Here is a 44169-nt window from a genome sequence, read left to right as displayed (position 1 = left end):
CTTCATAAAATCGGAAAATCTTATGAAGAATTCAAACATGAGAGGAATACCTCTCAACCACTATTATAACCAATTTTCACTTATCTGACCGATTTTTTCAAGACATTATCAATTTCGATTGACAGATGGGCTAAATGGGATGATTGGTGATATTAAAAAAGAAGCGGGACGACAGTCCCTAGCCTCTTCATTTTAGTTATCCTAAGAAGCGTTGTAAAAACTCTTTAGTACGAGTTTCTTTAGGATTTTCGAAGATCTGTTCTGGTGATCCTTGCTCGGCGATAAGGCCTTTATCCATAAAAATAACGCGATCAGAGACGTCTTTGGCAAACTCCATTTCATGAGTAACAATCAGCATGGTTAAACCAGATTTGGCTAAATCTTGCATTGTTTTTAGCACTTCACCAACCATCTCGGGATCCAGTGCAGATGTTGGTTCGTCAAAAAGGATGGCTTCAGGATTGACAGATAATGCTCTGGCGATAGCTACACGCTGTTTTTGACCACCTGATAGCTGAGCTGGCTTGGCTTTCCAGTATTGCTTACCCATTCCAACTTTTTCTAAATTTTCTTTAGCAATCTTGGTTGCTTCAGCCTTATCACGCTTGAGGACTGTGGTCTGGGGGACAATGGCATTATCAAGAACATTGAGGTTTTCAAAAAGGTTGAACGATTGGAAAACCATGCCTAACTTTTCGCGATAGGTCGTGAGGTCGTATCCTTTTTCTAGGACATTTTGTCCATGGTAGAGGATTTCTCCATCTGTTGGAATTTCTAAGAGATTAATGGAGCGAAGGAAGGTGGATTTTCCAGAGCCTGAACTGCCAATGATAGAGATGACTTCACCCTTTTGTACAGATAAGGAAATATCTTTTAGGACCTCGTTTTTACCAAAGGATTTCCTGAGGTGTTTGATTTCTAAAATAGTATCAGTCATTAGTGAATCCCTCCTTGCGTATAGTTATCTTGGTCAAGGCGGCGTTCTACATAACGCAGGATGCGTGTAACAACAAAGGTCAAGATGAAGTAGATAGTGGCAATGACAAAGAAGGTTTGGAAATATTTATAGCTTTGTGTTGCTACGGTATTACCAGTAAAGTAGAGTTCAACAACAGAGATAACATTGAGGACTGAGGTGTCCTTGATATTGATAACGAACTCATTACCAGTTGCTGGTAGGATGTTGCGGATAACTTGTGGAATAACAATCTTGCGCATGGTTTGTCCGTGGGTAAAACCAAGTGCAGTTGCAGCTTCAAATTGTCCCTTGTCTACTGCAAAGATACCACCTCGGACAATCTCACTCATATAAGCCCCTGTGTTGATAGAGACGATAAAAATAGCAGCGGTTGTCCGGTCTAGGTCATAGCCGAAGGCCTGAGCTGTTCCGTAGTAAATAACCATAGCTTGTACGATCATAGGAGTCCCACGAAACACTTCGATATAAATATTGAGGAGCCAGCCAAATAGTTTTTGAAGGCTAGCTAGAGCAGCATTGCTTGCTTTTGGTGCAGTCCGGTAGACCCCGATTAAAAGACCAATGGCTGTCCCTACAACAGTCCCTATGATGGATATCAGAAGGGTCATGGCTGTCCCACGTAAGAACTGTCTCCAGTTTTGGGCTAGAATGGTGGCCATTTGACCAAAGAATCCTGTCTCTTTCTGGCTAGTCTTCTTTTCTAAGGGCTGAGCTTTGATCATATCATCCATGAGCTGCAGTCTCTCTTTTTCAGAGATACCTGCTAGAACTTGGTTGACTTGATTTTTAGTGGCAGTATCATTTTTACGCAATCCAATGGCAAGTGCTGTGTCAGATTTAGAAGTTTTAAAGCCCTTGTTATCTTCAAAGGTAATCATCTTAAAGCGATTATCGGAGCTAACAGCAGATGAGGCTTCTGGGCGTTCAGAGATATAACCATCAATGACATCTGAGGAAAGGGCTTGGCGCATCTGGTTGAAATCTCCCATGGCAGTTTCTTTAGAAGCGCCGGAAATTTGGTCAATCAGATCATAGAGGTAGACCCCTTGCTGACCAGTTAATTTAGCACCTTTAAAATCAGACAAGGATTTTGCCTTTGCATACTGTCCTTCTTTGGAGACCACGATAACAGGCTTGGAGTCGTAGTAGCTGTCAGTAAAAGCAATTTCTTTTTTACGTTCAGCGGTAGGACTCATCCCTGCGACGATCATATCAATTTTGCTGGATGTCAGGGCAGGAATCAAGCCGTCCCACTTGGTTTTGACGACTAAGAGCTTTTTGCCTTGTGCTTTGGCGATTTTTTTAGCGATTTGGACATCATAGCCATTGGCATAGTCGCTAGTACCATCGATAGGGACGGCACCGTTTGCATCATCATTTTGTGTCCAGTTAAAGGGAGCATATGCTGCTTCCATACCGACCCGTAAGTATTCATCTGCATGAACAGATGATAAACTCCCCATCATGACCGCTAGGGCCATAAGGAGAGCGAAAGTCAATTTTTTCATGGTGTTCTCCTGTTGGTTTTGACTCTTTTAAGCGATAAAAGCTCAAAAGGTCATAAATATACATACTATCTTATTTTACAGGAAAAGAACCAGTATTTCAATGGGATAGATGGCTAATTTCGCCTCATACAGGGGAAACAATAGATTGTAGCCTGAATTGTGGTAGAATGAGTCTAAACTATTGCTGTGAGGGTATGTGAATGAAAAAAATCATAGTGATCTTGCTCGGTATTTTTGTGATGTTATTGGGCAGAGCAGTTGAGGCAGATGAGGTTAGTTCGAGGATTTTGTCCTATGATGCTAACTTATTGCTACAGTCAGATAATTCTGGTGTTTTAACGCAGGAAATTACCTTTTTGTATAGCTCTGATTTTAATGGTCAGTACATTACCCTTGGAACCGAGCAGATGCCTAAAGGCTTCGATGTTGATAAAGCTTACCTAAATTATGTTAAACAAAATGGAAAAATGAGATTGGATGCTTATGGGGATTTAGAGAAAATAGATGGTGGCTACCGCATTAAGGTCTATGATGGTGGTCATAGTGGGGATCAAGTAAAGGTTAAAGTAACTTGGCATTTGAAGGCAATGACGACGGCTTATCAAGATGTTGCAGAGTTAAACTGGAAGCCTATCTCAGATCCTGATGAAACGTTGGAAAAAGTAACCTATACGGTGAAGACTGAAAAGCAGACGGCTAATCGGCAACTGTGGGCCCACCGAGGCTACTTTAAAAAAGCTCCTAAAGTTTCTCAATTAACAAATGGTTATAAAGTAGAAGCTGAGGATGTTGATGGGGCTTTGGAGCTACATGGCTATTGGGATAGTGATATTTTTGATAACTCTGTGGCTCGCTTAAAGCGTGATGGTAAGCAGAAAATTTTGCGGACAGAAAAGCTGATTGATCTTAAATCGGCTATACTCGGGACCTTATTTGGCAGGGTTATACCTGTGAGCTTACTTGTCTTGGGTGTCCTAGCTGCCATGTTATCTAGACGGTTTAGCAGAAGGATTGATCCCTTTAATCCAAAGGGGATTAAGGCAAGGCTATATGAAATTCCTGAAGACTTATCTCCTTTTATTTTAGCAATGGAGATCTATCGTACCAATCTTAAGGGGTTGTTACTAGATGGGGATTTTAAATCTGATCACATTCGTTTCAATCATCTTATTCAGGCGGTGCTGGTGGATTTAATTGATCGCAAACACTTAAGTGTAGAGGATGATAAAGGCGTTCCTGTCTTAAGGATCATAAATTTGGGAGGACTAACAAAATATGAGTCAACTTTTCTGAAGATGGCTTTTGGGCGTGATGAACAGCGTCGGTCGGATGAGCTGTTTTCTGATTATCAGTATGATGAGAAAGCTGTGATTCGGCAGTTGAAAAAAAGCTATAAGGGCAATAGTTTGCAATCGGCTGTTCGAAAGAGCGGTGATAAGATGAGACACAATATTAGTCAGATGGTTCAAGCTATTGATAAAAGTGTTAATGGTGAGATTCTTGGATCTAAGCGTCCTAAGATATATCGAAAATTGCGCACAGACGAAGCACAAAAGATTAGTCGTATGAAGTATGGGCTGATGATATTAGTGATTGTTTCAATCCTTACCCTATTTTATATGCTTTTGAGTGGTAGTTCTTTAGTATTGCTTTATGTAGGGCTTACTGTTTTATTGATTGTTTTGAGTTGGGTTAGCTTTTGTCAGTTTAAGCTCCTTGATTTTCCCGGTGTTGTTACGGAAAAAGGAGCCAACCGTCTGCTGCAATGGCAGAGTTTCGAGCGGATGCTGAAGACTCTTGATACTTTTGATGATACTGACTTACAGGGAGTTGTTCTCTGGAATCGGATGTTGGTGTATGCTAATTTACTAGGATATGCAGATAAGGTTGAGGACTACGTCAAGTTACATCAGATCACATTACCACCAAGTTTAGCAGCGGTGAATCTTGGAGCATTTCGAAACAGTACGTATTATTCAGGAAGGCATCTCGCATATGTATCAAGCAGTGCGATATCCGCATCGAATTTCAGTATATCATCAGGCAGTAGCAGTGGTAGTGGCGGCTTTTCTGGCGGTGGCGGCGGCGGTGGTGTTGGGTCATTCTAGTAGAACCCTCATGCCTTCATGCCGGCTTATGTTATAATAATTTAAAAGACTTTAGGAGAACTTATGTTTATCATCGAATTACTTAAGGCCATCTTTCTTGGAATTGTCGAGGGGATTACAGAATGGCTTCCTATTTCTAGTACAGGTCACTTAATTTTAGTTCAGGAATTTGTGAAGTTAAAGCAGGATAGAGACTTCATGGAGCTGTTTAATATTGTGATTCAGCTGGGCGCTATTTTGGCGGTTATGGTTATTTACTTTAGGCGCCTCAACCCTTTTCAGCCTGGTAAAACCAAGCAAGAGGTTCGCTTGACTTGGCAACTCTGGCTTAAGGTCGTTATTGCTTGTATTCCTTCTGCCATTATTGGACTAGCGCTGGATAACTGGATGGATGAACATTTTAGCAATTTTATCAGCGTGGCAGTCATGCTGATTGTTTATGGGATTGCTTTTATCTGGATTGAGAGGCGTAATAAAGCGGTTGAACCTCAAGTGACAGAACTGTCACGCATGCACTATAAAACAGCTCTGTATATTGGTTTGTTCCAAGTTTTAAGTATTATTCCCGGTACTAGCCGTTCGGGAGCGACGATCCTGGGAGCAATTTTGGTAGGAACGAGTCGAAGTGTTGCTGCTGATTTCACATTTTTCCTGGGAATTCCGACCATGTTTGGCTACAGTGGATTGAAGTTTGTCAAGTTTCTTTTAGAGGGCAATAGTCTGACAGCTGAGCAGTGGAGCCTCCTATTGTTGGCTTCTCTGGTTGCTTTTGCTGTTAGTTTGGGTGCCATTAAATTCTTGACAAATTTTGTTAAAAAACATGATTTTACTGTTTTTGGTTGGTATCGTATCGCTTTGGGAGCTATTTTAATTATTTATGCAGCCGGTCGGCATATCCTTGGCTAAAGAAGAGATTCTATTTTTCTGATTTTAAAAATAGAATCTTTTTTTGAAGGAAGGACAGTGAGGGAGGCTCCTTAATCATTGAAAGATTGCCTTCTTTCTAGTATAATGATGACACTACTCGTGCGAGGTAAAGACTATGGAAATGAAACAAATTAATGACTCCACTTTGAAGATTTCAGTGAGTATGGAGGATTTGGATACCTATGGTATGGAGGTTAAGGATTTTCTTATGCCTCAAGAAAAAACGGAGGAATTTTTCTACACTATCTTGGATGAATTGGATATTCCTGATAGTTTTAAGTCTACAGGTATGCTCAGTTTTCGTGTGACACCACGTAAAGATCGTGTAGATGTTTTTGTGACTAAGTCAGACTTGAATGAAGAGCTTGATTTTGAACAAATGTCTGAGGATATGGATTGGTCAGATATTAATCCAGAAGATTTTTTGAAGACATTGGAAAAAAATATGGCTGAGCATGGAGATGCTGACGCTCATAAGCGGATGAAACATCTGGAAGATATGATTGATGAAGCTATCAGTCAGTTGCCAGAAGACGAGCAGGCTAGTGTGGCGAACTCTGAGGAGATGGCCAAAAATTCAGGCTCTTATCTCAGTGCTGACGATTTAATACCAGAGACGCACTATGTTCATTTTACGGCTGATTTTGCGAATTTGCGAGAGGTTATTGTTGCAGCCCATGCTATGGAGTTGCCAATCGAGGCTTCTGAGTTGTTTAAATCCGAGTCTGGCTATCATCTGACAGCTCTCTTCTATATTGGCGATGAAGGTGGTGTACGTGCTCGCCAGCTAAAAGCTTATTTTAATGAGTACGGGAAACCATCTGAATACACTAGGGCTCACTTGTTAGAGCATGCTGTTAAATTGGTCGATGAGGATGCTACTGATCGCTTGAAATGGATTGAGCTGGGATAAGAAACGTGATGGATCATTTTAGTTTTCAGTATCTCTTGGTTTTGATCGGGATCTTTTTGATTTCCTTGGTGGCAACCCCTTTGGTGCGTTTTTTGGCGTTTAGATTGGGGGCTGTTGATCAACCCAATGCCAGGAGGGTCAATCAGGTTCCTATGCCGTCTAGTGGCGGATTAGCGATTTTATTGGCCTTTCTTGTCGGAGCCTTGATTTTATTGCCTATGGTTACTCAAAGGCACCATATGGTTCATTCTTATTTTAACTATATTCTTCCGATTGCAGTCGGTGGCTTACTTGTCGCTCTAACTGGCTTAATTGATGATATTCGTGAGTTAAAGCCTAAGGGGAAATTGTTAGGCATTGTGCTAGCTGCAACCTTGGTCTGGTGGTTTACTGACTACCGGTTTGATAGTTTTAAGATTCCTTTTGGCGGTCCCATGCTATATTTTAATCCTGTTTGGAGCTTTATCTTTACAGTCTTGTGGATCGTAGCGATCACTAATGCTATTAATTTGATTGATGGTTTGGATGGTCTAGTCTGTGGGGTGTCGATCATTAGTCTAACGACTATGGGATTGATTTCCTATTTCTTCCTTTTTGATAGTAATTTCTACACGACGATTACGATCTTTTTGCTGATTGCAGCGATAGCTGGGTTTTTCCCTTATAATTATAATCCTGCTATTATCTACTTAGGTGATACAGGGGCATTATTTATTGGATTTATGATTGGCGTTTTGTCGCTTCAGGGCTTGAAAAATTCAACAGCTGTAGCTGTTATTACTCCGGTTATTATTCTTGGTGTTCCAATTTTAGATACCTTTGTTGCTATTGTGCGTCGTAAGCTATCGGGTCGCCCGGCTATGGAGGCTGACAAGATGCACCTCCACCATCGTCTTTTAGCTATGGGCTTCACTCATCGTGGTGCCGTCTTGGTTGTCTATGGTATTGCTATGGTGTTTTCATTGACCTCTTTGCTCCTCAATGTCTCCAGTCGACTGGGAGGGATTTTATTAGTGATTGGTCTTTTATTCACCGCTGAGATTCTGATTGAAGGTTTGGAAATTTGGGGTGTAGGTCGAACGCCGCTCTTTCAGGTTTTAAAATTCATTGGGAACAGCTCTTATCGTCAGTCGGTTTTAGCAAAGTGGTCTAAAAAATCTAAATAAGACTAGGTTTGATAGGTTCTGTTTCTGGAAAATGACTAGGATTTTACCTATCGAATAACTTAGTAAATAGCAGAGATTGAGACTTTTGTCCCAATCTCTTTTCTGTTATAATAACGGTGTGAATGATTGGGGCTGAAGGTTTGTTTCAGCCCTATCTAGTAGGTGGCTACTGAGACTATTTCACATAAAGAGAAAAGGAGTGACACATGTCTGTACTTGAAATTAAAAATCTTCATGTCTCAATTGAAGATAAAGAAATATTAAAGGGTTTGAACCTGACACTTAAAACTGGAGAAATTGCGGCTATCATGGGTCCAAATGGTACCGGGAAATCAACGCTTTCAGCAGCTATTATGGGGAATCCTAATTATGAAGTGACTGAGGGTGAAATTTTATTTGATGGGGAAAACATCTTGGAACTTGAAGTAGATGAGCGCGCACGTTTGGGGCTTTTCTTGGCGATGCAGTACCCATCAGAGATCCCAGGTATTACGAATGCAGAATTCATTCGTGCGGCTATGAATGCCGGAAAAGAAGATGATGAAAAGATCTCGGTACGTGATTTTATTACTAAGTTAGATGAAAAAATGGATCTGCTTGGAATGAAGGAAGAAATGGCTGAACGCTATTTGAACGAAGGCTTTTCTGGTGGGGAGAAAAAGCGTAATGAAATCCTTCAATTACTGATGATAGAGCCTAAGTTTGCTCTTTTGGACGAGATTGACTCTGGGCTTGACATCGATGCTCTTAAGGTTGTCTCTAAAGGGGTTAATGCTATGCGTGGTGAAGGCTTTGGTGCTATGATTATCACTCACTATCAACGCTTGCTTAACTATATCACTCCAGATGTTGTGCATGTCATGATGGACGGTCGTGTTGTCCTGTCTGGAGGCGCTGAGCTTGCTGCACGTCTTGAGCGTGAAGGGTATGCTAAGGTTGCTGAGGAATTAGGTTTGGAGTACCACGAAGAAGTCTAACATTCCAGATGCTAAGAGGGACTGCAATCTTATAATTGGGATCAGTTCCTATCTCTACTGAGACTTTGATAGAAGAGAAGGAGTATCGATTATCTTATGTCGAAAGAATCTATTATAAATTTTTCGCAGCTCCATGCTGAACCAGTTTGGCTGCAAGAAAGGCGCTCACTAGCCTATGATCAGATCGATCAGTTAGATTTGCCAGAGATTGAGCGTGTTAAGTTTCATCGCTGGAATTTAGGCGATGGTACTATAGCTGAAAGTGAAGGGGCAGCAACTGTTCCAGATTTTACATCTCTTGGGGATAATCCTAAATTGGTTCAGGTTGGAACTCAAACTTTGTTGGTGCAAATGCCTCCAAAATTGCAAGAACAAGGTGTTGTCTTGACAGATTTTATGACAGCCTTAGAGGAAATTCCAGAGCTGATCGAGACTAATTTTGGTAAGGCTCTTGCTTACAATGAGGATAAGTTGGCAGCTTATCATTATGCTTATTTTAATAGTGCAGCAGTCCTCTATGTGCCAGATAATGTAGAGGTTGATCAACCTATTGAGGGTATTTTTTTCCAAGATAGTGATAGTGCTGTGCCGTTTAACAAGCATGTTCTCATCATTGCTGGTAAGAATGCACGTGTCAGTTATTTGGAGCGCTTTGAGTCGATTGGTTCAGGCTCTCAGAAGGCTACAGCTAATATCAGTGTAGAAGTTATTGCAGGTGCTGGGAGTCATGTGAAGTTCTCAGCGATTGACCGTCTGGGAGAAAGTTTGACGACTTACATGAGTCGTCGTGGCTATCTGGAGAGGGATGCTGCTATTGATTGGGCCCTTGGTGTTATGAATGAGGGAAATGTTGTAGCAGACTTTGACAGTGATCTCAAAGGCGATGGTAGCCGTGCTGATCTCAAGGTTGTGGCCGCCTCAAGTGGCCGTCAAGTTCAAGGAATTGATACACGAGTGACCAACTATGGTAAAAATTCGGTGGGTCATATTTTGCAGCATGGTGTGATTCTTGAGCGAGGAACTTTGACCTTCAATGGTGTTGGCCATATCATCAAGGGAGCTAAGGGAGCTGATGCTCAGCAGGAAAGTCGTGTGCTTATGCTTTCGGATAAGGCACGCTCTGATGCGAATCCCATTCTTTTAATTGATGAGAATGATGTGACTGCTGGACACGCTGCTTCAATTGGGCAAATTGACCCGGAAGATATGTATTACTTGATGAGTCGTGGTTTGCGCTTTGAAGAGGCAGAACGTCTTGTTATCCGTGGTTTCTTGGGTGCTGTCATCACAGAAATCCCTATCAAGGAAGTTCGTGATGAAATGATTTCAGTTTTAGACTCAAAACTTGATAAGCGTTAAAGATGATCCTTAGAGGATAGGAAGGGGGCAAGCCTTGCTAGATGTTAACAGTATACAAAAGGATTTTGCTATTTTAGACCAGGTTGTCAATGATGAACCCTTGGTCTATCTGGATAATGCTGCTACGACGCAAAAGCCGCAGGTAGTTATAGATCAACTCGATCGTTATTATAAGCAGGACAATGCTAATGTCCATCGAGGGGTTCATACTTTAGCTGAGCGAGCAACTCGGGCTTACGAAGACAGTCGTGAGACATTACGTGCCTTCCTAAACGCTAAATCAACTAAAGAAATCCTCTTTACAAGAGGGACGACTACTGGGCTCAACTGGGTTGCTCAGTTTGCTAGAGAGGTTCTGCAGCCAGGTGATCGGGTCTTGATTACTATCATGGAGCACCATTCCAATATCATTCCCTGGCAGCAGGCTTGTCAGTTGAGTGGTGCTGAGTTAGTTTACGTCTACCTCAAGGATGGTCAACTGGACATGGATGATTTGAAGGCTAAGCTGACAGATCAAACCAAGTTTGTTAGTGTCGCTCATGTTTCAAATGTCTTAGGAGCAATCAATCCTGTTAAGGAAATTGCTCAGTTGGCCCATCAACATGGTGCTTATATGGTGGTCGATGGGGCGCAATCTGCTCCGCATATGCGAATTGATGTTCAGGAATTGGACTGCGACTTCTTTGCTTTATCTGGTCATAAGATGCTGGGTCCAACTGGTGTTGGGGTCCTTTATGGGAAAGAAGACCTGCTAGATCAAATGTCTCCGGTTGAATTTGGGGGTGAGATGATTGATTTTGTCTATGAGCAAGAAGCGACATGGAAAGAACTGCCTTGGAAATTTGAAGCGGGAACACCTAATATTGCCGGTGCAATTGCTTTGGGGGTTGCTGTTGATTACCTGGCTGCCTTGGGTATGGAGGCTATTTACGATCATGAGCGAGAATTGGTTCGTTATGTCTTGCCTAAACTACAGTCCATTGAGGGGTTGAGTATTTATGGACCAGAGGATCCGGCTCAACATGCCGGCGTCATTGCTTTTAATCTGGCAGGGATTCATCCGCATGATTTGGCGACTGCTTTGGATTATGAAGGTGTAGCTGTGCGTGCTGGTCATCATTGTGCTCAGCCCTTGATTAATCATTTAGGTATTCATTCCGCAGCGCGTGCCAGCTTTTATATCTACAATACTAAAGAGGATTGCGATCGTCTGGTTGAGGCAATTCTCAAAGCAAAGGAGTTTTTCAATGGCACTTTCTAGGTTAGACAGCTTGTATATGGCAGTAGTTGCTGACCATTCTAAAAATCCCCATCATCATGGTTTTATCGAGGGAGTTGAGCAATTACAGCTCAATAATCCAACTTGTGGGGATGTGATTAATCTCTCAGTTCGATTCAATGGGGATTTGATTGAAGATATCGCTTTTGCAGGTGATGGTTGTACCATCTCGACAGCTTCCTCCAGTATGATGACGGATGTTGTGATTGGAAAAACTAAGGAAGAGGCTTTGCGTTTAGCGAGTCTATTTTCTGAGATGGTTCAGGGGAAAGAAGATGACCAGCAAAAAGATTTAGGTGAAGCTGAACTTATGGCTGGTGTGTCAAAATTTCCGCAGCGTATCAAATGTGCCACCCTCTCATGGAATGCTTTAAAAAAAGCTATTGAGCGTGATAACAAGGATTTATCTTAAACGAAGGGTTACTTTTTGTCCGAATTTAGAATGAAAAGAATTAATCTAAAAGAAAGGAAGGGGCGATGAGAGTGATTTCTCAATGCCCAAAAGGAAACATGGCAGAAGAAAAGGTAGAGCCAAAACCGATTGATCTCGGTGAATATAAATATGGTTTCCACGATGATGTGACACCGGTCTTCTCGACTGGGAAAGGGATCAATGAAGATGTTGTTCGCCAAATGTCAGCAGAAAAAGGGGAACCTGAGTGGATGTTGGAATTTCGTCTCAAGTCCTTAGAGACTTTCAATAAGATGCCCATGCAAGATTGGGGGCCAGATCTTTCCGACATCGATTTTGATGATTTGATTTACTATTCAAAGGCGACTGACAAAGCGGCTCGTGACTGGGATGATGTCCCAGAAAAAATCAAGGAGACCTTTGAGCGTATTGGGATCCCTGAGGCAGAGCGTGCTTACTTGGCAGGGGCTTCGGCTCAGTATGAATCCGAAGTGGTTTATCATAATATGAAAGAGGAATACGATAAGCTGGGAATCGTCTTTACGGATACAGACTCAGCCCTCAAGGAATATCCTGAGCTTTTTAAGCAATATTTCTCGAAACTTGTTCCACCGACAGATAATAAGTTAGCTGCGCTTAATTCAGCCTTTTGGTCGGGTGGTACTTTTATCTACGTTCCTAAAGGGGTCAAGGTAGATATTCCACTTCAAACTTACTTCCGTATGAATAATGAAGCGACGGCCCAGTTTGAGCGCACTCTTATTATTGTCGATGAAGGTGCTAGTGTGCACTATGTTGAGGGATGTACGGCTCCGACTTATTCGACGGCTAGTCTGCATGCTGCGATTGTCGAAATCTTTGCCTTGGATGGTGCTTATATGCGTTATTCGACGATTCAAAACTGGTCAGATAATGTTTATAATCTGGTGACTAAGCGGGCTAAGGCTACTAAGAATGCGACAGTCGAGTGGATCGATGGGAATATTGGTGCTAAAACAACCATGAAATATCCTTCTGTTTATCTGGACGGTGAGGGTGCGCGTGGAACCATGCTATCTATTGCCTTTGCCAATAAAGGTCAGCATCAAGACACCGGTGCCAAGATGATTCACAATGCACCTCATACGTCATCATCAATCGTCTCTAAGTCAATTGCACGTAATGGTGGTAAGGTGGATTATCGTGGTCAGGTGACCTTCAGCAAACCATCGACCAAATCTGTTAGTCATATTGAATGTGATACCATTCTTATGGATGATTTATCTAAATCAGATACGATTCCATTTAATGAAATTCATAATTCACAAGTAGCTTTAGAGCACGAGGCCAAGGTTTCAAAAATTTCAGAAGAGCAGCTCTATTACCTTATGAGTCGTGGTTTGTCAGAGCAGGAAGCAACTGAAATGATCGTTATGGGATTTGTAGAGCCTTTTACCAAAGAGCTTCCAATGGAGTATGCTGTTGAACTTAACCGTTTGATCAGCTATGAAATGGAAGGATCTGTGGGTTAGATATTAATGGTCAGAAAGAAGCAACTTAGCTTCTTTTTTTGATGAATGCCAGTCCATCAGCTTCCTAAGCGTAAGAAAAATTCCGATGCTTTTATAAATCCATGCTATAATAGTTGAAAATGTTTGAGATATTTAGAAAAGAGAACACTTATGCCAACTTATTTTGATAATTTTATGAAAGCTAATCAAGCTTATGTTGATCTACATGGAACGGCTCACTTACCGATTAAACCGAAAACGCATGTGGCTATTGTTACTTGTATGGATTCACGGCTTCATGTGGCTCCGGCGTTAGGGTTAGCACTTGGGGATGCCCATATCTTGAGAAATGCTGGTGGTCGTATTACAGATGATATGATTCGTTCCTTGGTGATTTCTCAGCAGCAATTAGGAACAAGAGAGATTGTTGTTCTTCACCATACAGACTGTGGGGCTCAGACCTTTCAAAATGAAGACTTTGTCACTGAATTGGAGGAGCGTTTTCAAACTGATCTGAAAGGAATGGATTTTCTTCCTTTTGAGGATATTGAAGATAGTGTTCGTGAGGATGTGCAAAAACTTAAAGAATCTCCTTTGATTCCCGATGATATTACCATTTCAGGCGGTATTTATGATGTGGATACTGGCCGTATTCACCAAGTAGTATAAATAATAATAGATTGTGCCCTGGCACAATCTGTTATTATTATCTGATTTGTTTCTACCAAGACAGTTTTAGAAGATATGGTACTCTAGTCAATTCTTGATCTTTCCCTTTTTTTCTTATTTAGTGCTATAATGATAAGGATTGAATCTTTTAAAATAGGAGATGGTACAAGACTATGTCTAATGAAATTCGTGTGCGTTATGCACCAAGTCCAACTGGATTGTTGCATATTGGAAATGCTCGGACAGCATTGTTCAATTATCTTTATGCCCGTCATCACGGTGGCACTTTTGTTATTCGTATTGAGGATACTGACCGTAAGCGTCATGTGGAAGATGGGGAACGTTCTCAGTTGGACAACTTGCGCTGGTTGGGGATGGATTGGGATGAGAGCCCAGAGACTCATGACAATTATCGTCAGTCCGAACGCCTGGCGCTCTATCAAAAATATATCGACCAGTTGCTTGCTGAAGGTAAGGCTTATAAGTCCTATGTAACAGAAGAAGAACTAGCAGCTGAGCGGGAACGTCAAGAAGCGGCAGGTGAAACACCACGTTACATCAATGAATACCTTGGTATGAGCGAAGAAGAAAAGGCTGCTTATATTGCTGAACGTCAGGCAGCGGGGGTTGAACCGACGGTTCGTCTTGCTGTTAATGAGTCAGGGATTTATAAGTGGAAGGATATTGTCAAGGGTGATATTGAGTTTGAAGGCAGCAATATCGGTGGTGACTGGGTGATTCAAAAGCGTGATGGGTATCCAACCTATAACTTTGCTGTAGTTATTGATGACCACGATATGCGGATTTCCCATGTTATTCGTGGTGATGACCATATCGCCAACACTCCTAAGCAGCTCATGGTCTATGAAGCGCTTGGTTGGGAAGCACCTGAGTTTGGTCATATGACCCTGATTATCAATTCTGAAACAGGTAAGAAGCTGTCCAAGCGTGATACCAATACTCTCCAATTTATTGAAGACTATCGCAAAAAGGGCTATCTGCCAGAAGCTGTTTTCAACTTTATTGCCCTTTTGGGTTGGAATCCTGGCGGTGAAGATGAAATTTTCTCTCGTGAGGAATTGATTAAGCTATTTGATGAAAGTCGTCTCAGCAAGTCACCAGCAGCTTTTGACCAAAAGAAGCTTGATTGGATGAGCAACGATTACATCAAAAATGCTGACTTTGAAACAGTGTTTAACCTCTGTAAACCATTTCTTGAAGAAGCGGGACGTCTGACTGACAAGGCTGAAAAGTTGGTCGAGCTCTATCAACCACAAATGAAGTCAGCTGATGAAATTATCCCTTTGACTGACCTCTTCTTTGAAGACTTCCCAGAATTGACTCAGGAAGAAAAGGATTTTATGGCAGGCGAAAGTGTTCCAACCGTCCTTGAAGCCTTCAAGTCTAAGCTGGAAGCTATGTCTGATGAGGACTTCCAAGCTGAAAATATCTTCCCGCAAATCAAGGCTGTCCAAAAGGAAACAGGCATCAAGGGTAAAAATCTCTTTATGCCAATTCGGATTGCAGTTTCTGGTGAAATGCATGGTCCGGAACTGCCAGATACTATTTACCTCTTAGGTAAGGAAAAATCAATCCAGCATATCGACCAAATGTTGCAAAACTTGTAATATTTTAATACATTATATTTTGATTTGTGATAAAAATATGATAAAGTGTTTCTAGTTAGTGATAGGTTTGCGACTATTATCATCGACTAGCTAGTTTGCTGCAACAAAGATTGGGAGAGGTCTTTGAGGTGACAGACTTGTTCTTGTAAGGTCGATATTAAACTTGTTACGTTTTAATGGATTCCCAGTCAGTTGGGGATCCATTTTTCATCCTCAAAATCGCATCTAGCTGCTTGAGTGTTTAGAGGTCTTTTTTGATATTTTAATCTTAAAATAATATAATAGCAGGAGACTATTGTAACGATCAAAGGCGAGGTAGTGATTGTATGAATGTATTCATTTTAGAGGATAATTTGATCCAGCAGACTAGGATTAAGGCACTCGTTTCAGATTTACTTAGAGAAGAAGGCATTATGGCACGTCAGTTTGGTGTTTTTTCTAAGTCGCAAAATTTATTAGAAGCTATTTCTGAAAGAGGAAATCATCAGCTTTTTCTCTTGGATATTGATATTAAAGGTGCTACCAGAGAAGGGTTGGAGACAGCCTCTAAGATTCGTGAGATTGATCCTTCTGCTATTATTGTATTTGTCACGACTCATTCAGAGTTTGCGCCTATTAGTTTTCGTTATAAGGTGTCAGCTTTGGACTTTATCGATAAGGGACGATCTGATGATGACTTTAAAAATGATTTGCGGGATGTTTTGTCCTATGCGGCTAGTCATGTTAATCGATCGGAAGATATTGATGAGGTTTTTACTTTTGAGTCAGCTCAGGCTCGTGTTCAGTTGCCCTTTAAGGATATTTATTACTTTGCAACCTCGCCTACCCCTCATAAGCTGATGTTGATGACTAAGTCAGAGCGCTTAGAGTTCTATGGTAATTTGTCAGAGATTGCAGCTGTTGATTCTCGCCTTTTTTCTTGTCATAGATCTTTTCTGATTAATTTGGATAATATTAGTCGAGTCGATAAGTCTGAACTCATGGTTTATTTTGAAAATGGTGATTCCTGTCCGATTTCTCGTCTTAAGTTGAAATCACTTATGAAGGAGTGGGAGAAGCGCAGACGGCAAGCTGAAGAGCTCTAAGTAAGGTCTTAGGGCTTTTTCTATTTTAGGCGTATTGTGAGTATCGAAAGTCATGTTTGGGAATTTTTGACATTTCAAGATGAAAAAATGACAATTCAAGATTTTTCCCTTCAAAAAATTCTGTCTTGAGATATACTAATTGACGTAGGGATGGTGTTATCTATCAAATTCTCTCTCTCCCAATTATTATATTGATAGATAACGGACGCAAACTTATCCCGAACTTCTTATTTATTCGAAACATTTCTTATCTCTCCCAATAATAATATAGAAATGGCAAAAAGATCAGCGACGGCTGGTCTTTTTTGTTTTATGATAGAAGATACCTATAAAATTAATAAAATACAAAAAACATTAAAAAAGGGGTTGACTTATGAATAAAAATACATTAAACTATAGCTATAAGGTTGAAATATTCAAATCCAGCCCTAAAAAATAAGAAAAGAGAAATTGTTATGTCTAAAGAAAAAGTTATTCTTGCCTATTCTGGTGGTCTTGATACGTCAGTAGCTATCACTTGGCTGAAAAAAGATTATGATGTTATTGCTGTCTGTATGGATGTTGGCGAAGGAAAGGATCTTGAGTTTATTCATGATAAGGCTTTGAGCGTCGGTGCTATTGAGTCTTATGTCCTTGATGTTAAAGATGAGTTTGCGCAAGATTATGTGTTGCCAGCTCTTCAAGCCCATGCCTATTATGAACAAAAATACCCATTGGTATCGGCTCTGAGCCGTCCGGTGATTTCTAAGAAATTGGTTGAGATTGCCCACAAGACTGGTGCAAGTACGATCGCTCATGGTTGTACTGGTAAAGGGAATGACCAAGTTCGTTTCGAGGTGGCTATTGCTGCGCTTGACCCGAACTTGAAGGTAATCGCTCCTGTAAGGGAGTGGAAGTGGTCACGTGAGGAAGAAATCGAGTATGCTAAGGCAAATGGTGTGCCTGTTCCTGCTGATCTTGACAACCCTTATTCTGTGGATCAAAATCTTTGGGGACGTGCCAATGAATGTGGTGTTTTAGAGAATCCGTGGAATGAAGCTCCAGAAGATGCTTTTGGTATTACAACTCCAGTAGAAGAAGCTCCTGATACCCCTGAGTTTGTAGAAATTACTTTTAAGGAAGGTAAGCCAGTCGCTCTTGATGGTCAAGAGATGAAGCTGGCTGAGCTTATTCAAAAATTGAACGATATTGCTGGTAAGCATGGTGTTGGACGTGTTGACCATGTAGAGAACCGGTTAGTGGGAATTAAATCTCGTGAAATTTATGAATGTCCAGGCGCTATTACTCTCTTGACAGCGCACAAGGAGATCGAAGATATTACGCTTGTACGTGAAGTGTCACACTTTAAACCTATCCTTGAAAATGAGTTATCAAATTTGATCTACAATGCACTCTGGTTCAGTCCAGCGACTCAAGCTATTATGGCTTATATTAAGGAAACGCAAAAAGTAGTGAACGGTATTGCCAAGGTGAAATTGTATAAGGGTTCTGCCAAGGTTGTGGCACGTCAGTCCCCTAATTCACTCTATGATGAAAACTTGGCAACCTATACTTCAGCAGATAGCTTTGATCAGGATGCTGCGGTTGGCTTTATCAAGCTTTGGGGGCTGCCAACACAGGTCAATGCTCAAGTTAATGATACTGCTAAATGAGATTGGTCTTTCAGATAAAAGTATCCTGTGAGTTACATCTGAATCTCTTTTCTTATTAATTATTTCCAAGTATAGAGTTCTGTGAGACTCACTTGGATCTTGAATAAAGGTGTCCTTGTGAGTCACTTTCAAGTCTAAATGCCCTGAGAGGCCTTAAAAACTAGCTGAGAGGTAGGCTAGTTTTTTATGAAAGCATTCATTTGTCTATTGATAGGTTGTGGTCCTAGTTGAGAGACGCTCAAAAGAATTGGGCAGAGAGGAGAAAGATGGTAGAGAATCATAAATTGTGGGGTGGTCGCTTTGAGGCCAGTCTAGATAAGTGGGTTGAAGAGTTTGGCGCTTCTATTAGCTTTGATCAAAAAATGGCAGAGTTTGATTTGAAAGGGTCAATGGCTCATGTAACGATGTTGGGTGAAACAGGGATTATTACCAAGGATGAGGCTGAGCAAATCCGGGCTGGTCTCAAGGAGCTGCTTGAGGAATTTCATGCAGGTCAGTTAGTGTTTGATGTGACTAACGAAGATATTCACATGAATTTAGAAGCTCTTTTGACGCAAAAAATTGGGCCAGTAGCTGGGAAGCTCCATACAGCACGTTCACGTAATGATCAGGTTGCGACAGATATGCACCTCTATTTGCAAGCTAAATTGCATGAAGTCATTGATAAATTGCACCATTTGCGTGAGGTTTTGGTCGGTTTGGCTGAGAAGCATGTCGATACCATCATGCCTGGCTATACTCACTTGCAGCATGCCCAACCTATCTCTTTTGGCCATCATATGATGGCTTACTATAGTATGTTTACACGTGACAGTGAGCGCTTTATCTTTAATCAAGAGCATACCAATCTCTCGCCTTTAGGAGCTGCTGCCTTGGCTGGAACAACTTTTCCAATCGATCGGGAAATGACAGCTACTCTCATGGGTTTTGCTAAGCCTTATAGTAATTCTTTGGATGCTGTGTCTGATAGGGATTTTATCCTGGAGTTTCTATCTAATGCTAGTATCTTGATGATGCACATGAGTCGTATCTGCGAGGAAATTGTCAGCTGGTGTTCCAATGAATTTCAGTTTGTCACCTTGTCTGATACCTTTTCAACGGGATCATCCATTATGCCGCAAAAGAAGAATCCTGATATGGCAGAGTTAATTCGTGGGAAGTCGGGCCGTGTCTATGGGAACTTGATAGGCCTACTGACGGTTATGAAATCATTGCCCCTGGCTTATAACAAGGATCTTCAAGAAGATAAGGAAGGAATGTTTGATACGGCTGAAACAATCACAGTGGCTATTGATATACTGGCTGGAATGCTAGAGACTATGACCATCAATGAAGAGCAGATGGCTGTATCAACTGAGAAAGATTTCTCTAATGCGACTGAATTGGCTGATTATCTAGCTGTAAAGGGGATGCCATTTAGACAGGCCCACGAAGTGGTTGGTAAGTTAGTCTTGGAGTGCACGAAAAAGGGTTATTATCTTCAGGATGTTCCTCTTGAGCGTTATCAGGAGATATCACCATTGATCGAGGAAGATATTTATGTAGCCTTGCAATCTCGGACAGCGGTTTCACGTCGGAACTCTCTTGGTGGAACTGGATTTGCTCAAGTTGAGCAGCAGATTAAGGAGGCAAAAGCATCGCTTTAGCTGATCAAAGATTCAGTTTATAAATCAAAAGGCCTATAACCTTTGGGGTTATAGGCTTTTTGCGAACTTTGTGGTATAATAGAAAATCATTTAGATTAGTTGGAGACAGTGGTGAAAAAGACCTATCGTGTAAAGCGCCCCCAGGATTTTCAGGCGATTTTTGACCGTGGCAGCAGTGTTGCCAATCGGCGCTTTGTTGTTTATAGTTTAGCAGTCGCAAGACCACACTTTCGAGTGGGGTTATCGGTTAGTAAAAAACTGGGCAATGCTGTGACTCGTAATCGTGTCAAGCGCAAGCTCAGGCATATTCTCATGGAATTGGGTCCAGACCTAGAGTGTCAGGATTTTGTCGTGATTGCTAGAAGAGGTGTTGAAACCATGTCATATCAGGAAATTAAGCGTAATTTAGAACATGTTTTGACTTTGGCAAAACTATATCAGAAAGGACAAGATTGTGAAGAAAAATCTTAAGTTTGGTTCATTAGCTCTTATGGCTTTAGTGTTTTTATCAGCATGTAGCCGTACGAGTAGTGTTTCTAGCTCTTCTACAGGCTGGGATCAGCTTGTTTATGCTTTTGGGCGAGCTATTCAATTCCTCTCATTTGGAGGATCAGTAGGGATTGGGATTGTTCTATTTACCCTTTTAGTGCGCTTAGCCTTAATACCTTTGTATAATAGACAAATTAAGGCTTCTCAGGTCCTTCAGGATCTTCAACCTGAAATCAAGGAGATTCAGCGTCAGTATGCTGATGATCGCAATACGCAAGCGATTAAGATGCAAGAGCTTTACAAGGCCAACAATGTAAAGACTAGTGCAGCTTTTTTACCTCTTCTTTTGCAGCTACCTATCTTGATTGCTCTTTATCAGGCTCTGCTGCGTGTGCCGGAGTTAAGCCGTGGTCAGTTTTTGATTTGGGATCTGGGGCGTAATGACCATACCTTTATCCTTCCGCTGACAGCAGCTATTTTCACTTTCTTATATATGTGGCTGTCTAATAAGGCTGCCAAAGAGAAGAATACGCTAACGACTGTGACTAGTATTATGATGCCACTCTTAATTTTTTGGATGGGAGCACAATTTACCAGTGGTGTTGCTCTTTACTGGGCAGTGGGAAATATTTTCCAAGTAGGCCAGACTTTGATCTTCAATAATCCATTTAAGATTATTGCTGAGCGTCAACGTCAGGAAGAGCTTATGAAAGAAAGGGCTGCTAAAATTAGGCGTGCTAAGAAGAAAATAAGTAAAAAACGAAAATAAGATTGTGACAAGCACCTGCTTTTTGCTAGGGCTTTTGCTTACTAAGGAGAAGTGGATATGGTAAAATTTACCGGAGAGACAGTTGATGAAGCGATTGATAAGGGGTTGGCTACCTTAGAAATTAGTCGTACGAAAGCATCTATTCGTGTACTCTCGCGCGGGAAAAAAGGTTTATTTGGATTGGGACGACGTCCAGCTGAGGTTGATGTTGAAGTTATTAATCATTCGACCGTATCCAAGGCTGATCGTGATATAGTACGCAATCTTCCACGTCAACTGAGAGATCAAGAGACTTCAGAAGAGCTGCTTGAGCAGGAAAAGCTTGAGTCTAGAAAAGTTACTAGTATTATCAACTATTTAGAAAAGCGTGGAAAAATTGTCAATGACAATGTGAAGTCGGAGATGTTGGATGCTAGACGCTCAGTGACGGCGATACTGAGTGATCTTTTACCAGATGAGATTGTTGAGGAATATCGTCGTAAGAAAGAAGAACTGGATCAAAAGGGGTTAGACTGGGAAGACGATATCGCCTTAGACGAAGAGCAAGATGATCTAGTTGATGACCAGGAAAACTTATCTGAGTCAGATGAAGCACAGGATAGTGATTTATCTGAAGCTAGGGATGAGGAATTTGAAAGTTTTATTAACAGTGAATTTGATCAGGTGGAGCAGACTGGTCAGAAAGATATAGAAGAAGCGACCAGAGTAGTCAGCTCCTATGTCCAAGAAATTCTTGATAACATGGATGTGGAAGCATCCGTGGAAGCTAGTCATAGTGGTAAACATATGACACTGCAGATCGAAACTGGCGAAGCTGGTCGTGTGATTGGCTATCATGGTAAGGTGCTCAAGTCTATTCAAATCTTGGCGCAAAATCTATTGCATGACCAGTTTACTCGTCATTTCAGTGTCACTATCAATGTTCATGATTATATTGAACGGCGTATGGAGACATTAAGTGATTATGCTAAAAAGGTCGCTCATGAAGTCGTGGAGTCCGGGCAGCCCTTCACCATGGATACGATGAGCAATGACGAGCGAAAGGCTGTTCATAAGACCATCTCTACGATTCCGGGTGTCAGCAGTTATTCGGAAGGGGCAGACCCTAAGAGATATGTTGTTGTCGTTCCGAAGAGCGAATAAAAGATAACCTTAGGCCTGATGTGAGGATAAGGTTTTTATATTACTGATTTTGAAGATAGAGGCTTTGGTTATCTTTGAGTTTTAGTGCTCCTTGGGAGGCGAGCTTTTGGGGTTTCATAAAGATGAAATTTGTAAGCTCCTCAGCGCTCAACTGGAAATAATTCTTGACAGAGATATAATATTTAGATAAACTATTATAGTATGTTTAGTAACTGATCAAATTAATAGCCGGCTAAACGAATACGAAAATCTTACAGGAGGTATTCAAGGTGAAACGTACATATCAACCAAGTAAAATTCGTCGCCAACGTAAACACGGATTCCGTCACCGTATGTCTACTAAAAACGGTCGTCGCGTTCTTGCTGCACGTCGTCGTAAAGGACGCAAAGTATTGTCAGCTTAATGCGGAGTCTGAAAAAAGCCAATCCTTACTCGAGGGGATTGGCTTTTCGCATAATATCTGATAGGTTATGGTTGTTTGTCACCAGAATATTGACTAAGAGGAGAAACACGGATGAAGAAGTTTGTAGCGGCTCTGGGCTTGTTAGTGACCCTATTTTTACTAGTAGCTTGCCAGAGTCATCCAGAAAAAAATAGCAGTAATACTGATGCAACTTCTAAGCGTCAGACAGCTGATTTTCAAAAGATTGATACCAACTATAGCGATGTGCGTTATCACTTCACCTATGAGGGGGATGATCTGCTAATTTCGCAGCAGACGACGACTATTTTGTATTCGGCGCTCAATGTCAACTCACCAGAATCTGCTCGGTTTTATTATGAACAGAATGGTTCAACCAAATGGGATGATATCGAAGGGATTGAGCATAAGGTTGAGTATCAAGGAGATCGTTTGGTAGAGACTATTACTGTTGATTATACAAAGGTTGATAAGGTGGCCAATGCTGCTCTCTTGGAAATTCAGCTGACCAACGGAAAGGCGCCTAAACAAATCAGCTACAAGCATATTACTCAAACTCTTATTGGAAAGGGATTCTCTGAAGTTAAAGATGGTAATTTTCAGACCTTTAACTAATTTTAGTAGTTTGAGCTAGTTTTATCCTAATAGGTTTAAAAAGGAGGCTGAGACAGAAGTTCTCAGCCTTATTTATTTTTGTCCCACTCTCCTTTTCTCGATAATATTTATGATAAAATAAGGGCATGAAAAACATTTTTGATACCCATACTCACCTCAACGTAGAAAATTTTGTAGGAAAAGAAGCAGAAGAGATTGCAGCAGCGCGTGAACTCGGTGTGACAAGGATGAATATTGTTGGTTTTGATGAGCCGACGATTGAGCGGAGTTTAGAATTATCTCGTCAGTTTCCTGAACTCTATTCGACCATCGGCTGGCATCCGACTGAGGCTGGTTCTTACACGCAGGAAGTTGAAGATATGATTATCAGTCACCTGAACGATCCTAAGGTCATTGCCTTGGGTGAAATCGGTCTGGATTACCACTGGATGGAAGATCCTAAAGATGTTCAGATTGAGGTCTTTAAACGCCAAATCCAGCTGTCCAAGGATCATGACCTGCCTTTTGTTGTCCATACTCGTGATGCGCTTGAAGATACCTATGCGGTCATCAAGGAAGCAGGTGTCGGTCCACGTGGTGGCATTATGCATTCCTACTCAGGGTCTCTTGAGATGGCGCAGAAGTTCGTGGATTTAGGTATGATGATTTCCTTCTCAGGTGTCGTGACCTTTAAAAAAGCACTAGATGTGCAGGAAGCTGCCACTCAATTACCACTGGATAAGATATTGGTGGAAACCGATGCCCCATACCTAGCACCTGTGCCTAAACGCGGCCGAGAAAACCGCACAGCCTATACCCGCTATGTTGTCGATAAAATCGCAGAATTGCGAGGGCTAACGAGCGAAGAAGTGGCTGAGGCTACGACTGAAAATGCCATGAAACTATTTGGTTTGGAAAATTAAAACTAATGGGATAGGGAATGGCGACCGAAGGTCGCCCAAGCCGATAGTTTCCGCAGTGATGAAAGTTACAGCATTTATGCTGTGACGAGGTATTTTTGAAACTTTAGGTTCAAAAATAAGTCATGGAACGCCGAAGGCGGTCGCTGACGTCCCTATCACCTAAGGAAACTATCAAAAAAATAAAATTATGAAAAAAATAAAAATACAAGAAGTCCTCGTCGTCGAGGGCAAGAGCGACACTGCTAATTTACGTCGCTTTTATGATGTGGATACTTACGAAACCAAAGGTTCGGCGATTACAGATGAGGATCTGGAAAGGATTGCTTACCTCAATGACCTGCGTGGGGTGATTGTTTTTACCGATCCTGACTACAATGGGGAGCGCATCCGCAAAATTATCATGGAGGCTGTACCGACAGCTAAGCATGCTTTTCTTAACCGTGATGAAGCTGTGCCAAAATCAAAAACTAAGGGACGCTCACTCGGTGTTGAGCATGCTAGATTTGAGGACCTGCAAAAAGCTCTGTCTGGGGTGCTTGGCAGCTACGATGATGACAATCGTTTTGATATTACCCAATCGGATCTTATTCGCCTTGGCCTGCTTATGGGAGCTGACAGTCGTCAGCGCCGTGAGTACTTGGGAGAACAGCTGCGTATCGGCTACACCAACGGTAAGCAACTCCTCAAGCGTTTAGACTTGTTCGGAGTGACCCTAGCAGAGGTTGAGGAAGTGATGGAGCGTTATGATTAGAATAAGCATTGATAGATCATCAGTTTCAATGGGTGACGATGTCTTAAGTCATAAAATAAACATAGATATTCCTGATCAAACTACTATTTTAGAATTCGTATCCATTCTGAAGCGACATTACTTACCTTCTGTAAATGGTAATGATGTGGTCTGGGAAATTAGAGCTGCAGGCAAGGAAATTGCTGTTTATTTTACAAAAAAAGATATTATAGAAAATCTTGAGGATAATCGTATTTTCTTGTTGTACTATATAAGTCCTAAAGTATATATAGAGTGGCATAAAATGTAGCAACGTTTTATAGAAATTTCATAGAATTATAAAGAACAAAGATGGAATTACAGAAGCGGCGACAGCTATTCATTATTAGCTTGCTGTTTTTTTAGATAAACGTTATGAATCTGGGATTTTTATTGCTTCGGGGCATAAAAATCCACGAACAGGAGGCATTATTCTCTGTAAGTCTGAGGGTAAGGAGACCTGATGAAGAAAATAATCATCCTTCTGCGCGGTGTCACACCGACAGGGCAAAATAAAATCCCCAAGATGGTTTATCTTAGGGAGATTCTAGAGATAGTAGGTTTGCAGTCCGTACAGGCCTATGTCCGGAGTAGGAATATGCTTTTGATGAAGGCTATAATAACTCACATGTTCATCTGATTTTTACTAATGATAGACTGTCTTTAGTATACTGATCAATTTTAATAATTGCTCAGTGAGTATCATTTGGAGTATAATAGGGTCTGTACTCATGTTAGGTGTCTTTATTTATAATTGACTTTTTAGATATCTGATTGCAATTTTTGAAAGTCTTTGGAGGATAAGATTATGTTATGGTCAATTATTATCGGTGCGTTGATTGGTGTAATTGCTGGTGCTATTACTAAAAAAGGCGGCTCAATGGGCTGGATAGCCAATATTCTTGCAGGTTTAGTCGGATCGGCTGTTGGTCAGGCTCTTTTGGGAACTTGGGGACCAAGTCTAGCAGGCATGGCGCTGATTCCATCTATTGTAGGTGCTGTTATTGTTATTGCGGTTGTTTCGTTCTTTTTGGATCGTAACAAATAGTATTGAGTGTTATTAACGCTAATTGACTAATTTTTATATAGTCATCTAACTAAAGAAAGTGGGTCAAAATATGTCAGAAGAAAAATTTGATGCAAAGCTAGATCAAGCCAAAGGCTCAATCAAAGAAGGTTTTGGTAAATTATCAGGTGATAAAGAAACTGAAACCGAGGGTAAAGTTGATAAAATGGCTGGTAAAGCTAAGGAAATATTCGAAGATGCTAAAGATGCAGTCGAAGGTGCAGTCAAAAGCTTAAAGAAAAAAGATAAATAATTTCGAATCAATAGATAACAAAGACTGGGATTAAATCCCAGTCTTTGTTGCTGTTAAGATCGTCTTTAATTTTGGATCAGAGTAACTATAGGTGCTGGGCTGGAACTTTGGTGGATATATGGCTAAATATTATTTTCGCTCCAATTGTTGAGCTTGAGTAAGAGCTCCAACAGTTCTTGTCCTTTTATTGTTACCTGTGGGAAAAACCTTAAAATCTGGGCATCCCCATATTAGGAGAAGGGTCGAAGCGTTTTCGATTTTCATTGACTAATGCTCAGTTGCCCTAGGTTGCCTCTGTTTTATTTATGGTAGAATAGTAGAAAGAATTAAAATAGAAAGTGTATCTATGAGAATAGCAGACTACTCCGTGACCCGAGCCATTTTGGAGCGCCACGGCTTTACCTTTAAAAAGTCCTTCGGTCAGAACTTTTTGACCGATACCAATATTTTACAGAAGATCGTAGATACGGCAGAGATTGACAAAAACGTCAATGTCATGGAGATTGGGCCCGGTATCGGGGCTTTGACCGAGTTTTTGGCAGAGAATGCAGCGGAGGTCATGGCTTTTGAAATTGATGAGCGTCTGATTCCGATTTTAGCAGATACCCTGCATGATTTTGACAACGTACAGGTAGTCAATCAAGATATCCTCAAGGCTGATTTGCAGACGCAGATTCAAAACTTTAAAGATCCTGACCTACCTATCAAAGTTGTAGCCAACCTGCCTTACTACATCACCACGCCGATTCTCATGCATTTGATCGAAAGCAAGATTCCTTTTGCAGAGTTTGTGGTCATGATGCAAAAAGAAGTGGCCGACCGTATCGCAGCTGAGCCCAATACCAAGGCTTACGGGTCTCTGTCTATTGCAGTACAGTATTATATGGCGGCTGAGGTAGCTTTTATTGTACCTCGGACGGTCTTTGTACCCGCACCGAATGTGGATAGCGCTATTTTGAAAATGGTTCGCCGTGATCAGCCCTTGGTTGAGGTGCAAGATGAAGATTTTCTTTTCGATGTCGCAAAAGCCAGCTTTGTCCACCGTCGCAAGACCTTGTGGAATAATCTGACCAACCGCTTTGGCAAGTCAGAAAATGTCAAAGAAAAACTGAGGCAGGCTTTGGAAATGGCAGGGCTAACACCGAGTGTCCGAGGTGAAGCCTTATCGATTGCTGATTTTGGCCGTTTAGCTGACGCTTTAAAAGAGCAAGAATTTTGATGATTTAAAAGGCTTTAATGGAAAGATGTGAATCTATCTCTCATCTTTCTACTTGCTCAGTCGAGTTTACTGCTCCCACTCTTTGTCAGCTGCGAAGCGTACAGAGAGACGTTGAATAAAAGTAGGTAATTTATGAACCGATTGATAAAGATTTTAGCTGGTCTCTGTGCTGGTCTTTATGGCATACAGGCTAGTTTACATTTTCTCATTTTATTAGGGCTGCCCTTTGGCGCTTTCTTTTTTGGTGGTATGTATTCAGTCTTTCCGCTTTGGCTGAGGCCGATCAATCTGATGTTTACCTTAATTTGGTCATTTTTTGCTTATTTTTATATTGACTTTAAATCAAATTTCCCAAAAGCTGCCCAACGACATAGGCTACTAGAGCAGCGAGGAGTCCGACAACTAAGGTACGGATAATCTCTTTGAGGCGGCTTTGCTGGGTAATGGTTGCTTTAACCCAACCTAAGGCGATGAGTGATAATGAAACCAAACTGCTTGATGTGATGAAGGTTGCATGGCTGGATAGGTTTGTGAATCCCTCAAGGAGTAGATAGGCTAAGAGAGGGACAAGGCCAAAGAGGTTAAAGGAAAGAAAGGTTACGATAGCATTCATGAGGGCATGGCGTGGACTCACTAGGTCTTCTGTGGTTGAGCTGAGGTAGTCGCCGGCAGCCATCGAAAAGCCATCAGCCAAAAGATTGGAAAATCCCAAGACGATAATGGGCAAGGTCCCTAAGCTACCACCGATAGCTCCAGCGACCACTGCAAAGGTTGTGATAATACCATCAAGTCCACCGTAGGTGATAGATTTGGCATAGTTACGCAAGTCTATTTTGTATATCCTACTTTGAGGTGTTGCTGCACTCATTGCTTTTTTCATATGATCGACCTCACTTGTCAAAAGGCTATTTCTTTTCTACAATTATTATGACAGACAGGGAAAGGAAATAACAGGCACAGTTTTTTGACTTTGTCTCTTATTGAACAGATTGATAGATTTGTTCGGAAAAAATAGCATGGATATTCGGATGCAAAAGACGAGAGAGGCTATATTTGAAGCTTTTTTTGAGCTTTTAAATGAGGAAAGTTTTCATCAAATCAGTGTGAGTCAGATCATTGAGAAAGCACGTATAGGGCGCTCGACTTTTTATAGTCATTTCGCCAGCAAGGATGATTTACTGGCAGCGGTGTCTAGCCAGCTTTTTGAGCATGTTTTTAAGACGTCTTCTTATGCCGAACATACAAGAGGGGTAAAGCAAGGAAAAGAAGATTCTCTGTTAGACTTACTGACGCATCTCTTTCAGCATTTTAAAGATAACGAAAATAAAGTCACAACCCTATTTGAAATGGATGATCCTTACTTTTATCGCAATTTTAGAAAAGAGCTGCAAGATTATCTGGTTCCTTTAGTGAAAACAGTTTATTTTCAAGATGTCCACCTTCCTGATAGTTTGGTTGATCAGCAGATTGCCGAAAGTTTTATGACCTGTCTTAGGTGGTGGTTGGCTCAAAAAGATAAGATATCAGCAAGGGCTGTTAGCTTTTATTTCTTACAGATTTTGGTGTAAGAGCAGGCAGAGGCTGAGACCAAAGTCCAGACTCGTTAACATTATTCTAGATTTACCTAGATTGACGCAGTGGTTGGGGATAATCCTTATCTTGGGGTGCATTCTTATTTTCAGGCCCCCTTCAACAGTCTACTGGACTGTTGAATTACTATTTCAAGTGATAGCGACTGGTGGTTGTATCAATAGCGATTTCTCAGATAAAAACTCCTGCCTATAATGAGCAGGAGTGAAAGAGATAAGGAAAGGACGGGATTTGAACCCGCGCATGAACAAAGTCCACTTGCCGGATTTCGAGTCCGGTGCCGTACCAAGCTGGGCCACCTTTCCAAAAAAATAGGAAACTGTAAAAGAGAAATCTTGACTACTCTCTCAATTCAGTCAACCTTCAATAGAATGATGCGGAGAAAGGGATTTGAACCCTCACGCCCGAGTGGGCACATGCGCCTGAAGCATGCGTGTCTGCCGTTCCACCATCTCCGCAGATATGAACATTATACGATATTATTTTTAAAAAGCAAGCCCTTGTGGTTTATCATCTCAGAATTAAGGCGTTTGTGGTATAATAGCCCCATAAAAAGACCAAGAGGAGTTCATTTGCAAGGTAGAATTATCAAGGCTTTAGCAGGTTTTTATTATGTTGAAGCGCAAGGGCAGGTCTATCAGACTAGGGCCAGAGGAAATTTTAGAAAAAAAGGACATACCCCCTATGTGGGTGATTTTGTTGATTTCTCGGCTGAGGAAAATTCAGAGGGCTATATCTTAAGGATCTATGAGCGTAAAAATAGTTTAGTACGACCTCCGATCGTCAATGTCGACCAAGCTGTTGTCATCATGTCGGCGCTAGAGCCGGCATTCAATAGCAATCTGCTGGACCGCTTTTTGATTCTCCTTGAGCATAAGGGAATTCAGCCCATCATCTATATTTCAAAGATGGATCTGCTGTCTGATGATTCAGTTATGAGAGATTATTGTAAGCTCTATCAAGCTATCGGTTATCGTTTCACATGGTCACTGGAGGAGCTGTTAGGAATGCTGGAAGATAAGATGACTGTCTTCATGGGACAAACTGGTGTAGGGAAGTCGACTTTGCTCAATCGAATCGTGCCAGAGCTTCAGCTTGAAACTCGAGCTATCTCAGATAGTTTGGGACGTGGACGTCATACGACGCGCGCTGTCAGTTTTTATGATGCTTATGGTGGGAAGATAGCTGATACACCGGGCTTTTCATCTCTCGATTATGAAATTAATAAGGCGGAAGACTTGAGTGAGGCTTTCCCAGAAATTCGTAAAGCCAGTCATGGTTGTAAGTTTCGCTCTTGCACACATAGACATGAGCCAGGCTGTGCTGTTCAAGAGTCTGTGGAAAGTGGTCACATTGATCAAGGGCGTTATGATAATTATTTGCAGTTTTTAAGTGAGATTGAGAATCGCCGAGAAACCTATAAAAAAGTTGTTAAAAGAAAGTAGGACCTTATGACATATAAAATTGCACCCTCTATTCTTGCTGCTGATTATGCTAATTTTGCTAAGGAATTAATGCGTATTGAGGAAAGCAGTGCAGACTATGTCCATATTGATATTATGGATGGTCAGTTTGTGCCGAGTATCACTTTCGGAGCAGATGTCGTAGCTAGTATGCGTAAGCACAGTAAGCTCGTTTTTGATTGTCATCTTATGGTGGTAGATCCAGAGCGCTTTGTAGATGCTTTTGCACAAGCTGGTGCTGATATTATGACCATACATGTTGAATCAACCCAGCATATCCATGGTGCCCTTCAAAAAATTAAGGCGGCAGGGATGAAAGCTGGTGTTGTTATTAATCCTGGGACCCCAGTTGCTGCTTTGGAGCCTGTTTTATCTTTAGTGGATCAAGTTTTGATCATGACGGTTAATCCTGGTTTTGGTGGTCAGACCTTTATTTCAGAAATGTTAGATAAGGTAAAGACGGTTGCAAAATGGCGCAAAGATGGCGGTTATCATTTTGAGATCGAAGTCGATGGTGGAATTGATGATAAATCGATCAGGGCTTGTGCTGATGCGGGGGCCAATGTCTTTGTATCTGGTTCTTATTTGTTTAAGGCTGATGATCTTGTTGGGCAGGTCCAAAGCCTTAGGGATGCTTTGAATGACTAAGGTTGCTTTAATTGCTGGTGGTGATTTGGAGTCTATGCCTCAGGACTTTGATTACTATATTGGTGTTGACCGAGGTAGCCTAGCTCTGTTAGAGTCTGGCATTCCTATGGTTATGGCAGTTGGTGATTTTGACTCGGTGAGTGAGTCTGAGCTGGAGCGGATTAAGGAATCTGCTGCTCAGGTCATCCTAGCTCCTAAGGATAAAAATGATACAGATACTGAGCTCGCTTTAAGAGTTGCTTTAGAGCGCTGGCCGAATGCCAAGTTCAGTGTCTATGGTGCCTTTGGTGGGCGTTTGGATCATTTGTTAGCGAATATCTTTTTACCGAGTCATCCAGATCTAGCTCCTTATATGATGCAGATTTGTTTGCTTGATGGGCAGAATGTTGTAGAATATCGTCCAGCAGGACATCATGAGATAGCCCCTTGGTCAGGTATGACCTATGTTTCATTTATGACCTCAGATGATGCAGAACTGAATATTGAGGGTGCCAAGTATACGCTGACTGCTGATAATTTTTTCAAGAAGAAAATTTATTCTAGTAATGAATTTACGGATAAACTGATAGAGGTATCGCTTGATCGTGGGTACCTTATTATCATTCATTCCAAAGATAGGATTTAGTATGACGGTTATTTTACTTTTAGTTGCTCTTCTTATCCTGGGCTTGTTGCTGTATGTGATTAGCCAATTTTCAGGGTTAAATGCCGATTTATCTAAAAATCAGGATGCCCATGCTGATCGTTTATCAGAGCAGATTTCTTACCAGATGGAAATGGCTAAGAAAGATCAGGTGCTAGCTATGAATCAGCAGCTCAATCGTTTGCAGGCAGATTTGTACCAGCAATTAGCAGAGATCAGAGATGTTCTTCATCAAAATTTATCAGAGAACCGTGATCGCTCGGATCAGCGCTTAGAGCAGATAAATCAGCAATTAACAACTGCTGTAAAAACGATGCAAGATTCAAACGAAAAGCGCCTAGATCAGATGAGACAAACGGTTGAGGAAAAATTAGAAAAGACCCTGCAAACACGTTTACAAACCTCTTTTGAAGCTGTTTCTAAGCAATTAGAATCTGTTAATCAAGGCTTAGGTGAGATGAAGACGGTAGCCAAAGATGTCGGGACACTCAACAAAGTGCTTTCAAATACCAAAACCCGTGGAATAATGGGAGAGCTTCAGCTAGGACAGATCATCGAAGATATTTTGACAGACAGCCAGTACGAGCGAGAATTTGCAACAGTTACCGGATCTAGCGAGCGTGTGGAGTATGCGATCAAGCTGCCTGGCTCTGTCCAAGGTCAACATGTCTATCTTCCTATAGATTCTAAGTTTCCTCTGGAGGATTACTATCGTTTAGAGGATGCTTATGAACAGGGATCCAGTGAGGAGATTGAAGCTTTGAGGAAATCCCTTTTGGCTAGTCTTAAGCGCTTTGCCAAGGATATTCAAAAGAAATATCTCAACCCTCCTGAGACCACAAATTTTGGGATTATGTTTTTACCGACCGAAGGCTTGTATTCAGAAGTTGTACGCAATAGTGCCTTTTTCGATAGTTTACGACGAGATGAAGCTATTGTTGTAGCTGGGCCAAGTACCTTATCAGCTCTGCTGAATTCTTTATCTGTCGGTTTTAAAACGCTTAATATTCAAAAAAATGCGGATGATATTTCGAAGATACTAGGTAATGTCAAGACAGAATTTCATAAGTTTGGTGGGATGCTTGAAAAAGCTCATAAACAACTCAATACCGCCAATAAAACAGTTGAATCGTTGATGACAACACGAACAAATGCTATTATTAAGGCTCTAGATAATGTAGAAGATTATCAAGATAGCGCTACCCAGAACTTACTTAAAGATCCCACTAGGCAATTAGGAGGTGACTCTACTCATGAAGATTAGTCAAATGAAAAAAGATGAGGCGTTTGAAGGCTATTACCTCATCAAGCGAGCAGAACTTAGAAAGACACGGGCTGGTAAAGATTTTTTGGCCTTAACCTTTCAAGATGACTCAGGGGAGATAGCAGGGAATCTTTGGGATGCCCAGCCCTACAATGTTGAGCAGTTTACAGCTGGTAAGGTGGTCTATATGCAAGGACGTCGGGAAGTCTACAATGGGACGCCTCAGGTTAATCAGATTCAATTGCGAAATGTTGAAGAAGGCGAACCGAATGATCCTGCAGATTTTAAGAAAAAATCTCCAGTGGATATCAATGAACTTAAAGACTACTTAGAAGGTATGATGTTCAAAATTGAGAATGCTACTTGGCAGCGTATTGTCCGGACTATTTATCGCAAATTTGATAAAGACTTTTTTGCCTATCCAGCTGCTAAGACAAATCATCATGCCTTTGAAAGCGGTCTTGCCTACCACACAGCTACTATGGTGAAATTGGCGGATAGTATTGGAGATATTTATCCAGTTTTAGATAAGAGCCTAATGTTTGCAGGGATTATGCTCCATGATTTAGCTAAATGTATTGAACTATCTGGTGTGGACAATACTGAATATACTGTCAGAGGTAATCTTATTGGGCATATTTCTTTGATTAATGAGGAAATTACAAAGGCTATTCTTGAATTAAATATTGAGGATGATAAGGAAGACGTGACAGTACTTCGTCATGTTGTTCTCAGTCACCACGGTCTTTTAGAGTATGGTAGTCCTGTTCGTCCGCAAATCATGGAAGCAGAAATTGTCCATATGATTGATAATATTGATGCTGAAATGATGATGATGACTCAGGCACTTGCTCAGGTCGATCAAGGTGAGATGACTCGCCGTGTCTTTGCTTTGGATAACCGTTCCCTCTATAAACCTAAATATTAGTTTTTTATAGCAAAAACGAGCATTTTTAAGCATAATGTTCGTTTTTTATATCTTTTATGATATAATAGGGGTCTAATACACAGGAAAAGAGATAGATATGAAATTACGTCGTAGTGAACGCATGGTTGTTATCTCCAATTATTTGATTAACAATCCTTATACTTTAACGAGTTTAAATACATTTGCTGAGCAGTATGAGGCTGCTAAGTCTTCTATTTCAGAAGATATTGCTATTATCAAGCGTGCCTTTGAAAACAGCAATATTGGACATATTGAGACGGTTACTGGTGCAAGTGGGGGCGTTATTTTTCGCCCTACCATTTCCAGAGAAGAAGCAAAGGCTATTGTGACCGATCTCTGTCAACGTTTATCTGAGAGCGATCGTATTTTGCCTGGAGGCTATATTTATTTATCAGATCTTTTGAGTACACCAAGCATTCTTCAGAATATTGGTCGGATTATTGCTAGTAGTTTTGCGGGTGATAGCATTGATGCAGTTATGACTGTTGCCACTAAGGGGGTACCTATTGCTAATGCTGTAGCTAATGTGCTTAATGTTCCTTTTGTTATTGTGCGTAGGGATTTGAAAATTACAGAAGGTTCTACAGTTTCAGTCAATTATGCCAGTGGATCAAGTGATCGCATCGAGAAAATGTTTTTATCTAAACGCAGCTTGAAGCCCAATAGCCGTGTTTTAATTGTGGATGATTTCCTCAAGGGCGGCGGTACTATTAGTGGGATGATTAGTCTACTTAAGGAATTTGAAAGTGAATTGGTAGGTGTAGCTGTATTTGCTGAAAATACTCCAAAAGGACGTGATAATCTTTTTGATTACAAATCCTTGATGACTGTTTCGGAAATTGATGTTAAAAATAATATTGTTAAAGTGGATCTGGGGAATATCTTTTAAGAGTTATAAAATGACTCTAAAAATCGGGGAATTAATTGACAAAAAGTGCCGTCTATGATATTATGCTAGACGGTACTTTTTACTTTTGGTCTCTCCAAAGTGTACAGAGACGTGCTGACAATTGTTGCAAAGTACACCCGGATATAGGCCTGTCACCAAGCGCTATATCAACCAAAAATAAAATTTTACAGGAGAAATGTAGATGCCTACAATCAACCAATTAGTACGTAAACCACGTAAGTCTAAAGTTGAAAAGTCTAAGTCACCAGCGTTGAACGTTGGTTACAACTCTCACAAAAAAGTTCCAACAAACATTTCATCACCACAAAAGCGTGGTGTTGCTACTCGTGTTGGTACTATGACACCTAAAAAACCAAACTCAGCTCTTCGGAAATTTGCTCGTGTACGTTTGAGTAATCTTATCGAAGTGACTGCCTATATCCCAGGTATCGGGCACAACTTGCAAGAACACAGTGTTGTGCTTATCCGTGGTGGACGTGTTAAAGACCTTCCGGGGGTACGTTACCACATCGTTCGTGGTGCACTTGATACTGCAGGTGTAGCTGATCGTAAACAAGGCCGTTCTAAATACGGTGCTAAACGTCCTAAAGGATAACTTAGAAGGGGGATAAGAACTAATGAGTCGTAAAAATCAAGCGCCTAAGCGCGAAGTATTGCCAGATCCATTATACAATTCAAAGATCGTAACACGTCTTATCAACCGTGTTATGCTTGATGGAAAACGTGGTACAGCTGCCAGCATCGTTTATGGTGCTTTTGACCAAATTAAAGAAGCTACTGGTAACGATGCTCTCGAAGTATTCGAAACAGCAATGGAAAATATTATGCCTGTACTTGAAGTACGTGCACGTCGTGTTGGTGGTTCTAACTATCAAGTCCCAGTTGAAGTGCGTCCAGAACGTCGTACAACTCTTGGACTCCGTTGGTTGGTAAATGCTTCACGTGCCCGTGGTGAGCACACTATGATTGACCGTCTTTCAAAAGAAATCATGGATGCTGCTAACAATACTGGTGCTGCTGTCAAGAAACGTGAAGATACTCACCGTATGGCAGAAGCAAACCGTGCCTTTGCACACTTCCGCTGGTAGGGGAGAAAGACAGAAATGCTTTTGCATTTCGTTGTCTTTCCTCGCAAGATTGGTTAGGTTTTTACTAAGTCTTGTAAAAGGCGCTGGTAAAAGCTATCCAGCTACTGCGTATTAGCAATAAATAAAACAGTAAGAACGGGTAGGTCCCTGCCTATCCGTTTTTTCCAAAAACTATAGATTCATAGGAGAAAAACCATCATGGCTCGTGAATTTTCACTTGAAAAAACTCGTAATATCGGAATTATGGCTCACGTTGATGCCGGTAAAACAACGACTACAGAGCGTATTCTTTACTACACTGGTCGTATCCATAAAATTGGAGAAACTCACGAAGGTGCATCACAAATGGACTGGATGGAGCAAGAGCAAGAACGTGGTATCACAATCACATCAGCCGCTACAACGGCGCAATGGCATGACCACCGTGTTAACATCATTGACACACCAGGGCACGTGGACTTCACTATTGAAGTTCAACGTTCCCTTCGTGTCCTCGATGGTGCTGTAACAGTTCTTGATGCTCAATCAGGTGTTGAACCTCAAACTGAAACTGTTTGGCGTCAAGCAACTGAATACGGTGTTCCTCGTATCGTATTTGCTAATAAAATGGATAAGATCGGTGCTGATTTCCTATACTCAGTAAGTACTTTGCATGAACGTTTGCAAGCAAATGCTCATCCAATTCAATTACCAATCGGTGCTGAAGATGATTTCCGTGGTATCATCGACCTTGTTAAGATGAAAGCTGAAATCTATACCAATGACCTTGGTACAGATATCCTTGAAGAAGATATTCCTGCGGAATACCTTGAACAAGCTCAAGAATACCGTGAAAAATTGGTTGAAGCAGTAGCTGAAACTGATGAAGATTTGATGATGAAATACCTTGAAGGTGAAGAAATCACAAATGAAGAGTTGAAAGCTGCTATCCGTAAAGCAACAATCAACGTTGAGTTCTACCCAGTTCTTTGTGGTTCAGCCTTCAAGAACAAAGGTGTTCAATTGATGCTTGATGCGGTTATTGATTACCTTCCAAGCCCTCTTGATATCCCTGCTATCAAAGGTGTTAACCCAGATACAGACGAAGAAGAAGAGCGTCCAGCATCTGATGAAGAGCCATTCGCAGCGCTTGCCTTCAAGATCATGACTGACCCATTTGTAGGTCGTTTGACATTCTTCCGTGTTTATTCAGGTGTTCTTAACTCAGGTTCTTATGTTGTTAATACAACTAAAGGTAAACGTGAACGTATCGGACGTATCCTTCAAATGCACGCAAACAGTCGTGAAGAAATTCAAACTGTATATGCTGGTGATATTGCTGCTGCGGTTGGTTTGAAAGACACTACAACTGGTGATTCATTGACTGATGAAAAAGCTAAAGTTATTCTTGAATCAATCGAAGTTCCAGAACCAGTTATCCAATTGATGGTTGAACCTAAGTCCAAAGCTGACCAAGATAAGATGGGTGTTGCCCTTCAAAAATTAGCAGAAGAAGATCCAACCTTCCGTGTTGAAACTAATCCAGAAACTGGTGAAACAGTTATCTCTGGTATGGGTGAGTTGCACTTGGATGTCCTTGTTGACCGTATGAAACGTGAATTCAAGGTTGAAGCAAATGTAGGTGCTCCTCAGGTATCTTACCGTGAAACCTTCCGTGCTGGAACACAAGCACGTGGATTCTTCAAACGTCAATCAGGTGGTAAGGGTCAATTTGGTGATGTTTGGATCGAGTTCACTCCAAACGATGAAGGTAAAGGATTTGAGTTTGAAAATGCCATTGTTGGTGGTGTTGTTCCTCGTGAATTTATCCCAGCCGTTGAAAAAGGATTGGAAGAAGCTATGGCAAATGGTGTCCTTGCTGGATATCCGCTGGTTGACATCAAGGCTAAACTTTATGATGGTTCTTACCATGATGTCGACTCATCTGAAACTGCCTTCAAGATTGCCGCTTCTCTTGCACTTAAAGAAGCAGCTAAGACAGCACAGCCTGCTATTCTTGAACCAATGATGTTAGTAACAATCACTGTACCAGAAGAAAACTTAGGTGATGTTATGGGACACGTAACTGCTCGTCGTGGACGTGTAGATGGTATGGAAGCACATGGTACAAACCAAATCGTACGTGCTTATGTTCCCCTCGCTGAGATGTTTGGTTATGCCACTGTCCTTCGTTCAGCATCTCAAGGTCGTGGTACATTCATGATGGTCTTTGACCACTATGAAGATGTTCCAAAATCTGTTCAAGAAGAAATTATTAAGAAAAATTCAGGTGAAGCTTAATTATAATTTTTTCTAATAAAAGTCAGTAAGTAGTTCAACTTACTGGCTTTTTTAGTGGTTCAATGTTGACTCTAGTGCTAGTATATGACAGAAGGGTAAGAGGTTGCAATTTTCTGCGAATCATTATATAATAACCATGTTGAAGGGGCCTTGTGTGTATACTCAAGTTAACCTTTTCACAAATGTAGAGGGTTCGCCCTAATTAAATTTTTTTGATTTTCATAAGGAGGAAATCACACATGGTAGTTAAAGTTGGTATTAACGGATTCGGACGTATCGGACGTTTGGCCTTCCGTCGTATCCAAAATGTTGAAGGTGTTGAAGTAGCTCGCATCAATGACCTTACAGACCCAGCAATGCTTGCACACTTGCTGAAATATGATACAACACAAGGTCGTTTTGACGGAACTGTTGACGTAAAAGACGGTGGTTTTGAAGTCAACGGTCAATTCGTCAAAGTTTCAGCAGAACGTGACCCAGAACAAATTGACTGGGCTAACGATGGTGTTGAAATTGTTCTTGAAGCAACAGGTTTCTTTGCCACTAAGGAAGCTGCTGAAAAGCACTTGCACGATGGTGGTGCTAAGAAGGTTGTCATCACTGCTCCTGGTGGTAATGATGTTAAGACTATCGTCTTCAACACTAACCATGATGTTCTTGATGGTACTGAAACAGTTATTTCAGCTGGTTCATGTACAACTAACTGTCTTGCACCAATGGCAGATGCTTTGAACAAGAACTTTGGCATCAAAGCTGGTACTATGACTACTATTCACGGCTACACTGGAGACCAAATGATTCTTGACGGTCCACATCGTAAGGGTGATTTCCGTCGTGCTCGTGCAGCGGCAGCTAACATTGTTCCAAACTCAACAGGTGCGGCTAAGGCTATTGGTCTTGTTTTGCCAGAGTTGAATGGTAAGTTGCAAGGACATGCTCAACGTGTTCCAGTTCCAACAGGCTCACTGACTGAATTGGTTTCAGTTCTTGACAAGAAAGTTACTGTTGACGATGTTAATGCAGCTATGAAGGCAGCAGCTAATGAATCTTATGGTTACAACACTGATGAGATTGTTTCATCAGACATCGTTGGTATGTCATTTGGCTCATTGTTTGACGCTACTCAGACAGAAGTTACTGAAGGCGCAGACGGTACACAATTGGTTAAGACTGTTTCATGGTATGACAATGAAATGTCTTACACTTCACAATTGGTTCGTACGCTTGAATACTTCGCAAAAATCGCTAAATAATTTTTATTGAATAGTGATCAAAAAGGGCTCTAGAGCTCTTTTTGTTTTGTTGTTGTGAATATCTTCATTTGTTTGTCTTTAGGGCTTTATTTGTGCTATAATAACCTTATTAAAATATATAAAGGAGTCTACCAAATGGCAAAATTGACTGTTAAAGACGTTGAGTTGAAAGGTAAAAAAGTCCTCGTTCGTGTTGACTTTAATGTACCTTTGAAAGATGGTGTTATCACTAACGATAATCGTATTTCAGCTGCTCTTCCTACTATCAAGTACATCATTGAGCAAGGTGGTCGTGCTATCCTTTTCTCTCACCTTGGTCGTGTCAAAGAAGAAGCGGATAAAGAAGGAAAATCACTTGCTCCTGTTGCTAAAGATTTGGCAGCTAAATTAGGGCAGGATGTTGCTTTCCCAGGAGCTACTAGAGGCAGTGAATTGGAAGCTGCTATTGATGCGCTTAAAGATGGTGAAGTCCTTCTTGTGGAAAACACTCGTTTTGAAGATGTTGATGGCAAGAAAGAATCTAAGAATGATCCAGAACTTGGTAAGTACTGGGCATCACTTGGTGATGGTATCTTCGTAAATGATGCCTTTGGTACAGCTCACCGTGCTCATGCTTCAAACGTTGGTATTTCAGCTAATGTTGAAAAGGCGGTTGCTGGTTTCCTTCTTGAAAATGAAATTGCTTATATCCAAGAAGCAGTTGAAACGCCAGAACGTCCATTTGTAGCTATTCTTGGTGGTTCAAAAGTATCTGATAAGATCGGTGTTATTGAAAATCTACTTGAAAAAGCAGATAAAGTTCTTATCGGTGGGGGTATGACTTACACCTTCTTCAAGGCTCAAGGTATCGAAATTGGTGATTCTTTGGTTGAAGAAGATAAGTTAGAAGTTGCCAAGTCTCTGCTTGAAAAAGCAAATGGTAAATTAGTCTTGCCGGTAGATTCAAAAGAAGCTAATGCATTTGCTGACTACACTGAGGTTAAGGATACTGAAGGTGAAGCAGTAGATGCTGGTTTCCTTGGTCTTGATATCGGTCCAAAATCTATCGCTAAATTTGATGAAGCTCTTACTGGTGCTAAGACAGTTGTTTGGAATGGTCCTATGGGTGTCTTTGAAAATCCTGATTTCCAAGCTGGTACAATCGGTGTTATGGATGCGATTGTTAAGCAACCGGGTGTTAAATCAATTATCGGTGGTGGTGACTCAGCTGCAGCTGCTATCAACCTTGGTCGTGCTGATAAATTCTCATGGATTTCTACAGGTGGTGGAGCATCCATGGAATTGCTAGAAGGAAAAGTACTTCCAGGACTTGCAGCCTTGACAGAAAAATAAGATAAAAATGAGCCTGAAATGAAAGCCTTTCAGGCTTTTTTTATATAGCTGAGTTATCATTAGTGTGTCTATCGACACAAATTAATCTAGTGATAGTGAATCACAGAAGAAATGGTTTATCACTTTATTTTATGTTAGAATATTGTCAGATATCTCTAGAAAGTCTTTTTATATTTTGAAAAATCATCGTTTTAATTGGAAAGAATTTCGCCTTGGTCTGCGAACACTTAAGACTGGATTGGCTGTTTTTTTGGTACTTTGTCTTTTTACTCTTTTTGGGTTTGAGGGACTTCAGATTGGTGCTTTAACTGCTGTTTTTAGCCTAAGAGAAAATTTTGACCAAAGTGTCCATTTTGGATGGTCGCGTATAATGGGTAACACTATTGGAGGTATTTATTCTTTATTATTTTTTGTCATTAATGAATTATTTCACCATAGTGTTGTGATTACGCTAATTTTTGTACCTATTTTTACGATGTTGACTATTATGACCAATGTCGCAATTAATAATAAGGCGGGTATTATTGGTGCAGTAGCAGCTTTATTGATTATTACTCTCTCTATACCTACTGGAGATGCGTTTGTCTATACCCTGGCAAGGATTGGGGAGACTTTCCTTGGTGTCTTTATTGCTATCATTGTTAATATTGATTTTAAGATTTTGGAATTTTATTCACATCGACATAAAAAGTAGCTCTCCTCATCAAAGAGTTGTTTTTGATGTGATAAAATCTGACATAGACCTTGACAGGTCGGAATTTTCAGAATATAATGGTGGGGGAAAGGGGTTGTCATGAAAGAAAAAGAGTTCCGCCGTTCAATGGCTGTTTTTCCTATTGGTTCTGTTATGAAATTGACAGACTTGACAGCTAGACAGATTCGTTATTACGAAGAACAAGGGCTTTTGACCCCTGATCGTACATCTAGCAATCGCCGTTTATATTCTTTAAATGATATGGATCTTTTGCTTGAGATCAAAGATTTTTTGAATGAGGGTATGAATATTTCTGAGGTTAAGCAGGAATACAAAAAGCGTGAGGAGGCAGCTGCCAAGCGTCATAGACACTTATCTGATGCTGATGTCCGTCATATCCTACAGAATGAATTGCATAATCAAGCACGTTTCAATGCCCCAAATTCCAATATAGGTGGTTTTCGTCTCTAGGGACGTAATCATATAGATGTATAGCTAGTTGACCCAGGAGTACTAGATGCTCTGATGCATGGAAATGAAAAGGAGGCTGCCATGTCTATCACTGTCGACGATATCCGTCGCGAAGTCAAAGAGAAAAATGTTACTTTTTTACGTCTGATGTTTTCTGATATAGCTGGAACGCTGAAGAATGTTGAAATTCCAGCTACAGATGAGCAATTAGACAAGGTCTTATCTAATAAAGCAATGTTCGATGGATCTTCAATAGAAGGATTTGTACGTATTAATGAATCTGATATGTACTTATATCCTGATTTGAATACATGGACAGTCTTTCCTTGGGGGGGAGAAAATGGAGCAGTAGCTGGCTTGATCTGTGATATTTATACCGCACAGGGTGAACCTTTTGCAGGGGATCCACGTGGTAATCTTAAACGTGCGCTAAGGCATATGCAGGATCTCGGTTTTCAATCCTTTAATCTAGGTCCTGAACCTGAGTTTTTCTTGTTTAAGATGGATGATAATGATAACCCTACTCTGGAAGTTAATGATAAGGGGGGCTACTTTGATCTAGCTCCAACAGATTTAGCTGATAATACCAGACGTGAGATTGTCAATGTCTTGACCCAAATGGGCTTTGAAGTTGAGGCTAGCCATCATGAAGTAGCGGTCGGTCAACATGAAATTGATTTCAAATACAGTGATGTTTTACAGGCCTGTGATAACATTCAAATCTTTAAGTTGGTTGTTAAAACAATTGCTCGTAAGCATGGTCTGTATGCTACCTTTATGGCAAAGCCTAAGTTTGGTATCAATGGTTCAGGGATGCACTGTAACATGTCTCTATTTAATGCAGAAGGGAAGAATGTTTTCTTTGATCCGGAAGATCCTAAGGGGATGGAGTTATCTTCGGAGGCTTACTATTTCCTAGGTGGATTGATGCGACATGCTTATAATTACACAGCTATCGTTAATCCAACTGTAAATTCTTATAAGCGTTTGGTGCCAGGTTATGAAGCTCCTGTCTACATTGCCTGGGCGGGACAAAATCGCTCACCATTGATTCGAGTACCAGCCTCACGTGGTATGGGGACACGTTTGGAGTTGCGCTCTGTCGATCCTACAGCCAACCCTTACTTGGCTTTAGCTGTTTTATTAGAAGCTGGTCTGGATGGTATTGTTAATAAGATTGAAGCTCCGGCTCCTGTAGAGTCAAATATTTATATTATGACAGAGGATGAGCGTGAAGCTGCTGGTATTCGTGATTTGCCATCTACTCTTCACAATGCTGTTAAGGCTCTTCAGGAAGATGATGTGGTTAAGGCAGCTCTTGGGGATCACATCTATTCTAATTTTGTTGAGGCTAAACGCCTTGAATGGTCAAGCTATGCTGCTTTTGTATCTCAATGGGAAATTGAAACTTATTTAGACTTGTACTAACTTAAAGTGTTAATGTTTTGAATAAATTAAGGCTGAGATTTGTTTTTTACAGATTTCAGCCTTTTGCTTGCTCTTGATTATTTTGTGAGGATTTTAGTGTGTTAGGCTAATAAAAACAGTCTGAGATTTAAGTCTCAGACTGTTTTGCTTAATCTTTGTTATCTGGTGTTAGCACCATCGGAATAATGATGGGTTCACGCTCTGTTTGCTCATATAAGAATGGGCGTAGGGCGTTGACGATGGCACCATTGACACTTTGAATGCTAGCATCTTTATTTTTAAGTGCAATACGGATTGCATTAAAGAGTACACGCTGTCCTTGACGGATAAGATCACCTGATTCTCTCATGTAGATAAATCCTCGACTGAGAATATCTGGTCCTGCAAGAATCATTTTGGACTTGAAGTCGACAGTCGCAACAGCTAGGACAACCCCATCTTCTGAAAGATCTCGGCGGTCACGTAGGACTGCTGTCCCGATATCGCCAATACCATTACCATCGACATAGATATCTTGTGCATTGAAATGGCCAGCACGACGGGCTGAATCACTGGTAAGTGCTAGCACATCCCCATTTTCCATAATGAAGATATTATCACGTGGAACGCCTGTATCCTCTGCTAGACCAGCATGAACCTTCTGCATACGATATTCTCCGTGAACGGGCATGAAGAATTTTGGCTTAATGAGGCGTAGCATGAGTTTTTGTT

44 protein-coding genes, 2 tRNA genes and 3 pseudogenes (1 of these 49 running past the window's edge) are annotated in these 44169 nt (G+C 41.0%); 43 read left to right on the top strand and 6 right to left on the bottom strand.

Features of this window, described 5'->3' with window-relative positions:
* Positions 1 to 196 precede the first annotated feature (196 nt).
* Both AC4HAI_RS08170 and AC4HAI_RS08165 read right to left on the bottom strand, forming a co-directional pair.
* Positions 197 to 937 (bottom strand): amino acid ABC transporter ATP-binding protein, encoded by a 741-nt coding sequence (locus tag AC4HAI_RS08170; RefSeq protein ID WP_491079676.1) that lies wholly within the window; start codon positions 935 to 937, stop codon positions 197 to 199.
* Positions 937 to 2487 (bottom strand): ABC transporter permease subunit, encoded by a 1551-nt coding sequence (locus AC4HAI_RS08165; protein ID WP_491111181.1) that lies wholly within the window; start codon positions 2485 to 2487, stop codon positions 937 to 939. Before AC4HAI_RS08165 ends, AC4HAI_RS08170 begins: the two co-directional genes overlap by 1 nt.
* A 200-nt stretch (positions 2488 to 2687) precedes the next feature.
* Here AC4HAI_RS08165 and AC4HAI_RS08160 point away from each other — a divergent pair, with 200 nt between their 5' ends.
* From AC4HAI_RS08160 to AC4HAI_RS08025, 28 genes and pseudogenes are all read left to right on the top strand, one after another.
* A complete protein-coding gene (locus tag AC4HAI_RS08160) occupies positions 2688 to 4595 on the top strand; it encodes a DUF2207 family protein (RefSeq protein ID WP_491111180.1) in 1908 nt (635 codons plus the stop codon).
* A gap of 63 nt (positions 4596 to 4658) precedes the next feature.
* A complete protein-coding gene (locus tag AC4HAI_RS08155; RefSeq protein ID WP_491079679.1) occupies positions 4659 to 5501 on the top strand; it encodes an undecaprenyl-diphosphate phosphatase in 843 nt (280 codons plus the stop codon).
* A gap of 136 nt (positions 5502 to 5637) precedes the next feature.
* A complete protein-coding gene (locus AC4HAI_RS08150) occupies positions 5638 to 6435 on the top strand; it encodes an adaptor protein MecA (RefSeq protein WP_491079680.1) in 798 nt (265 codons plus the stop codon).
* 8 nt (positions 6436 to 6443) lie between these two features.
* Positions 6444 to 7601, top strand: coding sequence for a glycosyltransferase family 4 protein (locus AC4HAI_RS08145; protein WP_491111179.1), 1158 nt, complete (start codon positions 6444 to 6446; stop codon positions 7599 to 7601).
* 206 nt (positions 7602 to 7807) lie between these two features.
* The gene (gene sufC / locus AC4HAI_RS08140) at positions 7808 to 8578 is read left to right on the top strand and encodes a Fe-S cluster assembly ATPase SufC (protein ID WP_491079682.1); all 771 of its coding nucleotides are present in this window, start codon (positions 7808 to 7810) and stop codon (positions 8576 to 8578) included.
* Between the two features lie 96 nt (positions 8579 to 8674).
* On the top strand, positions 8675 to 9937 hold the full coding sequence (gene sufD / locus AC4HAI_RS08135; protein WP_491079683.1) for a Fe-S cluster assembly protein SufD: 1263 nt from the start codon (positions 8675 to 8677) through the stop codon (positions 9935 to 9937).
* A gap of 34 nt (positions 9938 to 9971) precedes the next feature.
* Positions 9972 to 11198, top strand: a complete 1227-nt coding sequence (locus AC4HAI_RS08130) for a cysteine desulfurase (RefSeq protein WP_491079684.1) — start codon at positions 9972 to 9974, stop codon at positions 11196 to 11198.
* Positions 11185 to 11628 carry a Fe-S cluster assembly sulfur transfer protein SufU gene (gene sufU / locus AC4HAI_RS08125; protein WP_491079685.1) on the top strand — a complete coding sequence of 148 codons (444 nt, stop codon included), beginning with the start codon at positions 11185 to 11187 and terminating at the stop codon, positions 11626 to 11628. The genes AC4HAI_RS08130 and sufU overlap by 14 nt, the downstream gene beginning before the upstream one ends.
* Before the next feature lie 98 nt (positions 11629 to 11726).
* Positions 11727 to 13139, top strand: a complete 1413-nt coding sequence (gene sufB / locus AC4HAI_RS08120) for a Fe-S cluster assembly protein SufB (RefSeq protein WP_491111177.1) — start codon at positions 11727 to 11729, stop codon at positions 13137 to 13139.
* Positions 13140 to 13289: 150 nt separating this feature from the next.
* The gene (locus tag AC4HAI_RS08115; protein ID WP_491079687.1) at positions 13290 to 13787 is read left to right on the top strand and encodes a beta-class carbonic anhydrase; all 498 of its coding nucleotides are present in this window, start codon (positions 13290 to 13292) and stop codon (positions 13785 to 13787) included.
* A gap of 173 nt (positions 13788 to 13960) precedes the next feature.
* Positions 13961 to 15415: a glutamate--tRNA ligase gene (gltX, locus tag AC4HAI_RS08110; RefSeq protein ID WP_491079688.1), complete on the top strand. Its 1455-nt coding sequence runs from the start codon at positions 13961 to 13963 to the stop codon at positions 15413 to 15415.
* Positions 15416 to 15741: 326 nt separating this feature from the next.
* Complete coding sequence (locus tag AC4HAI_RS08105) at positions 15742 to 16500, top strand: response regulator transcription factor (protein ID WP_491079689.1); 759 nt, start codon at positions 15742 to 15744, stop codon at positions 16498 to 16500.
* Positions 16501 to 16955: 455 nt separating this feature from the next.
* Positions 16956 to 18152, top strand: a complete 1197-nt coding sequence (locus AC4HAI_RS08100) for an argininosuccinate synthase (RefSeq protein WP_491111176.1) — start codon at positions 16956 to 16958, stop codon at positions 18150 to 18152.
* A gap of 266 nt (positions 18153 to 18418) precedes the next feature.
* On the top strand, positions 18419 to 19798 hold the full coding sequence (argH, locus tag AC4HAI_RS08095) for an argininosuccinate lyase (protein WP_491111175.1): 1380 nt from the start codon (positions 18419 to 18421) through the stop codon (positions 19796 to 19798).
* Positions 19799 to 19909: 111 nt separating this feature from the next.
* On the top strand, positions 19910 to 20269 hold the full coding sequence (gene rnpA / locus AC4HAI_RS08090; RefSeq protein WP_491079692.1) for a ribonuclease P protein component: 360 nt from the start codon (positions 19910 to 19912) through the stop codon (positions 20267 to 20269).
* Positions 20253 to 21056, top strand: a complete 804-nt coding sequence (locus AC4HAI_RS08085) for a YidC/Oxa1 family membrane protein insertase (protein ID WP_491079693.1) — start codon at positions 20253 to 20255, stop codon at positions 21054 to 21056. The genes rnpA and AC4HAI_RS08085 overlap by 17 nt, the downstream gene beginning before the upstream one ends.
* 57 nt (positions 21057 to 21113) lie before the next feature.
* Positions 21114 to 22199 carry an RNA-binding cell elongation regulator Jag/EloR gene (gene jag, locus AC4HAI_RS08080; protein WP_491079694.1) on the top strand — a complete coding sequence of 362 codons (1086 nt, stop codon included), beginning with the start codon at positions 21114 to 21116 and terminating at the stop codon, positions 22197 to 22199.
* 269 nt (positions 22200 to 22468) lie between these two features.
* Complete coding sequence (gene rpmH, locus AC4HAI_RS08075; protein WP_002885866.1) at positions 22469 to 22603, top strand: 50S ribosomal protein L34; 135 nt, start codon at positions 22469 to 22471, stop codon at positions 22601 to 22603.
* A 111-nt stretch (positions 22604 to 22714) separates the two neighbouring features.
* Positions 22715 to 23236, top strand: coding sequence for a DUF1307 domain-containing protein (locus tag AC4HAI_RS08070; protein WP_491078970.1), 522 nt, complete (start codon positions 22715 to 22717; stop codon positions 23234 to 23236).
* Positions 23237 to 23361: 125 nt separating this feature from the next.
* Positions 23362 to 24138 (top strand): TatD family hydrolase, encoded by a 777-nt coding sequence (locus AC4HAI_RS08065; RefSeq protein WP_491078971.1) that lies wholly within the window; start codon positions 23362 to 23364, stop codon positions 24136 to 24138.
* A gap of 184 nt (positions 24139 to 24322) precedes the next feature.
* A complete protein-coding gene (rnmV, locus tag AC4HAI_RS08060; RefSeq protein WP_491079146.1) occupies positions 24323 to 24889 on the top strand; it encodes a ribonuclease M5 in 567 nt (188 codons plus the stop codon).
* Positions 24882 to 25178, top strand: coding sequence for a hypothetical protein (locus AC4HAI_RS08055; protein WP_491078972.1), 297 nt, complete (start codon positions 24882 to 24884; stop codon positions 25176 to 25178). The genes rnmV and AC4HAI_RS08055 overlap by 8 nt, the downstream gene beginning before the upstream one ends.
* Positions 25179 to 25266: 88 nt before the next feature.
* Positions 25267 to 25353 (top strand): annotated as a pseudogene (locus tag AC4HAI_RS08050) (YciI family protein); the annotation flags it as partial.
* A 17-nt stretch (positions 25354 to 25370) separates the two neighbouring features.
* Positions 25371 to 25514 (top strand): annotated as a pseudogene (locus AC4HAI_RS08045) (DUF1697 domain-containing protein); the annotation flags it as partial.
* A gap of 201 nt (positions 25515 to 25715) precedes the next feature.
* Positions 25716 to 25955, top strand: a complete 240-nt coding sequence (locus AC4HAI_RS08040; protein WP_491078973.1) for a GlsB/YeaQ/YmgE family stress response membrane protein — start codon at positions 25716 to 25718, stop codon at positions 25953 to 25955.
* Between the two features lie 70 nt (positions 25956 to 26025).
* Entirely contained in the window at positions 26026 to 26226 is a 201-nt protein-coding gene (locus AC4HAI_RS08035) for a CsbD family protein (RefSeq protein WP_491078974.1), read from the top strand.
* 346 nt (positions 26227 to 26572) lie between these two features.
* Positions 26573 to 27445 carry a 16S rRNA (adenine(1518)-N(6)/adenine(1519)-N(6))-dimethyltransferase RsmA gene (gene rsmA / locus AC4HAI_RS08030; RefSeq protein WP_491078975.1) on the top strand — a complete coding sequence of 291 codons (873 nt, stop codon included), beginning with the start codon at positions 26573 to 26575 and terminating at the stop codon, positions 27443 to 27445.
* Positions 27446 to 27577: 132 nt separating this feature from the next.
* Positions 27578 to 27805: pseudogene (locus AC4HAI_RS08025) on the top strand (hypothetical protein); the annotation flags it as partial.
* Here the strand turns inward: AC4HAI_RS08025 and AC4HAI_RS08020 are convergent.
* Positions 27783 to 28325 carry a VIT1/CCC1 transporter family protein gene (locus AC4HAI_RS08020; RefSeq protein ID WP_491078976.1) on the bottom strand — a complete coding sequence of 181 codons (543 nt, stop codon included), beginning with the start codon at positions 28323 to 28325 and terminating at the stop codon, positions 27783 to 27785. The pseudogene AC4HAI_RS08025 and the gene AC4HAI_RS08020 overlap by 23 nt on opposite strands.
* 136 nt (positions 28326 to 28461) lie before the next feature.
* Here AC4HAI_RS08020 and AC4HAI_RS08015 point away from each other — a divergent pair, with 136 nt between their 5' ends.
* Positions 28462 to 29013, top strand: coding sequence for a TetR/AcrR family transcriptional regulator (locus AC4HAI_RS08015; protein WP_491111173.1), 552 nt, complete (start codon positions 28462 to 28464; stop codon positions 29011 to 29013).
* A gap of 238 nt (positions 29014 to 29251) precedes the next feature.
* Here the strand turns inward: AC4HAI_RS08015 and AC4HAI_RS08010 are convergent.
* Both AC4HAI_RS08010 and AC4HAI_RS08005 read right to left on the bottom strand, forming a co-directional pair.
* A tRNA-Ser gene (locus AC4HAI_RS08010) sits at positions 29252 to 29340 on the bottom strand.
* Positions 29341 to 29410: 70 nt separating this feature from the next.
* A tRNA-Leu gene (locus AC4HAI_RS08005) sits at positions 29411 to 29493 on the bottom strand.
* A gap of 114 nt (positions 29494 to 29607) precedes the next feature.
* Here AC4HAI_RS08005 and rsgA point away from each other — a divergent pair.
* The 14 genes from rsgA (at position 29608) to glnA (ending at position 43458) form a co-directional block, all read left to right on the top strand.
* Complete coding sequence (gene rsgA / locus AC4HAI_RS08000; protein WP_491078978.1) at positions 29608 to 30480, top strand: ribosome small subunit-dependent GTPase A; 873 nt, start codon at positions 29608 to 29610, stop codon at positions 30478 to 30480.
* A 6-nt stretch (positions 30481 to 30486) separates the two neighbouring features.
* Positions 30487 to 31146, top strand: a complete 660-nt coding sequence (gene rpe / locus AC4HAI_RS07995) for a ribulose-phosphate 3-epimerase (protein WP_491111171.1) — start codon at positions 30487 to 30489, stop codon at positions 31144 to 31146.
* Positions 31139 to 31771, top strand: a complete 633-nt coding sequence (locus AC4HAI_RS07990; RefSeq protein WP_491111170.1) for a thiamine diphosphokinase — start codon at positions 31139 to 31141, stop codon at positions 31769 to 31771. The genes rpe and AC4HAI_RS07990 overlap by 8 nt, the downstream gene beginning before the upstream one ends.
* Position 31772: 1 nt before the next feature.
* Entirely contained in the window at positions 31773 to 33053 is a 1281-nt protein-coding gene (locus AC4HAI_RS07985; protein WP_491078981.1) for a DNA recombination protein RmuC, read from the top strand.
* Positions 33043 to 33981 carry a 3'-5' exoribonuclease YhaM family protein gene (locus AC4HAI_RS07980; RefSeq protein WP_491078982.1) on the top strand — a complete coding sequence of 313 codons (939 nt, stop codon included), beginning with the start codon at positions 33043 to 33045 and terminating at the stop codon, positions 33979 to 33981. Before AC4HAI_RS07985 ends, AC4HAI_RS07980 begins: the two co-directional genes overlap by 11 nt.
* Positions 33982 to 34078: 97 nt before the next feature.
* Positions 34079 to 34891: a pur operon repressor gene (gene purR, locus AC4HAI_RS07975; protein ID WP_491111169.1), complete on the top strand. Its 813-nt coding sequence runs from the start codon at positions 34079 to 34081 to the stop codon at positions 34889 to 34891.
* A gap of 202 nt (positions 34892 to 35093) precedes the next feature.
* Positions 35094 to 35507, top strand: coding sequence for a 30S ribosomal protein S12 (gene rpsL / locus AC4HAI_RS07970; protein WP_491078984.1), 414 nt, complete (start codon positions 35094 to 35096; stop codon positions 35505 to 35507).
* Between the two features lie 22 nt (positions 35508 to 35529).
* Entirely contained in the window at positions 35530 to 36000 is a 471-nt protein-coding gene (gene rpsG, locus AC4HAI_RS07965) for a 30S ribosomal protein S7 (RefSeq protein WP_491078985.1), read from the top strand.
* A 198-nt stretch (positions 36001 to 36198) separates the two neighbouring features.
* A complete protein-coding gene (gene fusA / locus AC4HAI_RS07960) occupies positions 36199 to 38280 on the top strand; it encodes an elongation factor G (RefSeq protein WP_491111168.1) in 2082 nt (693 codons plus the stop codon).
* A 239-nt stretch (positions 38281 to 38519) separates the two neighbouring features.
* Positions 38520 to 39533: a type I glyceraldehyde-3-phosphate dehydrogenase gene (gene gap, locus AC4HAI_RS07955; RefSeq protein ID WP_491111167.1), complete on the top strand. Its 1014-nt coding sequence runs from the start codon at positions 38520 to 38522 to the stop codon at positions 39531 to 39533.
* 135 nt (positions 39534 to 39668) lie between these two features.
* Complete coding sequence (locus AC4HAI_RS07950; protein WP_491078988.1) at positions 39669 to 40865, top strand: phosphoglycerate kinase; 1197 nt, start codon at positions 39669 to 39671, stop codon at positions 40863 to 40865.
* Between the two features lie 118 nt (positions 40866 to 40983).
* Positions 40984 to 41559: an FUSC family protein gene (locus tag AC4HAI_RS07945; protein WP_491079147.1), complete on the top strand. Its 576-nt coding sequence runs from the start codon at positions 40984 to 40986 to the stop codon at positions 41557 to 41559.
* 99 nt (positions 41560 to 41658) lie between these two features.
* Positions 41659 to 42030, top strand: a complete 372-nt coding sequence (locus tag AC4HAI_RS07940) for a MerR family transcriptional regulator (RefSeq protein ID WP_491111165.1) — start codon at positions 41659 to 41661, stop codon at positions 42028 to 42030.
* A gap of 81 nt (positions 42031 to 42111) precedes the next feature.
* Positions 42112 to 43458 (top strand): type I glutamate--ammonia ligase, encoded by a 1347-nt coding sequence (gene glnA / locus AC4HAI_RS07935; protein WP_491078990.1) that lies wholly within the window; start codon positions 42112 to 42114, stop codon positions 43456 to 43458.
* Between the two features lie 148 nt (positions 43459 to 43606).
* On the opposite strand, the gene rnjA is transcribed toward glnA, so the two are convergent.
* Positions 43607 to 44169, bottom strand: partial view of a ribonuclease J1 gene (gene rnjA / locus AC4HAI_RS07930; RefSeq protein ID WP_491078991.1) — the 3' end only. It continues 1123 nt past the right edge of the window; only the last 563 of its 1686 coding nucleotides appear in the window; its start codon lies off the right edge, out of view — the gene reads right to left on this strand; it ends in the stop codon at positions 43607 to 43609.

The sequence above is a fragment of the Streptococcus sp. ALY_208 genome, assembly GCF_058314295.1.
Note: the sequence above shows the minus strand (reverse complement) of the source record. Positions and strands in the feature narration are given on the sequence as shown.

What these genes read in the sequence shown, in the direction of transcription:
- AC4HAI_RS08170 (WP_491079676.1), bottom strand. Translation starts at nt 937, where the DNA reads ATGACTGATACTATTTTAGAAATCAAACACCTCAGGAAATCCTTTGGT.
- AC4HAI_RS08165 (WP_491111181.1), bottom strand. Translation starts at nt 2,487, where the DNA reads ATGAAAAAATTGACTTTCGCTCTCCTTATGGCCCTAGCGGTCATGATG.
- AC4HAI_RS08160 (WP_491111180.1), top strand. Translation starts at nt 2,688, where the DNA reads ATGAAAAAAATCATAGTGATCTTGCTCGGTATTTTTGTGATGTTATTG.
- AC4HAI_RS08155 (WP_491079679.1), top strand. Translation starts at nt 4,659, where the DNA reads ATGTTTATCATCGAATTACTTAAGGCCATCTTTCTTGGAATTGTCGAG.
- AC4HAI_RS08150 (WP_491079680.1), top strand. Translation starts at nt 5,638, where the DNA reads ATGGAAATGAAACAAATTAATGACTCCACTTTGAAGATTTCAGTGAGT.
- AC4HAI_RS08145 (WP_491111179.1), top strand. Translation starts at nt 6,444, where the DNA reads ATGGATCATTTTAGTTTTCAGTATCTCTTGGTTTTGATCGGGATCTTT.
- sufC (WP_491079682.1), top strand. Translation starts at nt 7,808, where the DNA reads ATGTCTGTACTTGAAATTAAAAATCTTCATGTCTCAATTGAAGATAAA.
- sufD (WP_491079683.1), top strand. Translation starts at nt 8,675, where the DNA reads ATGTCGAAAGAATCTATTATAAATTTTTCGCAGCTCCATGCTGAACCA.
- sufU (WP_491079685.1), top strand. Translation starts at nt 11,185, where the DNA reads ATGGCACTTTCTAGGTTAGACAGCTTGTATATGGCAGTAGTTGCTGAC.
- sufB (WP_491111177.1), top strand. Translation starts at nt 11,727, where the DNA reads ATGGCAGAAGAAAAGGTAGAGCCAAAACCGATTGATCTCGGTGAATAT.
- AC4HAI_RS08115 (WP_491079687.1), top strand. Translation starts at nt 13,290, where the DNA reads ATGCCAACTTATTTTGATAATTTTATGAAAGCTAATCAAGCTTATGTT.
- gltX (WP_491079688.1), top strand. Translation starts at nt 13,961, where the DNA reads ATGTCTAATGAAATTCGTGTGCGTTATGCACCAAGTCCAACTGGATTG.
- AC4HAI_RS08105 (WP_491079689.1), top strand. Translation starts at nt 15,742, where the DNA reads ATGAATGTATTCATTTTAGAGGATAATTTGATCCAGCAGACTAGGATT.
- AC4HAI_RS08100 (WP_491111176.1), top strand. Translation starts at nt 16,956, where the DNA reads ATGTCTAAAGAAAAAGTTATTCTTGCCTATTCTGGTGGTCTTGATACG.
- argH (WP_491111175.1), top strand. Translation starts at nt 18,419, where the DNA reads ATGGTAGAGAATCATAAATTGTGGGGTGGTCGCTTTGAGGCCAGTCTA.
- jag (WP_491079694.1), top strand. Translation starts at nt 21,114, where the DNA reads ATGGTAAAATTTACCGGAGAGACAGTTGATGAAGCGATTGATAAGGGG.
- AC4HAI_RS08070 (WP_491078970.1), top strand. Translation starts at nt 22,715, where the DNA reads ATGAAGAAGTTTGTAGCGGCTCTGGGCTTGTTAGTGACCCTATTTTTA.
- AC4HAI_RS08065 (WP_491078971.1), top strand. Translation starts at nt 23,362, where the DNA reads ATGAAAAACATTTTTGATACCCATACTCACCTCAACGTAGAAAATTTT.
- AC4HAI_RS08055 (WP_491078972.1), top strand. Translation starts at nt 24,882, where the DNA reads ATGATTAGAATAAGCATTGATAGATCATCAGTTTCAATGGGTGACGAT.
- AC4HAI_RS08040 (WP_491078973.1), top strand. Translation starts at nt 25,716, where the DNA reads ATGTTATGGTCAATTATTATCGGTGCGTTGATTGGTGTAATTGCTGGT.
- AC4HAI_RS08035 (WP_491078974.1), top strand. Translation starts at nt 26,026, where the DNA reads ATGTCAGAAGAAAAATTTGATGCAAAGCTAGATCAAGCCAAAGGCTCA.
- rsmA (WP_491078975.1), top strand. Translation starts at nt 26,573, where the DNA reads ATGAGAATAGCAGACTACTCCGTGACCCGAGCCATTTTGGAGCGCCAC.
- AC4HAI_RS08020 (WP_491078976.1), bottom strand. Translation starts at nt 28,325, where the DNA reads ATGAAAAAAGCAATGAGTGCAGCAACACCTCAAAGTAGGATATACAAA.
- AC4HAI_RS08015 (WP_491111173.1), top strand. Translation starts at nt 28,462, where the DNA reads ATGGATATTCGGATGCAAAAGACGAGAGAGGCTATATTTGAAGCTTTT.
- rpe (WP_491111171.1), top strand. Translation starts at nt 30,487, where the DNA reads ATGACATATAAAATTGCACCCTCTATTCTTGCTGCTGATTATGCTAAT.
- AC4HAI_RS07990 (WP_491111170.1), top strand. Translation starts at nt 31,139, where the DNA reads ATGACTAAGGTTGCTTTAATTGCTGGTGGTGATTTGGAGTCTATGCCT.
- AC4HAI_RS07985 (WP_491078981.1), top strand. Translation starts at nt 31,773, where the DNA reads ATGACGGTTATTTTACTTTTAGTTGCTCTTCTTATCCTGGGCTTGTTG.
- AC4HAI_RS07980 (WP_491078982.1), top strand. Translation starts at nt 33,043, where the DNA reads ATGAAGATTAGTCAAATGAAAAAAGATGAGGCGTTTGAAGGCTATTAC.
- purR (WP_491111169.1), top strand. Translation starts at nt 34,079, where the DNA reads ATGAAATTACGTCGTAGTGAACGCATGGTTGTTATCTCCAATTATTTG.
- rpsL (WP_491078984.1), top strand. Translation starts at nt 35,094, where the DNA reads ATGCCTACAATCAACCAATTAGTACGTAAACCACGTAAGTCTAAAGTT.
- rpsG (WP_491078985.1), top strand. Translation starts at nt 35,530, where the DNA reads ATGAGTCGTAAAAATCAAGCGCCTAAGCGCGAAGTATTGCCAGATCCA.
- fusA (WP_491111168.1), top strand. Translation starts at nt 36,199, where the DNA reads ATGGCTCGTGAATTTTCACTTGAAAAAACTCGTAATATCGGAATTATG.
- gap (WP_491111167.1), top strand. Translation starts at nt 38,520, where the DNA reads ATGGTAGTTAAAGTTGGTATTAACGGATTCGGACGTATCGGACGTTTG.
- AC4HAI_RS07950 (WP_491078988.1), top strand. Translation starts at nt 39,669, where the DNA reads ATGGCAAAATTGACTGTTAAAGACGTTGAGTTGAAAGGTAAAAAAGTC.
- AC4HAI_RS07940 (WP_491111165.1), top strand. Translation starts at nt 41,659, where the DNA reads ATGAAAGAAAAAGAGTTCCGCCGTTCAATGGCTGTTTTTCCTATTGGT.
- glnA (WP_491078990.1), top strand. Translation starts at nt 42,112, where the DNA reads ATGTCTATCACTGTCGACGATATCCGTCGCGAAGTCAAAGAGAAAAAT.